Origin of the sequence: Tabrizicola sp., from assembly GCF_022842145.1 — a bacterium.
In the GTDB taxonomy this organism is placed as follows: Bacteria; Pseudomonadota; Alphaproteobacteria; order Rhodobacterales; family Rhodobacteraceae; genus Tabrizicola.
This window is the reverse complement of the sequence record NZ_JALHQD010000002.1, coordinates 271,054-325,593: the sequence shown is the minus strand read 5'-3', so window position 1 is coordinate 325,593 and position 54,540 is coordinate 271,054. Positions and strand designations below refer to the sequence as shown.

Sequence of the window (54,540 nt, the reverse complement as noted above, 5' to 3'; positions counted from 1 at the left end):
TCACGCCGCGCAGGCTGACGATCTCGGCCGGGCTTGGATAGAGGTTGGTGCATTCCAGCAGGGCGTATTCCACCCCCGCCTTGTCCAGGATGTCGACCGAAGCGCGAATGGTTTCGATCGTCTGCATCCCCGTCGACAGGATCACCGGCTTGCCCTTGCGCGCGATGTGGCGGATGAGCGGAATGTTGTCGGCCTCACCCGATCCGATCTTGTAGGCGGGGACATCCTGCGTCTCCAGCCAGTCGGCGGCGGCCCGGCTGAAGGGCGTCGAGATCCAGATCAGCCCCAGGCTTTCGGTGTACCGCTTCATCTCGGCCTCTTCGTCCAAGGTCAGCGCGCAGCGTTCCATGACGTGCCAGATCGAGACATCGGCGTTGGGCGGGAAGATCGACTTCGCCTCCTCGGTCATCTCGTCTTCGATGATGTGGGTCTGGTGCTTGATCATCTCGCAGCCCGCCCCGGCAGCCAGCCGCACCATCTCCTTGGCCACAGCCAGATCACCGCCGTGATTGATACCGATATCGGCGATGACAAGCGGCGGATGGTTCGGGCCGATCTCGCGGTGAGCTATCTTCATGGACGTCTCCCTAGTTGCGATCCGTGGTGCGTCAGGGCGTGTCGCCTGTCAAGATGAAGCAATCGGGGTCAGCGGGTAGCGCGCAAGCACCTCGTACTGTGGGCCATTGCCGGTCAGGTGGCTCCGCCACAGGGTCAGCTCGGTCACCTCCCAGGGCTCGGTGCGAAAACCCTGCCCCAGCGCCACGGCACGTTCCAGCCGCATCGCATCGACCGGCGGCGGAGGCGGGAACCGACCCAAGGTCACGTGGGGCAGGAACTTGCGCGCGTCGACCGGGCAGCCGGCGCGGCGGGCAATGGTCTCGACCTTGGCCTGAAGGTGCATCAGGTCGGCTGAAGCGGCCACCCCGGCCCAGGCGACCCTTGGCTTGTCCTTGCCAAAGAGCCCAAGCCCTTCAAGCGCCAGTGAAAAGCGGCCCTGCCTTAACGCCTCGAACTCCTCATGCGCGGCCTCAAGCGCGATCTCGGGGCAGTTGCCCAGGAAGACCAGGGTCAGGTGCAGGTTCTCGGGTTCGACCTTTCGCGGCAGCGGCAGCAGGAACTGCTGGACCTGCAAGGCGCCGCGCACGGCCTGCGGCAGGGCAAGACCAAGGAAGGCCCGGATCATCTTTGTGCCAGCCGGGCCAGTCGGCTGCGGATCTCATCTCGCACCGGACCCTCGCGCGGGTCGTCGAGAAGAGTGGTCCGCATCCGGGGGCCAGGGTCGGGACGCCCCCCTCCGCCCCAGCCAAGGCCCTCCAGCACCGCTTGCGCCACCTCCGGCAGTCGGTCCGGCAACGCGCGGCCCGCAAGGGTGCCCCAGATCGCCGTCCAAAGCCGCCCGACGGACCACGGGTTGTAGCCGCCGCCGCCCAGGACCAGCACGCGCGGGGCCATCGGCAAAAGCGCGCGCACCGCCTCCAGATAGGCGCGGTTCGTCAGGGCGAGGCGCGACAGCGGGTCCTCCAGCAGGCTGTCCGCGCCGCATTGCAGGACAAGCGCTTCGGGGCGAAACTCCTCGACCCGCGGCAGGATCAGGTCGTGCAGTACCGCCCGGGCCTCGCTGTCGTTGTAGCCCCTCGGGACCGGCAGGTTGAATGCGCTACCACCGGCGCTGTCCCCCAGAAGCCCGGTGAAAGGCCAGCGGCCTTCCTCGTGCACCGAGATCATCCGCACCTGCGGGTCTCCGGCAAAGGCAAGCTCCACCCCGTCCGAGTGGTGCGCATCAAGGTCGACGTAAGCGATGCGCGTCAGCCCCGCGCGCTGCAGGACCTTGATCCCCAGTACAACGTCGTTGAGGTAGCAAAACCCGTTCGCCTGCCCCGGCAGGCCATGATGCGTACCGCCGCCGGGGACGTGGATCACCCCCGGCGTCGCGGCCAGAAGTTCGGCCGCCAGCATCACGCCGCCCGCCCCCGTCGCGGGGCGGCGGTAGACCTCGGGGAAGATCGGGTTCGACAGCGTGCCAAGGTGAAAGCGCCGCCGCATCTCATCGGTCGCTTCGCCCATCATCTCGGCGGCCTGCAGCGCGGCGATGTAGGCAGGCTCGTGCCAGAGTGCCAAAGCTGCAGGCTTGGCGCGCGGGCTGGTGCGAAACCGGTCCGGCGGCAGCCAGCCCAAGGCGCGGGCCAGGTCCATCACGGTCGACACCCTTGGCACCCGCAAGGGATGGCGCTGACCATAGGAGGACCCTCGGTAGATATCCGAGCCGATGAAAAGGGGGGAAGCCAGCCCCACCGCAGAGACGGGCGGGGGGCCGGCGATCATTCCAGCATGGCCTCGATCCGGCCGGCGATCTCGGGACCTTCCGGCCTGACGGGGGCGCCGAACGTCCCCGCGATGGTGCCATCCGGCGCGAGAAGCACCTTGTTGAAGTTCCAGCCGGGCGCGAACCCGGTCTCGGCCTGCACCCATGCATAGAACGGATGGGCTCCGGCGCCTTTCACCGGGGTGATCTCTGTCATCGGCAGGGTTAGGTCGAAAGTCATGGCGCAGTATTCCTTGACCGCCGCCTCGTCGGCAAGCTCCTGGTCGAAATCGTTCGACGGGACGGCCAGGATCAGCGCGCTGTCGCCAAACCGCTCGTGCAGGTCCTGCAATGCGTCGAACTGGCCGGCAAAGCCGCAAAGTGAGGCGGTGTTGACCACCAGCACGGGCTTGCCGCGCCAGTCGTCCAGGTCGATCTCGCCCCCGTCGATCGAAGCAAAGCGGAACCCCTCGGCCGCCAGGGCTGACGTTCCCAGCAGGGTAAGCGCGCTTGCCATCAGAAACCGGATCACACCATCCCCCTTTTGCATCATTTCCATGCGAGGTCAGATAATCCGACTGCAGACTGCGTCAATTTTCCGGAACTTTTTTCCAATTCGCGCCATTTATATGCGATAGTGCGTATCGAGGACTAGGGCAGCGGCCAGATCCGGGAAACGGGCGGCCAGGGTGACTGGAATGGGTTGGCAAGACAAGAGTGCGGTGCAGGGCACCGACAAGGGCGGCACACGGATGCAGTACGGGGCGCTTTGCTGGCGTGCAGTTGCAACCGGCGTCGAAGTGCTGCTGATCACCAGCCGGGATACCGGGCGCTGGGTGATCCCCAAAGGCTGGCCGATGCCGGGCCTTGCGCCCGAAGCCGCCGCCGCCCAGGAAGCCTGGGAAGAGGCGGGGGTTCAGGGCACGATGAACCCGCTCTGCATCGGGCGCTATGGCTATCAGAAATGCCTTTCACCCGAGGCGAGCGTGCCTTGCGCGGTCGCGGTCTATGGCCTGCGGGTCGACGAGCTGGCCAAGACCTTCCCCGAGGTGAAGGAACGCCGCCGCAAATGGTTCCCCTTGGCCGAGGCCGCGACGCTGGTGGCCGAGCCCGAGCTTGCCACGATCATCGGACAGTTTCTGCCGCCGCTTCAGGGACGACCGGGGCCCATCGCGGGGGATGATGACGATGATCCTGCTCCTGCGGCTGGCCAGAAGCCCGGCAGGCGCAAGGGCCATTGATCTTTCGCGGCGAGTGTTAGCTAACCGGGTTCCGGAATGGGACTGCACAAGATGATCCGATACAGCCTGAAATGCGGGGCCGGTCACGGCTTTGACAGCTGGTTCAAGAACGCCGAGGGTTTCCAGGCGCTGCTGGCGGCTGGGCAAGTTGAATGTCCGGTCTGCGGCCTGGCCGAGGTCGAGAAGGAATTGATGGCCCCCGCCGTCCGCCCGGCCCGCAAATCGGCTGCCAGGCCGGACCTGTCGGCGCCGGGTTCCGAGATGGAAGAAAAGCTTGCCGCGCTGAAAAAGCAGATCGAGGAGAACTCGGAATACGTCGGCATGAATTTCGCGGCAGAGGCCCGGAAGATCCATGCGGGTGATGCAACCGAGCGCGCGATCCACGGCGAGGCAAAGCCGGACGAGGCGCGCGCGATGATTGAAGAGGGGTTGCCGGTCGCCCCGCTGCCCTTCCTGCCCGCCCGGAAGGTGAACTGAGGGGTTGGACTTAGAACCATGTCCACGGTGGACAAGCGCCGCGAGCCATATCAGATCAATGACTTGATCGCGGACGTGAAGGATTTGGTAAGGATTTTACCAAGGCTGCAAGACGGGCACCGCACCCTTTGGCCCGACCGCAGCAGCCCCGCAGCGATCTGACCGCTGTGTCAGTAGATATAGCGGATCTGTTCGGTCCAGAACCGCTCCATCCGCTTGAGGGACATGTTGATCTCGTCCATCCCCGAGGCATCGATCAACCCGCGCTGTTCCATCCCGTCCGCGTGCCGGGCGAAAAGGTCTGCGATGACGCCGCGCACATGCCTCCCCTGTTCCGTCAACCGGACCCGCACCGAGCGGCGGTCGATCTCGGACCGCTGGTGGTGCATGTAGCCCAGTTCGACCAGCTTCTTCAGGTTGTAGCTGACGTTCGAGCCCTGGTAGTAGCCGCGCGATTTCAACTCGCCCGCCGTTACCTCGTTCTCGCCGATGTTGAACAGGAGAAGCGCCTGAACCGAGTTGATCTCCAGGATGTTCAGCCGTTCGAATTCATCCTTGATCACGTCAAGAAGCAGGCGATGCAGCCGCTCCACCAGGGCAAGGTTGTCGAGGTAGCAGGACAGGAACGCCTTTTGCGATCCGTCCAGTACCGGGGCATACATTGTCATACCGTTTCTCCACCGTTCGCACGGGGACAGAATCAGCACAAACCGCAAACATTCCGTAAACTTGCGGCGAACTTCGGCTAATTTCTCGGCGTCAGCCGGTTTTCCGCGAAGACGGTGATCCGCGCCAGCAGGCCGGTCAAGGCGGCAGGTGGTGCCGACTGACCCAGGATCCAGGCCATCAGGTCCTGGTCGTTCTCTTCCAGCAGCACGTCATAGGTCTGCAGGTCAGCCTCGGACAGCCCCGCCAGATGCGCATCGGCGAAGGGACCCAGCACCAGGTCCATCTCCTTGGTGCCGCGCCGCCAGGACCGCATCGCCATCCGCTTCAGGCGCGCTTCAGCCGTCTCGCCCATTGGACCACCGTTCCTGCTTGAACCCCATCGGGGCGGACCCTAAGACAGGCAAGCCCGAAACTCCACCCTCCCCGAAAGGTGCAAAGATGGCTTTCCTCTCCGACACGCTGGCCCGCGTGAAGCCATCCCCCACCATTGCGGTGACGACGAAGGCGCAACAGCTGAAATCCGAGGGCAAGGACGTCATCGGCCTTGGCGCGGGCGAGCCGGATTTCGACACGCCGGAAAACATCTGCGACGCCGCCAAGCGTGCGATCGACAACGGCAAGACGCGCTATACGGCGGTGGACGGCATCCCCGAGCTGAAGGCGGCGATCTGCTCCAAGTTCCTGCGCGAGAACGGGCTGACCTATACACCAAGCCAGATCAGCGTCGGCACTGGCGGCAAGCAGATCCTCTACAACGCGCTGATGGCGACCCTGAACCCCGGCGACGAGGTCATCATTCCCGCCCCCTACTGGGTCAGCTACCCCGACATGGTCCTGCTGGCAGGCGGCACCCCCGTTCCGGTGGTGGCCGGGATCGAGACCGCGTTCAAGCTGACGCCCGAACAGCTGGAAGCCGCGATCACGCCGAAGACCAAATGGTTCATCTTCAACTCGCCGTCGAACCCCACCGGCGCGGGCTACACGCGGGCCGAGCTGAAGGCGCTGTGCGATGTCCTGATGCGGCATCCCCATGTCTGGGTGATGTCGGATGACATGTACGAACACCTGGTTTTCGACGACTTCGAATTCTGCACCCCGGCCGAGATCGAACCCGGGCTTTATGACCGCACGCTGACCTGCAACGGCGTCTCCAAGGCCTATGCGATGACCGGCTGGCGGATCGGCTATGCTGGCGGTCCTGTGGCGCTGATCAAGGCGATGGGCACGATCCAGTCGCAGTCGACCTCGAACCCCTGTTCCGTCAGCCAGCATGCCGCGTTGGAGGCGCTGTCCGGCCCGCAGGACTTCCTGGCCGACTGGCGCAAGGTCTTCCAGGGCCGCCGCGATCTGGTGGTGGGGATGCTGAACCAGGCCAAGGGGATCCGCTGCCCGAAGCCCGAAGGCGCGTTCTACGTCTATCCCGACATCTCGGGCTGCATCGGCAAGGCCACGCTAGCAGGCACTGTGATTTCCAGCGACGAGGTCTTTGCGACCGCCCTGCTGGAGGAGACCGGCGTGGCCGTGGTCTTTGGCGCGGCTTTCGGGGTGTCGCCGAACTTCCGGGTCAGCTATGCCACCTCGGACGAGGTGCTGCACGAGGCCTGCGCCCGGATCCAGCGCTTCTGCGCCTCGCTCGTCTAAGGCGGGGCGGCTTACCGGGTTGACGAGTGGCGCTCGCTCCGCAAGGAATGGCGGAGCGGACTGTTCCGCAAAGATTGGATTAGGCAGGCATGGGCGCAGACCTTCCCGACTATTATTTCCGGGTGCGCGAGAACGGGGCGGCCGTGTTCCGCATCGGGACCGAAAACCGTCAGCGCCGGATCGAAATGGTCGAGATCGCTGCGGTCAACGTCAAGAACGGTAACATCAAGCCGCATGGCGAGGTCGAACTGACCACTGCGGACCGGGCGGCAATCGAGGAATGGCTGGCGGCGCGTCAGGCCCAGCTGGCCGCGCGCGAGGTCGATGACATCCTGCGCACCGTCGATCACCTGAACCTGACGACGCAATGGGCGCAGTCGCGTGCGACGGATGCGCAGCTGGAAGCGGTGACGGACTCGCTTCTCTTGGCGATGCACGACCTGCGGACCATGCTGGTCAAGCGCAAGGCCGACAGGCTGGGCAAGGCCGAAGGCTAACAGGGCGGGATCGTCAGACCCGCGGGCGGCAGCGGGCCGATGTCCGTTACCACGCCCGACCGGACCAGCATCAGACGCGTCCAGTCTGCCGAGGCGAGGACAAGTTCCGGCCCCTGCCCACAGTCGCGCAAGCCGCCCGAGATCACTTCATCGCCGATCCGGTGGTTGGTGAGGTCCGGCAGACGCAGGGTTTCGACCAGCCGGTCTCCGTCAAGGCGGACGAAGACCAGTTCCTTGCGCAGATGCGGGCGGTCGACATAGGCGATCTCGATGCGGCCGTCGCCGTCGAAATCGGCGACCCCGGCGGGGGCCAGCCAGCGATGGCGCTGGCCGATGAACGGGGTTGCGGCGATCTTGCCTTGGGGCCCGTAAAGCGCAAGCGAAGCCCCTTGGGCGAGATCGGTTTCCACGACGATGACCTCCGGTGCTCCGTCGCCGGTCACGTCGGCAAGGCGGGCTTCGACGTCCTCGAAAACGCGGTTCTCCGGCAGGGTGATGGTGACAGTCTGGTCACCGACGACCAGACGAAGTCCGCCCCATTCCAGCGCATCGCCCAGAACGGCGTGGTCATAGCGCCCGGTCGGATCGACAAGGTCGGCCTGCAGGATCGGGGAATCACGCGTACCTTCGGCCGCTGCGGCCCCGGTCATCACGACCAGGGCCAGAGCCAGCCGCATCAGATCTGCTTTTCCGGCATCTGCACGCGCAGACCGTCCAGCGCGTCCGAAACCTTGAGCTGGCAGGTCAGGCGCGACCGGGCCGGATCGGGATGCCAGGCGAAGTCCAGCATGTCAGCTTCCATGTTGTCCTTCTTCGGCAGCTTGTCGACCCAGGCCGGGTCCACGTAGACGTGGCAGGTCGAACAGGCGCAGGCGCCGCCGCAATCGGCCTCGATCCCCGGGATGCCGTTGTCGCGCGCGCCTTCCATCACGGTGAGGCCATTCGCCACCTCAACCACATGTTCCTTGCCGTTGTGTTCGACGTAAGTGATCTTCGCCATTCTGAAACTCTCCCGGGATCGTCAGACGTGACATAGGCCAGTCCGGCGTGATTTGCCAGAGGGGCGCGGGCTTGCCTTGCGGCCCCAATGTTCTAGTATTGTTCTCATGACTCTGGTGATTTCCCCTGCCCCGCGCGGCGGTTCCTGGCCGCGCCCCCCCCGCGCCTTGCCGGCCGGACGGCTGGGCGAGCCTCCCGCTGGGGCGCGGGTGACGGTAGCGGGGCTGGTGCTGGTCCGGCAAAGGCCGGGGACAGCAAAGGGGGTGATCTTCGTCACGCTGGAGGATGAGACGGGGACGGCCAATGTGGTCGTCTGGGCCAATGTCTACGAACGCTTCCGCCGGGCGGTGATCGCGGGGCGGCTCTTGCGGGTGACGGGGAAGCTGCAGCGCGAGGCTGGGGTGGTGCATGTGGTGGCCGAACTGATCGAGGATCTGTCGCCGATGCTGGACCGCCTGCTGGACCCGGGGTTCCGCTTCGACGGGGTTCGGGCAGGGGATCAGCCGTAGGGCCTTGGGACCCAAATTCCTTAAGCAAGGAATTTGTCAAATTTCTTCCGTAAGAAATTTGGCGGCGAGAGACCCCGCCGCCTTTCAAGCCCTTGGTCCGCCGGGCTTACTCGATCGACAGCGCCACAAAGCGCGGGTCGCCGCCACGCCGAACCAGAAGCAGGATTGACTTGCGGCCCGCATCCTTGGCTTCCTTGACGCGGTCTTCCAGGTCCTGCAGGCGGACGACCTTCTGCTGGCCGGCCTCGGTGATCAGGTCACCTTCAGCCAGCCCCTTGGTGAAGGCTTCCGATGCCTGGTCGACCGCCGTCACAAGCAGACCCTCCGCGGCAGCCTCAAGCCCCAACCGCTCCCGCATTTCGTCATCCAGAGGCGCCAGCGTCAAACCAAGCGTCTCCAACTCCTTCGGCGCTTCGGGCGCGGGGGCGGAAGCCGGCATCGTCGCGGCCTCGGCCTCTTCGCGACGGCCAAGGGTGACGGCCAGCGTCTCGGTCTTGCCGTCACGAAGCACGATGACCGGGACCGCCTCGCCGATGGGCGCATCAGCCACGCGGCGAGTCAGGTCGCCGGCATCGCCCACTTCCTCGTCGGCAAAGCGGGTGATCACGTCACCGGACTGGATGCCCGCAGCTTTGGCCGGGCCTTCCGGCACGTCGGTGACCAAGGCCCCCTTGGCGTCGGCCAGCCCCATCGATTCCGCGATTTCGGGCGTCATGTCCTGGATGCGGACCCCAAGCCAGCCCCGCCGCGTTTCGCCGAACTCTTTCAGCTGTTCGACGACCTTGGTCACGACGTTCGCCGACATCGAGAAGCCGATGCCGATCGACCCGCCGTTGGGCGACAGGATCGCGGTGTTCACGCCGATCACCTGGCCGTCCATGTTGAACAACGGCCCGCCCGAGTTGCCACGGTTGATCGCCGCGTCGGTCTGAATGAAGTCGTCATAGGTCCCCGACAACTCGCGCCCCCGGGCCGAAACGATGCCCGCACTGACCGAGAAGCCCTGTCCCAGCGGGTTGCCCATCGCCATGACCCAGTCACCCACCCGCATCAGGTCCGAGTTTCCGAAGGTCACGAACGGGAGCGGCTTGTCGCTTTCCACCTTGAGCAGCGCGATGTCGGTCTTCGGGTCGGTCCCGACCAGCTTGGCCTTCAGCCTTTCGCCCGAGAAGAACTCGATCTCGATCTCGTCGGCACCCTCGATCACGTGGTTGTTGGTGACGATGAAGCCGTCCTCGCTGATCACGAAGCCCGAACCCAGCGCCTCGGAACGCTGCGGGCCGCCGGGGCCGGGGCCACCGAAATCATCGAAGAAATCCTCGAACGGGCTGCCTTCCGGCACCATCGGCATCCCGTCTGCCGGTGCTGCGATCATCGCCGACGTGGTGATGTTCACGACCGAGGGGCTGATCTTGTCGGCCAGTTCGGCAAAGCTTTCCGGCGCGCCGAAGGCCTGCGCCTCCTGGAGCGGCGCCACGGAAAGGCCGAAGCCCAGGACCAACGCGAGAATTGTGCTGGACCGCAGGGCATTGCGGATGGAAGGGGTGAGGTCGGGCACGATGCGAACTCCTGTTCAATCGGTTGGGGCGGCGGCACATCCCGGTCGGACCCTGCCGCGTCGATGCTGAAGAAACAGTTAGGGGACGCAGAAGACAATGCAAACCCGGTCGCGGCGCATCAAGGTGATGTGAAGGAATATGTCATCACACCCGCGCCACCCAGACCAGCGCCACCCCGACAGCAAGGGCGCCAAGTCCGATCATCCGGCGCTGGTCAAGGCCAAGGCTGGCCAGAAGCCGAAGCGCATCCTCGATACGCCGAGGGGCCAGTGCAAGCACTAGCCCCTCGATCGCAAGAACAAGTCCCAAGGCCAGGACGACCTGGCTCACGGGTTGGCCGGGGCCGCTTCCGCCGGAGCTTCTTCGGCCGCAGGTTCCGCTGGCGCAGGTTCAGCCGGAGCCGCTTCGGCTGGAGCTGGAGTCGTCGGCCCCACCGAGGCCCCGCTCGCACGTCCGGCATCCGACCGCAGATAGTCGAAGAACTCGCTGTCCGGCTGCATCACGATGGACGAGTTGCTGCCCTGAAGGCTGACCTCGTAGGCCGTCAGTGACCGGGTGAAGGCAAAGAACTCCGGGTCCTGACCATAGGCTTCGGCCAAGATGCGGTTCCGTTCGGCATCGGCCTCGCCGCGGATCACGTCGGCTTGGCGCCGGGCGTCCGAGGTCAGTTCCACCACCGTCCGGTCCGCGGACGCACGCACGCGCTGCGCGGCTTCGCCACCCCGGGCCCGTTCGTCTGCCGCTTCGCGGTCGCGTTCGGAACGCATCCGGGCGAAGGTTGCTTCAAGGTTCTGCTCGGGCAGGTCAGTCCGGGTCAGGCGCACGTCGATCACGTCGATGCCCAGGGCCGCACCCTCGCGCTTGGCGATGGTCAGGATCTGGTTCATCAGCCCGGCACGGTCCTGGCTCAGCACCTGTTCCTGCGTGGAGTTACCCAGGACTTCCGGGATCGCCTGGCTCAGGATGTTATTCAAAAGTTGCTGGGCGCGGTCTTCACCGGCCGTTCCGACGGACTGGCGGAATTCCACCAGGTTGACGATGCGCCAGCGGGCGAAGGCGTCCACCACCAGGCGGCGGTCGGACAGAAGTGTGACTTCGATCGGCTGGGTCTGCAGGCCGAGGATCCGGTCCTCGTACTGCACGACGTCCTGCACCAGCGGAATCTTGAAGCCCAGACCCGGGTCTTCCTTGACCTGGACGACCTGACCGAACTGCAGAACCAGCGCGCGCTTGCGTTCGTCCACGATGAAGACCGAGGACAGGACCAGCACCAGCAAGACCACGAAGGCCGGAATGATGTACATCGCACGCATCAGTTGGTCCCCCCAGCCGTACCCGAGCCCGTACCGGCACCCTGGGTGGGCGTCATCCGCCCAAGCTCGTTCAGCGGCAGGAAGGGCACGACGCCCTGCCCCGCTTCACCGCCCGAGACGCCGTCGAGGATCACCTTGTTCATGCCCCCCATCACCCGTTCCATCGTTTCGATGTAAAGCCGCCGCCGGGTCACCTCGGGCGCCTTCACGTATTCGTTGTAGATCGACAGGAACCGCGCTGATTCACCCTGCGCGCTGTTCACCGCCTGGGCGCGGTAGCCCTCGGCGGCTTCCATCAGACGTGCCGCCTCGCCTCGGGCACCGGCGGTGACCTGGTTGGCATAGGCGTCGGCCTCTTTCTCAAGCCGGTCGCGTTCCTGCTGGGCGGCCTGCACGGCGCGGAAGGCGTCGATCACCTCACGCGGCGGCTGTGCGGTCTGCAGGTTGACCCGGATCACGGTGATCCCGGCGTTGTAGCTGTCCAGCGTCGTCTGCACCGCTGTCCGCAGGTCCGAGGCGATCACGCCACGGTCACGGTTCAGGATGGGCGAAAGTTCCGACCGCGCGATGATGTCCCGCATCGCGCTGGAGCTTACCGCGCGGATCGTGTCCTCGGGGTCGACCAGGTTGAACAGGTACTTCTCGGGGTCCGAGATGTTCCAGACCACCTGGAAGCCGATGTCGACGATGTTCTGGTCGCGCGTCAGCATCAGCCCGCTATCGCTGCTGCCAGCCACCGTGCCGATGTCCGTGGTGCGTTCGCCGGTGACCTGGACCTTTTCGTAGCTGACGACGGGCCAGGGCGCGAAGTTCAGGCCGGGATCGCCGATGCCCGAGCTTTCGCCCAGGAAAAGCTCGACCGAGCGTTCTTCCGGCCGCACGGTGTAGAAGGACATGAAGGACCAGACGCCGATCAGCGCAAGCACGCCAAGACCGACGCTTTGCTTGGTGAAGACCGGGCCGCCCTGCCCGCCGCCGGGGCCACCCGTGCCACGATTGCCGCGCCCGCCCATCAGGACGCGCAGCTGTTCCTGGCCGCGTTTCATCAGTTGATCGATCTCGGGGATCTGGGGACCAGGCTCGCCACGGCGACCGCCGCGGCGGTCCTCGTCGTCGTTATCGCCCCTGTTGCCGTCTCCTCCCGAGCCGCCACCGCCGCCCCAGGGACCGCCACTTCCTGCCATTTAAGAAAACCCCTTGTTCTTACCTTTGCCCTAAGCTGGTCATATCCAGCCGGAAATCAACCCGTCCACGCCAGAAGTCAGGCAGTTCTGACCGGTTTTCGCATCGTGACCAGCTCTTCGGCCATGGTGGGATGGACGGCGCAGGTGCGGTCAAAATCCTCTTTTGTGGCCCCCATGCCGATCGCGATGGCTGCAAGCTGGATCATTTCGCCCGCCTCGGGTGCGACGATGTGGCAGCCAAGAACCTTCCGCGTGGCCTGGCTGACGATCAGTTTCATCAGCACTCGGTCCTGTTTGCCCGCGAAGATCGTGCGCATCGGGCGGAAGGCGGTGGAGTAGACCTCGATCGGTTCCTGCTCCCGCGCGGCTTCCTCCGACAGGCCGACGCTGCCCATCTCGGGCTGGGTGAAGATGGCCGAGGCAACAAGTGTGTGGTCGAAGGTGGTGGGTTTCGCACCGAAGACGGTGTCGGCGAAGGCGTGCCCCTCGCGGATAGCCACGGGGGTCAGGTTGATGCGGCCGGTGACATCGCCCACCGCGAAGACGGACGGCACCGCGGTCTGGCTGTAGGCGTCGACCGGAACCTCGCCGCCCCGGCCAAGTGTCAGGCCCAGCGCCTCCAGCCCCAGCCCGGCAGTGTTCGGGCGGCGTCCGGTGGCGTAAAGCACCAGATCAAACTCGCGCTCGGTCCCGTCGGTGGCGACGGCGCGGATGCCCGTCCCGGTCTGCTCCAGCCGCATCACGTCGGTGCCGCAGTGGATGTCGATGCCCTGCGCCCGCATGGCGTTGGCCACATGTCCCCGCGCCTCGTCGTCAAAGCCGCGCAGGATCTGCGCACCGCGGTAGTACTGGCTGACTTCGACGCCCAGGCCCTTCAGGATGCAGGCAAATTCGCTGGCGATATAGCCGCCGCCCACGACCAGCGCCCGCTTCGGCAGCACCGGCAGATGGAACATCTCGTTCGAGGTGATGGCAAACTCCCGCCCCGGAATGTCCGGCACGAAAGGCCAGCCGCCCGTCGCGACAAGGATATGCTTCGTCGTGAACTCGGCCCCCGAGGCCAGACGGACCCGGTGCGCATCCACGATCACCGCGCGCGCGTCGTGGATGGTGACGCCCGCGTTCTTCAAGGTGTTGCGGTAGGCGCCTTCCAGCCGGTCCAGCTCGGTCTCCAGCCGGGTGCGGAAGTGGGTCCAGTCAAAGCCGCCCACAGTGACATCCCAGCCATATTCCCGCGCCTCTGCGATGGCTTCGGGGTAGGCCGACGCGAAGACCATCAGCTTTTTCGGCACGCAGCCCCGGATGACGCAGGTGCCGCCCATCCGGCTTTCCTCGGCCAGACCGACCCCGGCCCCATATTCGCCCGACGCGATCCGCGCCGCGCGCACCCCGCCCGAGCCACCACCGATGACGAAGAGATCGTAGTCGAAAGCCATGTGAAGCCCCTCCGCCATTGCCGTGCGACAGAGCTATTCCGTCCGGCCGCCGTGCGAAAGTCCCCCAGCCGCGCTTTTGCGTGACCGGGCGGTCAGCGGTTAGTCAAGATCGGCAAAGATGTTGCGGCTTTCGGTGACATCGACCGACCCGGTTTCCACCTTGCCCGAGTTGATGTCGCGCACCGTCACCCGTCCGTCGCCGTGGCCGATCACCACCACGTCGCAAATGTCGATGAACAGCCCGTTTTCCACCACGCCCGGGATCTGGTTCAGCACCAGCGCCAACTGCCGCGGGTTGCCGATCCGCTTGAGGCTGAGGTCCAGGATGTAATGCCCCTCGTCGGTGATAAGCGGGGCCTCCTTCACCAGCCGCAGCGCGACCTCGCGGCTCATCACGTCCAGGCTGAACAAGGTCTCTTCGATCAGCGCCTTCGTGGTCTGCCAGCCGAAGGGGATCACCTCGACCGGAAGGGGATAGGCCCCAAGCTGGGCCACCTCTTTCGCGGCATCGGCAATCACGATCATCCGGTCGCTGGCGGTCGCCACGATCTTTTCCTGCAAAAGCGCCGCACCGCCGCCCTTGATCAGGTTCAGGTTCGCGTCGAACTCGTCCGCGCCGTCGATGGTCAGGTCAAGCCACCTGACCTCGTCGATCCCGACCACCTTCAGCCCGACGCCCTGCGCCAGGTCCGCCGTCCGGGCCGATGTCGCGACACAGGTCACCTGCAGCCCCTCGTCCCGCACGCGTTCGGCCAGGCAACGCACCATCCAGGCCGCTGTCGAGCCGGTGCCAAGGCCCAGCTTCATCCCGTCCTCGACGAAATCCACCGACCGGCGCGCGGCGACGAACTTGGCCTGGTCGATCGGTGAAAGCGCAGCAACCATGACAGTCCCCCTGTGTTTCACCCGGAATACCGCAATCCCCGACGAAGGGCGAGAGGGTTGAATGGCGACAGACCGTTGCGATTAGCCCGCCTTTTCCAGCCCCGCCACGGCCTGCGCGACCTCGGCCCCGGTCAGGGCGCCGTTGCCATCGGAATCCAGCGTCATCAGCGCCCGCAGAAAGCCCGCCTCGTCCTCGCCAAGCCCGCGCAGGCCCGCAATGCGGCCCTGTTCTGCCAGTTCGGCCGCATCCGCCCGGCCGTTGCCATCCGCGTCCGCCGCCCGGAACTGCCGTTCCAGCCGGCCCCGCGCATTCGCGTTCGCGGCACGCTGGCTTGTCTGCAGCTCGGCCCGGTCCACCGTGCCGTCGGCATCAAGGTCCATCGCGAAGAACCGCCGCAGGGTAGCCGCCCGGGCACCGGCACGTTCCAGCGCGATATGCTCTTCGATCCCGGCCAGCGTCAGTCCCTCGGGCCCGCCGAAACCTGCGATCAGATCGGTCACCTGACCCGCGAACCTGTCGGGGTCCTTGCGCATGGTCTTGTCCAGCGCGGTTTCCTCTGCCATCGCCGCCAGGGGCCACATCACAAGCCCCGCGATCACCAATGCTTTCGTCACAGCGGTCCTCCCTCGTCACCGGTCGCGCGGAAGTCTGGCCGGGAAATGGTTGACGGATGGTTAACCCTAGAATTCACCGGGCCTTGACCGCCGCATGACCTTGGCCGCATTTCCTCCGCCTTAGGTCGACAAGGGGTCGCTTTTCGGCCTGCGGCGACGCTAGACTTGGGCAAGGCTCACGCCAGAGGACCGACGATGTACACGCTGCACTATGCCCCGGACAATGCGTCGCTTATCGTCCGGCTGGTGCTGGACGGGGCAGGGTTTCCCTATCGGACCGCGCTGGTCGACCGCAGGGCGCGCCAACAGGACGGCCCGGCCTACCGGGCGTTGAACCCGACCGGGCTGATCCCGACGCTGGAGACTCCCCAAGGCCCGATCTCGGAGACGGGGGCGATCCTTCTGTGGCTGGCCGACACTCACCAGCTTGGCCCCTCCCCCGCAGATCCCGACCGGCCCGTTTTTCTGAAGTGGCTCTTCTTCCTGTCGAACACCGCCCATGCCGAGTTGCGGCAGATCTTCTATCCCCACCAGTATGTGCCTGCCGACGCCCACCGCGCGCATCTGGAAATCATGTCGACCCGGATGAAACGTCACTTCGACCTGCTCGACGCCGCGGCTGAGCAGCATCCCAAGCTTTTTGCCGCCGGTCGACCGCTGGGCGTCTACACCATCGTCCTGACCCGCTGGGCCGCGCTTTACCCCGTGACCGGTCCGCGCTGGTTCAACCTTGCCGATTTCCCGACGCTGGCGGCGCTGGCCCGCGCGCAGGAGGCCCGGGTCGAAACCCGCGTCATCGCCCGGGCCGAGGGGCTGGGCGCCAACCCCTTCACCCGCCCCGAACAGCCCAACCCACCGGAAGGCAGTGTGCTGTGACGCTGACGCTGTACCATTGCCCGGACTGGGCCTCGCAGATCATCCGGCTGGCTCTCGAAGAACTGGCGCTACCTTACGAGGTGCACCCAATGGACTGGGAAGCCGGGGATTTCGACGCACCCGGCTTTCGTGCGGTCAATCCGCTGGGCCTGATCCCGGCGCTGGAAACGCCCGAAGGTCCGATGTTCGAGACGGCGGCAATCCTGCTGTGGCTGAACGCGCGGCACGGGGGCCTGGGTCCGCAACTGCACGAGGCCGAGGCGACGGCCTACCTGTCCTGGCTGCTTTTCGTGGCGAACACGCTTCATCCGACCGTGATGACCATGATCCATCCAGACCGGACCGCTGGCGAGACGGCGGCCGGAGAAGCGGGCCGCCTTGCGCTGGAACGGGTGATGACGCAGGCCGCATTCCTCGAAACCCTGATCACCACGCGCCAGCCGGTCTGGCTGACACCCGAGCAACCGGCGCTGGGGCATTACCTCGGCATGCTGTTCCGCTGGGCGATCTGCCTGCCCGAAGACCCCGACCTGCGCTTCAGCCTGGCCCCTTTCCCCGCGCTGACGGCGGTTCTGGCCGCGCATGAGGCGACGCCCGCCGCCCGAAGCCTTGCCGCGGCAGACGGCCTTGGTGCGCACCCCTACACCGCACCCGAGGCCGCATGACCCTGATCCTGCACCACGCGCCCGACTTCGCCTCGACCATCATCCGCTTCGCGCTGGAAGAGCTGGAACTGCCCCATACCCTCGCCATCGTCGACATCGACGGCGGCGCGCTTGGCAGTCCGGAATACCGCCGGGTGAACCCGATCGGGCTGATCCCGGCGCTCGAGACCGACCACGGGCCGATGTTCGAAACCGCCGCCATCCTGCTGTGGCTGGTGGACCGGACCGGGCGGCTTGGTCCGGGTCCGACCGACCCCGACCGCGGCGCCTTCCTGTCCTGGCTTTTCTTCACCTCGAACGCGCTGCATCAGGCGGCCCTGGCGATGTTCTACCCGCACCGCCCCGCAGGCGAAGCGAACTCCACCGCCGCCCAGGCCGCCGCGCAAGAGCAGATCATAGCACGGCTTGGACTGGTGGAGCAGCTGATCGCCACCCAGTCGCCCCGCTGGCTGTCCCCCGACCATCCCGGCGTGCTGGGCTACTACATCGGCGTCCTGGTCCGCTGGCTGATCCTTTTGCCACCCGCCCCCTATGGCGTTGACCTCGACGCGTTCCCACATCTGAAATCTGTCCTTGCCGCGCACCAGTCGCGCCCCGCCGCCCAGCGCGTCGCGGCGTCCGACGGGCTCGGCCCCACCCCTTTCACCAATCCAGGTCCCTGATGTTCCTTTCTGTCTTCGACATGTTCAAGGTCGGCATCGGCCCATCGTCCTCGCATACGATGGGCCCGATGGTCGCCGCCGCGCGCTTCCTTGACGCGCTGCGCGCCTCGCCCTTCCATTTCCACGGGCTCAGGGCCTCGCTGCACGGCTCGCTTGCCTTCACCGGCGTGGGTCATGCCACCGACCGGGCGACGATCCTTGGCCTTGCCGGTTACGAACCTGCCACCTACGACGCCGAAAAGGCCGAGGCGACGCTGGCAAAGATCAGGGAAACCCGCGTGATCGAGGCCCCGGGCATCGGCGCCCTGACCTTCGATCCGGGTGCCGATCTCCTCTTTGACTACGGCCCCGCGCTGCCCGGCCACGCCAACGGGATGATCCTGAAAGCCACCGACGCCCAGGGCGACGTGATCCTGACCGAGACCTACTATTCCATCGGCGGCGGCTTCGTGCTGACCGGGGCCGAGATGGCCGAGGCCGGTGGCGCCAAATCCAGGGCGCGCGCCGATGTGCCCTACCCGTTTGAAACCGCTGCCGAAATGCTGGAGATGGCGCAGAAGTCCGGGCTGACCATCGCCCAGATGAAACGCACCAACGAGCTGAAGTTCCGCTCTGCCGCCGATCTTGACGCCGGGATCAACCGGATCTGGCAGGTGATGAACGACTGCATCTCGCGCGGCATGTTGGGCGAGGGCATCCTGCCCGGCGGCCTCAAGGTGCGCAGGCGGGCCAAGGGCATCCACGATGCGCTCATGGCCGAACGCGGGCTGAACATGACGCCCCCCCATACCATCAACGACTGGATGTCGCTCTACGCGATGGCGGTGAACGAGGAGAACGCCGCGGGCGGCCAGGTCGTCACCGCGCCCACCAACGGTGCCGCAGGTGTCGTGCCCGCGGTCCTGCGCTACTACCTCGACCACGTGCCGGGCGCCTCGACCACCAGGATCGGCGACTTCCTCCTGACCGCCGCCGCCATCGGCGGGCTCTGCAAGCACAACGCCAGCATCTCGGGCGCGGAATGCGGCTGCCAGGCCGAGGTCGGCTCTGCCGCCGCAATGGCCGCCGCAGGTTTGGCCGCGGTCCTGGGCGGGACGCCCGAACAGGTGGAGAACGCCGCCGAGATCGCGCTGGAACACCACCTCGGCATGACCTGCGATCCGGTCAAGGGTCTGGTGCAGGTGCCCTGCATCGAACGGAACGGCCTTGGCGCCATCAAGGCGGTCTCCGCGGCCTCCCTCTCCTTGCGCGGCGACGGGCAGCACCTCGTCAGCCTCGACGTCTGCATCGAGACGATGCGCCAGACCGGCCGCGACATGCACGAGAAATACAAGGAAACCAGCCTCGGCGGCCTGGCGGTCAACGTCCCGAACTGCTGACCAGCCTTTCACATTTGCCCAAATATCCCCGCCGGAGGCTCGCCCGAGCCCTTTGCGCGTCCTTCACGCGCAAAGGGCGAGACAAAAGACCTGCGCGCGAGCGCTCCTTTTGAAAACCGCCCCACCCCGGGCAATGTCGCTTTCAGGCAGGCAGCGGAACCCGCCACCCGCTACCCAAGACCCATGACCCGCGATACCACCCTCCAGGGCGTCATCCTGATGCTCGCCTTCTGCGTGATCGCGCCCTTGCTGGACGTCGGCGCCAAGCTTGCCGCCGAAGCGGGCGTTCCCGTGGGCCAGATCACCACCGCCCGTTTCGTGGTACAGGCCGCGCTGATGCTGCCGGTCATGCTCCTGATGCGTCTGCCGCTCACGCTGGACGGCAAGGCGCTTGGCTACACCACGCTGCGGGCGCTCTTGCTGCTTGTCTCCACCTATGCCTTCGTCTCTGGCATCCAGGTGATGCCGATCGCCGATGCGCTGGCCATCGTCTTCGTCGAACCCTTCATCCTGCTGATCCTCGGCAGTTTCATCTTCGGCGACCAGGTCGGCCCCCGCCGCATCGCCGCCTGTGTCGTCGGCTTTTGCGGCGCGCTGCTGGTGATCCAGCCCTCGCTGGCCGCCTTCGGGCTGGTGGCGCTCTGGCCCTTGGCCACCGCCGTCCTCTTCGCGCTTTACATGCTGGTCACGCGGTCGATCTCCAGCTGGATGCACCCGGTCACCATGCAGTTCCACACCTCCTGGACCGGGCTTCTTCTCTGCCTGCCGGTGATGGTCCTGGCCGATGGCTCGGGCATCCCGTCGCTCGACCCGATCTGGCCCCAGGGCTGGAATTGGCTCTGGCTCTTCATGGTCGGATTCTGGGCGGCGGTCAGCCACATGTGCATGACCTACGCGCTGAAGTTCGCGCCCTCGGCGACGCTGGCGCCGCTCCACTACTTCGAGATCGTGACCGCCGTGATCCTGGGCTACCTGATCTTCGACGATTTCCCCAACGCGATGACCTGGGCCGGGATCGCCGTCATCGTATCGTCGGGCCTCTACATCATCCACCGCGAGCGTCTGGCCGCCCGTGCCAAACGCAGGGCACCCGTCACGGTGCTTCCCGAAGCGCTCTGATCGCCGCGTCCAGCCTCCGGCGCGGCAGGATCACCAGCATCCCCCGCCGGTCAAAGCTCAGCACCACCCGCCGCTCCACCACCCGGTTCGACGTGCCGATCATCCCGTCAGGCGCAAACGTGATTCCCTCGATGGGCCATTCCAGCCCCGCGCTCCGCCCCGTCACCCGGGACATCGGAAAGAGGGACAGGGGCTCTCCCGGTTGCAGGGTCAGTTCCAGATTCGCCGGGGCCGCGAAAGCCACGTCCTGCGGGCCGATCAGGATGCAGCGCCGCTCGGACCGGGCGATCAGGGTGGAAAAAGCCGCAAGCCCGTGGTCCAGCCGCGCGCCGGCAAAGCCCAAAGCCAGCACCAAAGGCGCCTCGATCGACCGCAGCGCCTTGTCAAAGTCGGTGGTCACCTGTTCGGTGACAAGATGTTGACGTTCCACGGGAATCTGGGACCTTGCCAGGGCCGAGATCGAATCCATGTCGCCGATCACCGCCTCGGGGACCACCCCCAGCCGCAATAGCCGGTCGGCCCCGCTGTCGGCTGCCACGGCCACCGGCGCGCGGGCCAGTGCAAGCTTCAGGTCCCGGCCCGTAAACGGACCCCCACCGGCCAGTGTTACACCGTGGGTTGACTGGACAATTGGCGAATTCATGTAAGACTGTATCCAATTAAGGCAGGATTCCGGGGGTCCGGCCACAATCAATCCATCAAATTACCCCTGTATGTCCATGCATTAGGACTGTCTCGGCGTAGTATGTGTTAACGAGCAAGGCGAAAGGCTGTCCGACAATGACCAGTGAAAGCAAGATCCTGACCGTTTCATACGGGACCTTCAGCTGCACGCTGGAGGGGTTCGACAATCCTTTCGACACGATGAAGGCGATTGCCGAATACTTCCGCGACCTTGCCGCGCAGGACCGCCACTTCGGTGCCGAGCCGCCGCCGCCGGACGCCGCCATGCTGCACCGGCTGGCCGAGCGTGAGGTGTCGCGCCTGGCCACCGGCAGGCGGGACGATGCCGCGCGCTTCACCTCCGCCGATCCGGCCGAGGGTCCGGCCCCGCGCATCCAGATCAATCCGGTACTGCGCCGCGCTGCCCCGACGGCCGAGCCCGAGCTGCCGAAGACCGAAACTCCGCTGGTCGCGGAACCGTCGCTGACCGACGTTATCCCGGACGGCGTCGCGGCAAAGCTTGCCCGCATCCGCCGCGCCGTGAACCCCTCGGTCCCGCTGGCCGAAGCACCTTTTGCTGCCGATCCCGAGCTGTCCGCCCCCGTCGCGGACTTGGTCGCGGACTTGGCCCCAGACTTGGTCGAAGCCGAGTTCCAGGCTCTGGCAGATGACGCGACCGACGAGGTCGATGCCCATTCCGCGCTGGCCACCGACGATCCCGGCAACGACGCCGGCGATGTCGCCGCGCGCCTTGGCGAGCTGATTTCATCCCACCCGCGCGACGCGGGGCTGGATGTCGCGGCTGCGGACCCGACCGCAGAGGCGGAAGATCTGGCTGCCGAAGATCTGTCGGACGATCTCGCCCCGACCTGGTCCAGCGACCTGACCGAGGCCAACGCCACGCATGCCGAGGCTGCCTTCATCGACGTCGACGCCGAGACGGAAGCGGCTCCGGTCACGGTCCTGACGGCTGACGACGCGCCGGCTGACGACATCTGGACCGACGAGCTGCCGGTTCCGGTCGAAAGCGACGACGCACTCGTATCGGCAGCCGCCGACGCAGAGATCGGGACAGAGGCTGCCGCCCTGTCGATCACGGATGACCTCGACGATGCCGTGGCATTCGTCGACCACCCTGCCGAAACCGACTTCACCGACGAGGACGTGGCGCTTCTGGCGCAGCTCGATGGAACCGTCTTCGACGAAACCAGCCTGGGTGCGGCGCTTGATGACACCCTGCCGGAAGACCGCCCGATGGCGATCGACCTGGCGGAAGCCGCCCTGCAGGACCCGCCTCCCGAGGCTGTCGATGCTTTCGCCTCGGAAGAAACCCTGCCCGAAGACCTGTACGCCGACACCGCCTTTGCCGCGGTCCCCGCAGCCGAAGCGCCCAGGGTCGAGGCCGAGGTCGAGGTCGACACCGGAAAATCCGGGGCACGCACGCGTCGGGTCAACTCGCGCATCGTTCGCATCCATCCCAGCGAGGATGCCCGTGACGCCAGCGCCACCCGGGTTCTCGACACCGGCGAAGAGGCCAGCGAAGTCGCGCGGCTCATGCAGCAGACCGACGAAGTCATGGCCGACGCGGAAAACCGCCGTCGTCATGAGGCCCTGTCGCGCCTGAAAGCCGCCGTCGCGGCAACCGAGGCGGATCGTGCCGACATCGACTACGAGGCACCGAAGGCCGAAGCCAACCTCAATCCCTACCGGGACGACCTGGCCGAGGCGATCCTTCCCGTCCGCGAGCCCGAGCCTGCTCCGGCTGCCGAAGTCAAACCGCGCCGGAAGTCCGTGACGATCCGTCCCGCCGAACCGCGCCCCGGAACGATCCGCCCCGGCATGATCAGCCCGCCGCCGCTGGTTCTGGTCTCCGAACAGCGCATCGACCGCCTGGCCCCAGCCGCCTCGGCCGCTCCCGCCCCTGCTCCAGCACCGGCTCCGGCCCCGGCACCCCAGATGTCGCCGTCCGCTCCGGGGATCGGCACGTCGGAAGGGCAACCAATGGTCGCGATGCGCACCGGTCGTCTGTCCGGTGCCATCGGAGCCGGGGCCGCCGTCGCCGCCTCAAACCTGCCGGCCCGCAACCTGGTCCTGGAAAAGCCCTCTTACGGCACTGCCGCCGAGACCGAGGAAGACGATGACCTGGGCGAGGACTCGCGCGAAATCAACGAGGCCGGTCTTGCCTCCTTCGCCGAGATGGTCGGCGCGCGCTCGATGGCCGAGATGCTGGAAGCCGCTGCCGCCTACGCCACCTGCGTCGAAAACCGCAGCCACTTCACCCGTCCGCAACTGATGCGGCGGATGATGGCCTCGGCCGGCGGCAAGTCGGTCAGCCGCGAGGATGGGTTGCGCAGCTTTGGCACGCTTCTTCGGACCGGCCGGATCGAGAAGGTCACCCGCGGCCACTACAGCCTGGCCGAAAACTCGCCCTACCTGGCCGAGGCGCGCCGCCTGAACTGAATTAACCAAGTAATTTGAGAAAGATCAGACGGATGGGTCCTGCCCGTCCGTCTTATTCGCATCGGGATCAGCCTGACCGATCCCCCGGAACACGAAGCGGAACGGCAGTATCCAAAGGAAGCCCAGGGCCACATAGACCGCCAGTTCCACCAGCACCGATGGCCGTTCGAACAGGTCGACCACATTGACCGCCGCCACCACGTAAAGCGGCATCCCGACAAGCAGGATCACCAGCGCCCAGCGCCTGCGGGCCTTGTAGCTGAGAGCCATCGTCCATCCTTTCCAGCGCCCCCCGAAAGGAGCCTTGCGGTCAGTCCGCGAAGGGGTCGGTCACCAGGATCGTGTCGTCCCGTTCGGGAGAGGTGGAGAGTAGAGCGACCGGGCACTGGATCAACTCCTCGATCCGCCGCACATACTTGATCGCCGCACCGGGAAGCTCTGCCCAGCTGCGCGCACCGGCGGTGGTCTCGGACCAGCCTTCCAGCTCTTCGTAGATCGGCGTGCAACGCGCCTGTTCATCCGCCGCGATCGGCAAATAGTCCATCCGCTTGCCGCCCAGGTCATAGGCCACGCAGATCTTCAGCGTCTTGAACCCGTCCAGCACATCCAGTTTGGTCAGCGCGATCCCCGACACGCCCGAAGTGGCGCAGGTCTGCCGCACCAGCACCGCATCGAACCAGCCGCAGCGCCGCTTGCGCCCGGTGACGGTGCCGAATTCATGCCCGCGCTCGCCCAGCCGCTCGCCGTCCGCATCAAACAGCTCCGCCGGGAACGGGCCTTCACCCACGCGGGTCGTGTAGGCCTTGACGATCCCCAGCACGAAGTCGATGGCCGTCGGCCCCACCCCGGTCCCGGTCGCCGCCTGCCCCGCGATGGTGTTCGACGAGGTGACGTAAGGGTAGGTCCCATAGTCGATGTCCAGGAGCGACCCCTGCGCGCCTTCGAAGAGGATGCGCTTGCCCGCCCGCCGTGCCTCGTTCAGCACCTTCCAGACCGGACCGGCATAGGGCCTGATCTTCGGTGCGATCTCTAGCAAGCTCGCCTTCAGAGCCGCCGCATCCACCGGGTCCAGCCCCAGCCCCGACCGCAGCGCGTTGTGGTGCGTCAGAAGCCGGCCGATCCGCGTGTCCAGCGTCGCCGCATCGAAGAGGTCCGCCACCCGGATTGCCCGGCGACCGACCTTGTCCTCATAGGCCGGGCCGATCCCGCGCCCCGTGGTGCCGATCTTTGCCACCGTGGTCTGGGCCTCGCGGCCGCGGTCCAGCTCGCCGTGGATCGGCAGGATCAGGCTGGCATTCTCGGCCAGCATCAGGTTCTCGGGGGAAATCGCCACCCCCTGCCCGCGCAGCTTCTCGATCTCGGCCACCAGGTGCCAGGGGTCCACCACGACGCCGTTGCCGATGACGGAAAGCTTGCCGCCGCGCACGATGCCCGAGGGCAAGAGCGACAGCTTGTAGACCGTGTTGCCGATCACCAGCGTATGGCCCGCGTTGTGCCCGCCCTGGAACCGCGCGATCACATCGGCGCGTTCGGAGAGCCAGTCAACCAGCTTGCCCTTGCCCTCATCGCCCCACTGGGCACCCACCACGACGACGTTGGCCATTCATTCCCCCGAGTCACGTGTCAAACCACGCGGGGTATAGCCACGCCTCGCCGCCGGGGAAACCCTGCAAATGCGCGGGTGGCTGAGATGGACCTGTTATGGACCCGCCTTCGGAACCCTCCCATGGATACGAAGATCCACCACAGAACCGCCTGCGCCACCTCGCGCAGTACACTGGCCTGATCCGCGCCGCCGGGATCGAGCCATCGTTGATCCACTATCTGAAAACCCCACCGTCCCGCCCGCGATCCGCGCGCTGGCCTAGGCGACGGGACAGCGCCTGCGCGCTGATCCGTGAAAAGGGCAGGCACTGTGCAGAACTCGGCCGTGCCGACCCCACCTGACCGACGCCCAGCTTCTGGATACAATCGGGGCGCACTCGATCCTGCTGAACCGGCCCAGCGTGATCACGCCGAAAGGCTCCCGCCTCTGCCGCCCTCCGAGGAGGTGCTGGACCTTCTGCCCCCGGTGACCGGCTGCTTCACCAAGGAAGACGGCAAGGTCTTGGACCTTTCATTGCCACATCGAACCGTTGGGGCGCTTGCAGGCGCTCTGGTCTGGGCTCGCTCTTCGCGCCTCGTGCGGCTCCAGCCCGACGGCGCGACCAATCCGCGGCTAACACCGAAGCGGTGAAACCGGGTAGTCCACACTGCCCCTTGGCCTTCCAATCGCTTCAAGGCTAGCATGGCGGCAACCACAACGTCCAAAGGGCACCATGATGGGCATCCTCCTGCGCTGGCTTGGCGCCTTCCTGCTGCTCTCGGCGATCTTCAACCCGACGCCGTGGAACTTCGCCACCTGGGCGCAGGACAACTGGGCCGACCAGATGCCGCTGACGGTGTTTCTCGGGCTGATCCTCGGCGTCATCGCGATGGTCTATCTTGTCGCCACCATGCGCTCGATCGGCATCCTCGGGGCCATCGTCATCGCCGCGATCTTCGGCGCCGGTCTCTGGGTGCTGACCGACTGGGGCCTCCTCGGCCTCGACAACTCGGCGCTGAACACCTGGCTGGCGATCCTCGTGCTGTCGCTGATCCTTGGCATCGGCATGTCCTGGTCGATCCTGCGCCAGCGTCTCTCGGGACAGCAGACCACGGACGAGGTCAATGGCTGATACTTTCCTCTACCTGACCCTCGGCACCAATGATCTCGCCCGCGCCGCGCGCTTCTACGACGCGGCGCTCGCGCCCCTTGGCCTCGTCCGCCGCGCCACCGAGGCGACCGAGATCGGCTACGGCCTGCCCGACGACCACCGCACGCGGCTCTGGATCACCCTGCCGTTCGACGAAAAGCCCGCCACCACCGGCAACGGCTCGATGCCCGCGCTGGTTGCCCCCAGCCAGCAGGCCGTGCGCGACTTCCACGCCGCCGCCATCGCCCAGGGCGGCAGCGACGAGGGCGCCCCCGGCCTGCGTCCCTACGGCCCCGCCTTCTTCGCCGCCTATGTCCGCGACCCCGACGGCAACAAGCTTTCCGCCGTGCACGAAAGCTGATCCCCGCTTTCACATTTGCCCAAATATCCCCGCCGGAGGCTCCGAAGCGTCCCGCAAGCGCCCCGGCGCACCCTCCAGCCGCGGCAGCGCCGTCCGCGGGGCTCGATGCCCCAAGGAAGGCTCCCCCGTTCCGGGACGAGACCCTTGCGCCCCGTGCCCCTTCCGCCTAGATAGGCGCGTCAGCGTTCAGGAAGTCCCATGGAAAACGTCATCCTCACCATCCACCTGATCCTCGCGCTCCTCCTGATCGGCGTCGTGCTCATGCAGCGCTCCGAAGGCGGCGGGCTTGGCATTGGCGGGGGCGGCGGCGGCACGATGTCGGCCCGCGGCGCGGCCACGGCGCTGACCAAGCTGACCTGGCTGTTCGCGATCGGCTTCATCATCACCTCGATCACGCTGACCATCCTTGCGACCCGTGGTGGCGAAGGCGGCTCCGTGGTCGACAGCGCCGCCAGCGACACGGCGACCGAAGCTCCGGCGACCGATGCGCCCGCCACCGGCGGCGGCCTTGCGGGAACCGACCTCACGCTGCCCGGCACGGCTACCGACGCCCCCGCAACTCCGCCCCGCGCGGATGAGCCGGCGCCGGCCACCAATCCCTGATCCACAACAGATTGCTTTTATCCATCGAAGCGCCCGCATGATCTAGCGTTCGGGCGTTGCTAACCCTTGCGGTAGTCGCTATACCTCGACTCCCGTGGTGCCGCGATTCCACCCTGCCCGAATCGCGCAAGTAAACACGGGAGTCCCGCCTTGGCGCGTTACATTTTCATCACCGGCGGCGTGGTTTCCTCCCTCGGCAAGGGCCTTGCCTCGGCCGCTCTGGGCGCGCTTCTGCAGGCCCGCGGCTACACGGTCCGCCTGCGCAAGCTTGACCCCTACCTGAACGTCGACCCCGGCACGATGTCGCCTTTCGAGCATGGTGAGGTTTTCGTCACCGACGACGGGGCCGAGACCGACCTCGACCTCGGCCACTACGAACGCTTCACCGGCGTCCATGCGCGGACCACCGACAGCATCTCCTCCGGCCGGATCTATTCCAACGTGCTGGAAAAGGAACGCCGTGGCGACTACCTCGGCAAGACCATCCAGGTGATCCCCCACGTCACCAACGAGATCAAGGACTTCCTCCGCATCGGCGACGCCGAGGTCGACTTCATGCTCTGCGAGATCGGCGGCACCGTCGGCGACATCGAGGGCCTGCCCTTCTTCGAAGCCATCCGCCAGTTCATCCACGAACGCCCGCGTGGGCAGTCCATCCTGATGCACCTGACGCTGCTTCCCTACCTCGCGGCCTCGGGCGAGTTGAAGACCAAACCCACCCAGCACTCCGTCAAGGAACTCCAGTCGATCGGCCTTGCCCCCGACGTCCTCGTCTGCCGGTCAGAACACCCGATCCCGGACCGTGAGCGGGAAAAGATCGCCCTCTTCTGCAACGTCCGCAAAGAGCACGTCATCCCGGCCTATGACCTGAAGACGATCTACCAGGCGCCCTTGGCCTACCACCACGCAGGCCTCGATCAGGCGGTCCTCGACGCCTTCGGCATCACGCCTGCGCCGAAGCCCAACCTCGCCCGCTGGGAAGACGTCATGGACCGCATGACGCACCCCGAAGGCGAAGTCCGCGTCGCCATCGTCGGCAAGTACACCCAGCTGGAAGATGCCTACAAATCCATCGCCGAGGCGCTGACCCACGGCGGCATGGCGAACCGGACGAAAGTCCGCGCCGAATGGATCGACGCCGAGATCTTCGAACGCGAAGACCCCGCGCCCTACCTTGAAAACTTCCACGCCATCCTCGTCCCCGGTGGCTTTGGCGAACGTGGCACCGAAGGCAAGATCCGCGCCGCGACCTTCGCCCGCGAAAAGAAGATCCCCTACCTTGGCATCTGCCTCGGCATGCAGATGGCCGTGATTGAAGCCAGCCGCAACCTTGTCGGTCTCAAGGATGCCGGGTCCGAGGAGTTCGACCACGAAGCCGGTGAAAAGCGCTTCACGCCCGTCGTCTACCACCTCAAGGAATGGGTCCAGGGCAACCACACCGTCACCCGCAAATCGACCGACGCCAAGGGCGGCACGATGCGCCTCGGGGCCTATACCGCGAACCTGAAGGAAGGCTCCGCCGTGGCCCGGATCTACGGCTCCAACGTGATCGAGGAACGCCACCGCCACCGCTACGAGGTCGACATCCAGTACCGCGACCAGCTGGAAAAATGCGGCCTGATCTTCTCCGGCATGTCCCCCGACGGCAAGCTGCCCGAGATCGTCGAGGTCAAGGACCACCCCTGGTTCATCGGCGTCCAGTTCCACCCCGAGCTGAAATCGAAACCCTTCGCCCCGCACCCGCTGTTCGCCGATTTTGTGCGGGCGGCGGTAGAGGTGAGTAGGTTGGTTTGATCCAATGGTGAGAGGCCAACATGGAGCCAGAAGGCAACTTGAAGAATAAGCTTCTTATCAATGAGACGTTGCCCGATCAATTCCTATACGATCTTGGTGCCTACCTTCAAACTTGCGCGCATATTGAGCTCACGGCATGCGACTTCATTTGTGCAATTGAAGGCTTTCGGCCCCCGTCGATCGAGTGGAGAGATCGGTTTCATAAGCTGAGGAAAGTTAAGACTTCTGATTTGCTCCCGATTCTGCGGAAATGCTCTGAGAGTCTGCCTGATCCGTTGCCGTCGCAGTTCAGAGAGCTTGTAGACTGGATTGACCGATATTCAGCAAATAGGCATATTGCGGTCCACGGTGCATTCTTTAACTCGGAAGAAGCTGGAAAACTACGGGTTCTATACACGCACAAGAAGAAGAATGGAGGCAACTTCGAATACATTCCAGAGGAATCCAAGATCGACCGAGAGTTAGTGATAAGCATTCTTAATGACGCTGATCGAATTCTTAGAATTCTGACAGGAATTGTTATCGCTATCGACAATGGTGACATAGGAACTTCGAAAGAAATAACGAGCGGAGAGGGGAAGTGGGCTCTGGATCGATAGGGGATTCTTGGACCCCGTCAGATTTGCCCAAAGAAAATCCGACTGCGCCCGACCCGCCCCCCGGGGGCGGGCGCGACAGGGTCGCCCCACCCCCGCGTGCCTGTCGCGGTCAGCTTTGACCCCGGCGTGGCGTAGGTCGGGCTTCAGGCCGACTCTCCCAGCCCTCGCAGGTTTGCTCGGGCGTTCGACGGAAGAACGATTTACTGGACTGTTCTCCGATCCGACTCCCCTCACCACAAACACACCGCCACCGACCCGTCCTCCCGCCGCAGCCACAGCCCCTCGGGCGAGGCGACGAACCCCCGCACCTCGCCCAGCGCCTTCAGCCAGGCGGCCTCCCGGTCCATCTTCTCCGGCTCCACGCAGGCCATCTCGGTAACCGCCAGCGGCCCGAGGATAAAAGTTTCGGCGTCCATCTCCGCCGTTCCGGTAAACCGGTTGCAGCCCGTGGTCCCCTCGACTTCCCTTCAAAGCTGACCGACAGCGATAGCCCCGCGCCCTCGGTCCGCAGGACGCCGCAAGTGTGGGGTGCAGAGCGAGCGTGATGGCACAAGGTGCAACAGGCGCATCTTGGATTTCCAGGTCGCGGGCAATCTTGACAGGGTCCGCGACATTCTAAGGCAGCCTTCCCCACCCCGAAAAGCAAAGGACCGAGGCCTCTACGGCCCCGGCCCCTTGGTTAAGCGATCCTGAACGCCCGCAGCCAAGCCCTTGATTTCCAAAGGCCCGCCAACCCGCCCGCGCGTGGTCAGCCGAGGTAGCCCAGCAGCACCGGCTCCACCTCGTGCCAGCCTTCCCACATCATCTTCAGCGCGACGTAGAAGATGATCAGCAGACCGATATAGGCAATCCAGCGGTGCTTGTTCAGCAGGTTCGCGATGTAGCTGGCAGCGAGGCCCATCATCGCGATCGACAGGACCAGACCGATGACCAGCACGGTCGGGTGGTCCTTCGCGGCGCCCGCCACGGCCAGGACGTTGTCGAGGCTCATCGACACGTCCGCGACCACGATCTGCGTCGCCGCCTGCCGGAAGGTCTTCCTCGGCGCGTTGTCGGCGATGGCGCCGTCCTTGTCGATGTCGACGTTCGTCAGCGCCTCGACCGCCTCGATGTCATGCTCGTGCGCCCCGGCGCGCAGTTCCTGCCACATCTTCCAGCAGACCCACAGAAGCAGGATACCACCAGCAAGCAGCAGGCCGACGATCGCCAGAAGTTGGGTCGTGACCAGCGCGAAGCCGATCCGCATGACGGTGGCGGCCGCGATGCCGACCAGGATCGCCTTGGCCCGCTGCTCTTTCGCAAGACCGGCGGCGGCAAGGCCGATCACGATGGCGTTGTCACCGGCCAGCACCAGGTCGATGCCAATGACCTGCATCAGGGCGATGAACCCCTCGTAGGTGAAGATTTCCATGACTGTCCTAGTCCCTTTTTGCCGGTCCTACGCCCACAACGCGGAAGCTTCAACCCGGTTGCAGCCCGGCGGCGGGGCGGGTAGTCAGACTCATGCTGTCCTATCAACACCTCTACCACGCCGGGAATCTGGCCGACGTGCAGAAGCACGCGACGCTCGCCTGGGTGCTGGATTACCTGACCCGCAAGGACAAGCCGCTGACCTATATCGAGACCCACGCCGGCCGCGGGGTCTATGATCTTGGGGCCGACGAGGCAGTGAAGACCGGCGAAGCAGCGGCGGGGATCGCGCTGGCCGAGGCGCTGTTTCCGCCCGACCACCCCTACCGGCAGCGGCTGGAGGAAGCGCGGGCCGCCTATGGGCCGATGGCCTACCCGGGGTCGCCGCTGATCGCGGCCCTCGGTCTGCGCGAGACGGACAGCCTTCACCTGGCCGAATTGCACCCGCAGGAAGTCGCGCACCTCAAGGTCGAGGCGAAGGACTGGGGCGCTCATGTCCACCAGCAGGACGGGTTCGAGATGGCGCTGGCGCTGACGCCGCCGACGCCACGTCGCGGACTGATGCTGATCGACCCCTCCTATGAGGTGAAGGCCGATTACGAGGCGATCCCGCGCCACATGGCCAGCATTCACCGCAAGTGGAATGTGGGCATCCTGATCCTTTGGTATCCGGTGCTGAAGGGCGCCCCGCACGGTCCGATGCTGCGCGCGCTGGAGACCGCTTTTCCAGAGGGCCTGCGCCACGAGATCCGATTCCCGCCGGTGCGCGACGGGCACCGGATGGAGGGGTCCGGCCTTTTCATCGTCAACCCGCCCTACGGGCTGGACGCCGAGCTGAAGGCGATAACATCGCGGTTCGCCCGGCTTTCCAAGCCCGGCCCGAAGCCCTAGGTTCACGCCATGATCGATCTTCTCCGCCGCCTGTTGGCCCCCGAACCCGCCCGCCTGCCCGAGCCCGACGCCCAGTTGGCGCTGGCGACGCTGCTTGTGCGCATCGCCCGCACCGACGGGCTTTATGCCGCCGAGGAGGTGGAGCGGATCGACCGTGTGCTGTCGCTCCGCTATGGGTTGGACCCCTTTGCGACGGCAAAGTTGCGCGCCGAGGCCGAGGACATCGAACGCGAGGCGCCCGACACGGTGCGCTTCACCCGCGCGCTGAAAGAGGCTGTGCCGCTGGAGGACCGGGCCGAGCTGATGACCGCGCTCTGGTCGGTGGCTCTGGTCGATGGTCTTCGCGAGGCGCATGAGGACCGGCTGATGCGGCTGGTGGCGAACCTTCTGGGTCTTACGGACGTGGAATCGGCCCTGGCGCGTCAGAAGGCCGAAGAGGAATGATCGCCAGCCTTGGGATGTACGACTTCGGGCCCGCCGAGGGCGCGAATGACCGGCTGTGGGCGCTGATCCGCACCGGGTTACGCGGTCGGGGACTGGAAGCTCCGGAAGCTTTGACGCGCGGCGAGCATGCCTATTGGGATGCCTGGCAGTCGCCGGACCTGATCCTGTCCCAGACCTGCGGCTATCCGTTCCGGGCGCGGCTGCATGGGCAGGTGACTTATGTCGGTACTCCGGACTACGGGGTTGAGGGGTGCGCGCCGGGCTACTACCGATCGGTCTTCGTCGCCCGTGCCGATGATCGGCGCAAAACGCTGGCCGACTTTGACGGTGCGCGCTTTGCCTTCAACGAACCCCTGTCGCAATCCGGCTGGGCGGCCCCGCAGACCCATGCGGCCAGAATGGGGGTTCGTCTTCCCCCTGCCGTGCAGACCGGAGGGCATCGCCTGTCGGCCCAGGCGGTCGCCGAAGGCCGGGCCGACATCGCCTCGCTGGATGCGGTGACCCATGCACTGATGCAGGCCGGCGAACCCGAGTCGACGCTGAAGGTGATCGCCTTGACCGATCCGACGCCCGGACTGCCTTTCATCACGGCGGCTGGACGCGACCCCGCGCCGGTTTTTGACGCGGTGAGCGAGGCGATCTCGGCGCTTTCGGCCGCCGACCGGGATATCCTTCGGCTGCGGGGCTTTGTCCGCCTGCCGGTGCCGGATTACCTGGCCGTGCCAAATCCCTTGCCACCAGAGCAGATTGCAGCATCAGCCTGACCATAACGCCGAAGATGTACGCCTGAACTGCCCAAATCGCCGTTGCATTGCTGCACAATCTGCGTCCTACTCCCTGTCCAAACCGCTTCCAGACGTGAAAACCCATGCCCGATCCAGCCACCGACACTCCGGTCATCGAGATCCGTGATCTCCACAAGAGTTACGGTCCGCTGGAGGTGCTGAAAGGTGTCGATCTGGTCGCGCCGCGCGGGCATGTGGTCTCGCTGATCGGCTCATCGGGATCGGGGAAATCGACGCTTTTGCGCTGCTGCAACCTGCTTGAGGAAAGCCAGCAGGGCGATATCCGCTTCGAGGGCGAGGCTGTGCGCTGGAAGGGCGAGGGGCACAACCGCCACCCGGCTGACCGGGATCAGGTCACGCGGATCCGGACGAACCTGTCGATGGTGTTCCAGCAGTTCAACCTGTGGTCCCACCTGACGATCCTGCAGAACGTGATGGAAGCGCCCGTCACCGTCCTGAAGCGCGACCCGAAAGAGGTCGAGGAGAAGGCCCGTCACTACCTGGACAAGGTCGGGATCGGCGACAAGGCCGATGCCTGGCCGGCGCAGCTGTCGGGCGGCCAGCAGCAGCGGGCCGCCATCGCGCGGGCCTTGTGCATGGAGCCGCGGGCGCTTCTGTTCGACGAGCCGACCAGTGCGCTGGACCCCGAACTGGAGCAGGAGGTCGTCCGCGTGATCAAGGCGCTGGCCGACGAGGGACGGACCATGCTTCTGGTCACGCATGACATGAAGCTGGCCGCGGACACCTCTGATCACGTGATCTTCCTGCACAAGGGCAAGATCGAGGAGCAGGGCCCGCCCGAAAGCCTGTTCGGCAATCCACGCAGCGACCGTCTGCGCGGGTTCCTCTCGGCGACGGTTGCCTGATGCCCTGTCTCGGTGCGATCGCTGCGGCCGTAACCGGGCTGGTCCTGATTTCGTCCGAACCGATCACCATCGGCACCGACGCGCCGTTTCCGGAATACACCTACGTCGATGCTGCGGGCATCATCACCGGCTATGAGCGGGACCTGATGGACGAGGTCTGCTTGCGGGCCATGCTGCGCTGCGATTGGGAACGCGTGAACTTCGACCAGCTGATCCCCGGCGTCATGGCAGGCCAGTTCGACGTGGTGCTGGGCGGGATGGCGGTCACGGAGGAACGCCGGGCCCTGGTGGATTTCACCCAGTCCTACCACGGCACCGACCCCGAGGAATGGTACATCGGCCCGCCGGGCGCGCCCGGGCCGTCGGTCGCGCTGGTCGGGGTGCAATCGGGCACGGTGCATGAAGCGCATCTGCGCCACATGGGCTACCGCTTCATCGCCTATCCGACCGAGCCGCAGGTGCTGGAGTCTTTGGCGCAGGGAAAAGTGGACCTTGCGCTGGGGCCGTTCCGGACCCGGTCCGACATCCAGGCCTTCGTGGCGGAACAAGGTCTGGACTATCTATATGCCGAAATGATCCCGGATGACGGCGTGGCCATGGCCGTCTGCAAGGGCAACACCGACCTTCTGGACACGCTGAATGGCGCTCTGGACGCGATGCGTCGCGACGGAACGCTTGCAAGCCTGGAAGCACGCTGGTTCGAATGAACCACCAACCCATCCGACGTTAAGGGAGACACAGGATGAAAAAACTGCTGATCGCGACCGCCCTGGCCACCATCGCCGGCGCGGCTTCTGCCCAGGACATCGTCCGCCTGGGAACCGAGGGCGCCTACCCGCCCTACAACTTCATCAATGACGCCGGCGAAGTCGCCGGCTTCGAGCGCGAGTTCGGCGACGAGCTGTGCAAGCGGGCAAGCCTCACCTGCGAGTGGGTGACGAACGAGTGGGATTCGATCATCCCGAACCTGCAGTCGGGCAACTACGATGTGATCATCGCGGGGATGAGCATCACCGACGAGCGTGAGGAAGTGATCGACTTCAGCGCGGGCTATCTGCCGCCGGCGTCGTCGTCCTATCTGGCGCTGTCGGCCGAAACCGACCTGATGTCCGGCCCGGTGGCGGCGCAGACCGGCACGATCCAGGCCTCGTTCATCGCCGAGAACGGGATGCAGCTGGTCGAATACGCGACCCCCGAGGAAACCGTCGCCGCCGTGAAGAACGGTGAGGCGGTGGCTGTGCTGGCCGACAAGGACTACCTCGTGCCGATGGCCAACGAGTCGGGTGGCGAGCTGGTGCTCTTGGCGCGTGAAGAATCCATCGGTGGCGGCGTGGGCCTGGGCTTCCGCGACAGCGACGACGCGCTGCGCGAAAAGTTCGACGCGGCGATCAAGTCGATGAAGTGCGACGGCACATTGGACACGATGATCACCAAGGCCGAATACTTCGGACCCGAGTCCAAGACCTGGGGCGACGCGGGCAAGGAAGGCTGCTAAGCCTGACCGGGCGGGCCTTCGGGCCCGCCCCTTCCATAACGGGACCCGCGAATGTTCGAAGCCTGCGCCGATCCGAAAGCCATCGAGGGCCTGACCTGGGCCGCCTGCTATCTGACATCGGCAAAGCATGTCGACTTCTACTGGTCTTTCCTGACCGTCCTCCTGCTGCTGGCGATCACCGCCCCCGCCGCGCTTGGGATGGGTTTCCTTGGCGCCACCGCAGCCCGATCCCATGTCGCGCCCGTAAGCTGGCTGGGGAAGGTCTACATCTGGATGGTGCGCGGGGTGCCTGACATCATCTTCTTTCTGTTCTTCGTCATCGCACTGGACCAGGTCATCGAATACTCGAAAAGCCTGGCGGTCTGTGCCGACCATGCCTGGCCCTGGCAGGGGCTGGAGTTCCGGGTTTGTCCCGAGGCGAAGGTCCCGCTGTCGAAATCCTCGCCCTTCTGGCACCAGGCTTACGGCTTCATGCTGGCCGTCGTGACTTTCGCCATCGTCTTCGGCGCCTTCGTGGCCAACGTGATCTTCGGGGCGATGAACGCCGTGCCCCGCGCCCAGCTGGAAACGGCCGAGGCTTACGGCATGAGCCGCCGCCAGGTCTTCCGCCGCATCCTGATCCCGCAGATGTGGGTCTATGCGCTGCCGGGGCTTGGGAACCTGTGGATGATCCTGATCAAGGCCACGCCCTTGCTGTTCCTGCTGGGCCTCAAGGACATCGTCTACTACGCCCGCGAATTGGGCGGGTCGAAAACCCAGGCCTATGAGTACCCGCATGGCGACTGGCGGCTGTGGTATTTCCTGGGGCTTATGGTCTTCTACCTGACCTTCACCCGCGTCTCCGAGATCGGCATATCGAAGCTGACGCGCAAGCTGAGCCACGGCCAGGCCACGGCAGGCGGCGAAGCCCTGCGGAGGGCGGGCGCATGACCTGCTGGGAAACCATCCAGGCCTACGGCCTTCGTTCCATCGGGATCGGCGAAAACCTTTTACCGCGTTCCGATTTCACGCTTTGCCAGCAGTTCACCCTGATCGGGTCGGGGATGCTGTGGAACATCTACTTCGGGGTGCTGGCGCTGGTGGCGGGCTTCTTTCTGGCCAATGCCATCGCGCTGGCCCGGAATGCCCGCAACCCGCTGATCCGCAAGCCCGCCGACTGGTACGTCTTCATCTTCCGTGGCTCGCCACTTTTCATCCAGTTCTTTCTGGCCTACGAGGCGCTGGTCATGCTGCCCAAGGGCGGCGTGGACATCCTGGGCATCCACCTCAACACCGCCTGGACCACACGGGCCTGGGCCGGCGCGCTTCTGGTCCTGTTCCTGAACACCGCCGCCTATTCGGCCGAGATCTTCCACGGCGCGCTGAAGTCGATCCCGAAGGGTGATCTTGAGGCCGCCGAGGCCTACGGCCTCACCGGCTGGAAAAAGTTCATCCGGATCGAATGGCCGACGATGCTGCGGCTGGGATGGCCCGCCTATACCAACGAGGCGATCTTCCTTTTCCACGCGACAACGCTGGTCTTCTTCAGCGGCTTTCCAGCCTTCGCGCAGAAGGGCGACGCGCTCTATTACGCGAACTATTTCGCCGACAAGACCTTCAACCCCTTCGTCCCCTACCCCATCGTGGCTTTCTACTTCATCCTTCTGACCCTGGCCGTCACCTTCTTCTACGGGCGGGTGAACAGGCACCTGAACCGGCACTTGCCGTCGAACATCCGCAGCAAAATTCGCTTGCGTCCGCAGTTGATCCGGTAGTAGGCTACTTTTGATCAAATTATTCGGGCACCCGCCCGGACCCCGTGCAGCGCCGGAATTGGCCTGCGGGGAGAGGAGATCGAAACAGGGGAAGGGCCAAGGGCATGGTCCGAACCTTCGCATGGGGCGGTCTTGCCGACAGGTTCGGCGGCTGCGCGCGCGGGGGCCGTGCCCTGACCGCATAACGACATGACGATGAAAGATTACCTGCGAAAGCACCCGGACGTGCGGACCATCCGCGTGGCTGCCGTCGATCTGAACGGTCAGGCCCGTGGCAAGCGTGTGCCTGCCCGCTTTGCCGACAACGTGGTCAAGAACGGCACGCGTTTCCCGTTTTCCGTCCTGAACCTGGACATCTGGGGCGAAGATATCGACGACAGCCCGCTCGTCTTTGAGCAGGGCGACGCCGACGGCCTTTTGAAACCGACCGAGCGTGGCTTCATGCCGATGCCCTGGCTGGAGGCACCGACCGCGCTGCTGCCGATCTGGATGTTCCGCGAGAACGGCACTCCGTACGAGGGCGACCCGCGCCACGCGCTGAACGCCGTCGTCCAGCGCTACAAGGCCAAGGGCCTGACCCCGGTCTGCGCGATGGAGCTGGAATTCTTCCTGATCGACGACTCGGGCAAGACCATGCAGGTCCCCGCCTCGCCCCGATCCGGCAAGCGCCGCAAGGCGGCCGAGACGCTGTCGATCCGCGCGCTGGACGCTTTCGACACCTTCTTCACCGACCTTTACGACGCCTGCGAGGCGATGGACATTCCGGCCGACACCACCACGTCGGAAACCGGGCTGGGCCAGTTCGAAGTCAACCTGATGCACTGCGACGACCCGCTGCGCGCCGCTGACGATGCCTGGCTCTTCAAGATGCTGGTCAAGGGCCTGGCCCGCCGCCACGGCTTTGCCGCCAGCTTCATGGCCAAGCCTTATGCGGAATACTCCGGCTCGGGCCTGCACACGCATTTCTCGGTGCTGGATTCGAAGGGCGACAACATCTTCGACTCGGGCGGCCCCAAGGGCACCGCGCAACTGCGCCATGCCGTGGCCGGGTGCCTTTCGGCGATGCACGACTCGACGCTCCTGTTCGCACCGCACTTCAACAGTTACGAACGCCTTGTCCCCGACAAGCACGCGCCCACCGCAATCAGCTGGGGCTACGAGAACCGCACCGCCGCGATCCGCATCCCGGCTGGCAATCCCTCGGCCCGGCGGATCGAGCATCGCGTGGCAGGCGGCGACGTGAACCCCTACCTGATGCTGGCCGCCATCCTGGGCGCCGCGCTGAGCGGGATCGAGGACGAGATCGAACCTGCGCCGCCCGTCACCGGCAACGCTTATGCGATGGATCTGCCGCAGATCCCCTCCAGCTGGGAGGCCGCGATCGAGGCGTTCGAACATTCGGACCACCTTTATCGCTTCCTGCCGAAGGAACTGATCCGCAACCTGGTGCAGACCAAGCGGCAGGAACTGCACTACCTGGCGGAGCTGACTCCGGAAGAGCGGGTAGAGCTGTACCTGGATACGGTCTGACCGATTGTCGGATGCCTTCGGCCCTTGTCGCTGACCCGCGATGAGCAGCCTAAGGCGCACGACGAGCCCTTGACCGGCCCACGCTTCGCTTCCACCTTGAGAAAAACCAGAGGGACCAAGATGCAGATCGGCATCCTCCAGACCGGCGAAAGCCCCGACGCGCTGCGCGATCAGGGCGACTACCCGGATTTCTTCGAGACACTGCTGGCGGACCGCGGCCTGACCTTCCGTCGCTGGGCGGTGCTGCGCAACGACTTCCCGCAGGACGTGCACGAGTGCGACGGCTGGCTGATCACCGGCTCGCGGTTTGGCGCGTATGAGCCGCACGACTGGATTCCGCCGCTGGAAGACTTCATCCGCCGCGCCTTCGCCCAGCATGTGCCGGTTGTGGGCATCTGTTTCGGCCACCAGATCATCGCCCAGGCGATGGGCGGCAAGGTCGAGAAGTTCGCGGGCGGCTGGTCGGTGGGGCCGATCGAATACGACTTCGGCGATCAGACCTACACGCTGAACGCCTGGCACCAGGACCAGGTGGTCCGGAAGCCGGAAATGGCGAAGGTCCTTGCCTCCACGGCGCTGTGCGAAAATGCGGCGCTGCTTTACGACGACCGCATGTTTACCGTCCAGCCCCACCCCGAGTTCCGCAAGGAGTTCATGGCGGGGCTGATCAAGTACCGGGGACCCGGTCTGGTCCCCGACGCGCTTCTTGCCGACGCCACGGATCGGCTCGACAAGACCCTCGACAGCCCGTCAATGGCCGACAGGATCGCGGACTTCTTCCTGACCCACCAAGCGAAAACTGGGGCCGAGAAGCTCCGCGCCTGATGGTGCGGGGGCCACCCCCCAAAGACGTGTGACCTAATGTCCAAATGGACCGACCAGCTGCCCGAGGCAGCGCGTGACTACATTGGCAACCGCCGGGTAGACGAAGTGGAATGCATCATCGGCGACATCGCCGGGGTGGCACGCGGCAAGGCGATGCCGGCCGCGAAATTCGGCAAGCAGACGAGCTACTTCCTGCCGAACTCGATCTTCCTGCAGACCATCACCGGGGAATGGGCCGACAACCCCTTCGATGCCTTCACCGAACCCGACATGATCCTGGAGCCGGACTGGTCCACGGCCACGGCCGCGCCCTGGACGGCCGACACCACGCTGCAGGTGATCCATGACGCGAAGGACCAACAGGGCAACCTGATCGCCTTTTCGCCCCGCAACGTGCTGCGCCGGATCATGGATCTTTACGCAGCACAGGGCTGGCGTCCCGTGGTCGCACCCGAGATGGAATTCTTCCTGACCGCCCGCAACATCGACCCCAACATGCCGATCATGCCGCCAATGGGCCGCTCGGGCCGCAGGGCGGCGGGAAAGCAGGCGTATTCGATGTCGGCGGTCGACGAATACGGCAAGGTGATCGACGACATCTACGACTTCGCCGAAGCCCAGGGTCTGGAGATCGACGGGATCCTACAGGAAGGCGGCGCAGGCCAGATCGAGCTGAACCTGGCCCACGGCGACCCGATCCGACTGGCGGACGAGGTCTTCTTCTTCAAGCGCATGATCCGCGAGGCGGCGCTGCGCCACGACTGCTTTGCCACCTTCATGGCCAAGCCCATCGCGGGCGAGCCCGGGTCGGCGATGCACATCCACACCTCGGTCGTCGACACCCGCACGGGCAAGAACATCTTCTCTGGCCCGAAGGGCGTGGAAACGGACGCCTTCCTGCATTTCATCGGCGGATTGCAGAAGCATCTCTCGGGCGCGGTGGCCTTGTTCGCACCTTACGTGAACAGCTACCGCCGTTACGTTCCGGACTTCGCCGCACCGATCAACCTGGAATGGGGCCGCGACAACCGGACCACCGGCCTGCGGATCCCGATCTCGTCCTCGGCCGGACGCCGGGTCGAAAACCGCCTTCCGGGAATGGACTGCAACCCCTACCTCGGCATCGCATCGACTCTGGCCTGCGGCTATCTCGGGTTGATGAACAAGACCCAGCCACGGCCGGAATTCGCCGGCTCCGCCTACATCGACAGCGAGGATATCCCGGTCAACCTGGGCGATGCGCTGGACCTTCTGGACGAGGACGCGGCCTTGAAAGAGGTGATGGGGCAGGACTTCGTCCGGGTTTACGACAGCGTGAAGCGGAACGAATACAAGGAGTTCCTGCAGGTCATCAGCCCGTGGGAGCGGGAACACCTTCTTCTGAACGTGTGATGCGATGAACCTGTTGCACGTCAACGACCGGCGGGGGGAATACCCCGCCAGTTACTATGCCGCGACTGCGGCCCCGCTCGACCGCTTTCCGATCCTCAAGGGCGCCACCAGGGCCGATGTCTGCATCGTGGGTGGCGGCTACACCGGCCTGTCTGCCGCGCTGCACCTGCAGCAAAGCGGTTACGACGTGGTCCTTCTGGAAGCCCACCGCGTCGGCTTTGGTGCCTCGGGGCGCAATGGAGGCCAGGTCGGCAGCGGCCAGCGGCAGGATCAGGTCTGGATCGAAAAGGCCGTGGGAAAGGAAAATGCCCACCGTCTCTGGGACCTTGCCGAAGAGGCCAAGGGGTTGGTCAAATCCCTTGTCCGCGACCACGCCATGCCTGTCACCTTCCACCCCGGCATCGCCCATGCCTGCCGGTCCGAGGCCGAGGTCCGCGATACCCACGGCTACGCCGAGAAGCTGCGGCGGGACTACGGCTATACCCACCTCGACTCTCTCGACCGCGCGGGCATCCGCCGCCTGATCGGATCCACCGAATATGTCGGCGGCGAGATCGACCGCGACGCGGGCCACCTGCACCCGCTGAACTACGCCATCGGCCTCGCGCAAGCGGCGGCGAAAGCGGGCGTCCGCATCCATGAACTGAGCGAGGTTCACCGCGTCGAACCGGGGCCAAGGCCCGTCGTCCGCACGCCCTCGGGACATGTCGATTGCGCGACGGTAATTCTTGCCGGCAACGGCTACCTCGGCCAGCTTTCCCCAAAGGTTTCGGCAAAAGTCATGCCGATCAACAATTTCATCGTCGCCACAGAGCCTTTGAGCGAAGCGGCGAAGGATCTTCTGTCCGAACCCGTCGCCGTCGCCGACACCCGTTTCGTCGTGAACTACTGGCGGCTCTCCGAGGACAACCGCCTTCTCTTCGGCGGCGGTGAATCCTACGGCTACCGCTTCCCCGACATCATCAAGACCGTGTCGAAACCGATGCTCCAGGTCTACCCGCAACTGGCCAAGACCCGCATCGACTATGCCTGGGGCGGGACGCTCGCGATCACCGTCAACCGGATGCCCTGCTTCACCAGACCGGGGCAGAACGTCCTCTCCGCGTCAGGCTATTCCGGCCACGGCGTCGCGATGGCAACCCTTGCGGGCAAGCTGATGGCCGAGGCGGCGGCGGGGCAGCTTGAACGCTTCGACCTGATGGCCAGCCTGCCCCAGCACCGCTTCCCCGGCGGGGCTGCGCTGCGCTGGCCCCTTCTGGTATCGGCAATGACCTGGTACGCGATGCGGGATCGGCTGGGTCTCTGATCCACCATTCATCTTTGTCCAAATATCCCACGGGGGTCCGGGGGTGTGAAACCCCCGGGGGCTGCACAGGGCGCTGGATCTGGTATAAGCGGAGCCATGTCCCTGCCGAACGGATTCCTCGACGAACTTCGCACCCGCGTCACGCTTTCTTCCATTGTCGGAAGGAAGGTCACCTGGGACATGCGCAAGTCGAACATGGCCAAGGGCGATTTCTGGGCGCCCTGCCCCTTCCATCAGGAAAAATCGGCAAGCTTCCACGTCGATGACCGCAAGGGCTTTTACTACTGCTTCGGCTGTCACGCGAAGGGCGACGCGGTCACCTTCGTCAAGGAATCCGAAAACCTCGGCTTCATGGAGGCGGTAGAGGTTCTGGCGCGCGAAGCCGGGATGGCCCTGCCAGCCCGCGACCCGAAGGCCGCCGAGCGCGCGGACCGGCGGACCCAGCTGCAACAGGTGATGGACGAGGCGGTGAAGTTCTACCGCCTCCAACTGAAGACCAGTGCCGGGGCCGAGGCGCGGGCCTACCTGTCCCAGAAACGCCGCCTGACCGAACCAGCCTTGGACCGGTGGGATATCGGCTGGGCACCGAACAGCCGCAACGCTCTGAAGGATGCCTTGACGGCGAAGGGCGTCTCGCCCGACCTGATGGTCGCCTCGGGCCTTATCGCCAAGGGCGATGACGGCAGCCTTTATGACCGCTTCCGTGCGCGCATCATCTTCCCGATCAACGACCCCCGCGGTCGCCCGATCAGCCTTGGGGGCCGCAGTCTGGACCCCAATGCGCAAGCCAAATACCTCAACGGCCCCGAGACCGAGCTCTTCGACAAGGGGCGCAGCCTTTTCAACCACTCCCCCGCCCGCGAGGCGGCGGGCAAGGGCAAGACGCTGATCGTCGCAGAAGGCTACATGGACGTGATCGCGCTGTCCGAAGCCGGGTTCACTGCCGCCATCGCGCCCCTCGGTACCGCGGTCACGGAAGAGCAGTTGCGCATGATCTGGCGCATTGCGGACGAACCCATCGTGGCGCTGGACGGTGACAATGCGGGCATCAAGGCCGCACAGCGGGTCATCGACCTTGCCCTGCCCATGCTCGAGGCCGGAAAGGCGCTCCGCTTTGCCATCCTGCCCGGAGGCATGGACCCGGACGATCTGCTGAAAGCGCAAGGCGCGCCGGCGATGCAGGCCGTGGTCGAACAGGCGAGGCCGATGGTCCAGCTTCTGTGGCAACGCGAGACCGAAGGCCGGGTCTTCGACAGCCCCGAACGCCGCGCCGGTCTGGACAAGATCCTTCGCGGCCATCTTGCCCGGATCGCCGACCCCTCGATCCGCAGCCATTATGCCGAAGAAATGAAGCGTCTGCGGCGCGAGCTTTTCGGCACCCTCGACGGCCCCGCCCGCCCCTTCCAGCCCGGACCCTTCCGCGGTCGCGGCAAGTTTGCTCCGCCCGGAGGCGCACTGGCCTCGACCCGGTCCTCGCTTCTGGCTCAGGGGTCGGGCCCGGTCGAAGAGGTCCTGCGCGAGGCGGTGATCCTGGCGATCTGTATCCTGCACCCCGCGCTGATCCATCGGTTTGAATCCGCGCTGGAACGGCTGGACCTGACCGGCGAGGATCACGACACCCTGCGCCAGATGATCCTGGCCGGGGCAGACATGCCCGATCTTCATCATCGCATCGCACAATCGGCGCCCGCTGCCCTTGACGCGCTTCTGTCGCGTCCCCATGTCGCCATCGCCCCCCCCGTGCGCAACCGCGAGGACGACGCGCTGGCCGCGCTTTGCCTGGCCGAGGAATTGGCCAAGCTGGAGGCCCGCCGTGGTGCCCGCCGGGAGATCGAAGATGCTATGGAGGATATGGACGGCCTGCCCGATGAGGGCCTGACCTGGCGGCTTTCCCAGGCCGCCGAAGCCCGTCACCGCTCGGACAAAAGCGGCCTTAGCGACAGTTCGGATCTCGGCGAGGACCGTGCCGCTCTGTCAAGACATCTGCAATCCCTGATCGATAGCCAGGTCTGGGTCAAGAAAAACCGCTGATTCGGCCTTTCCCCCGGCCTGATTCGCGTTATTGATTCGATCAGCCTCGACCCGATTCGCCTAACGGAGATCTCATGGCCCTCAAGGACACCGACGACACCAAGCCGGAAACCGACGACGCCGACGTGTCGCTGGACATGAGCCAGGCTGCTGTCAAGAAAATGATCGCCGACGCGAAGGAGCGTGGGTACATCACATACGATCAGCTGAACACGGTCCTGCCGCCCGAGCAGGTGTCCTCCGAGCAGATCGAGGACGTGATGTCGATGCTGTCCGAAATGGGCATCAACATCATCGAGGACGAAGAAGTCGAGGAAGGCGAAGCCCCGGCGGGCGGCGAGTTGGTGGAAACCTCCACCAGCCGCGAGATCGCCGTGGCGGGCACCACCACGGAAACGCTGGACCGGACCGACGACCCCGTCCGGATGTACCTGCGCGAGATGGGCTCGGTCGAGCTTCTCAGCCGCGAGGGCGAGATCGCCATCGCCAAGCGGATCGAGGCCGGTCGCAACACGATGATCGCCGGGCTTTGCGAAAGCCCGCTGACCTTCCAGGCCATCATCATCTGGCGCGACGAACTTCTGTCCGAAGAGATCCTCTTGCGCGACGTCATCGATCTGGAAGCCACCTTCGGGCGGTCTCTGGACGGCGAAGAGGGCGAGCTGGACGGAGCCGCGCTGGACGAAGTCGGTGTGGGCGAAGCGGCCCCGCGCCGGTCCTCCAGCGCCGAGCCGGAACTGGATGCCGACGGCAACCCGATCATGGCCGAGATGGACGAGGACGAGGACGACGAGTCCGCGAACATGTCGCTGGCCGCGATGGAGGCCGCGCTGAAGCCGCGAGTGCTGGAGACGCTCGACCTGATCGCCCGCGACTATGACAAGCTGGCCGACATGCAGCAGCTGCGGATGGACGCGACCCTGTCGTCCTCCCGGCGGTTTTCCACTGCCGACGAGGCCGCCTATCAGAAGCTGCGGTCGGAAATCGTGCTTCTGGTGAACGAGCTTCACCTGAACAACTCCCGTATCGAAGCCCTGATCGACCAGCTTTACGGCATCAACAAGCGCATCATGTCGATCAACTCGGGCATGGTGAAACTGGCGGACGCCGCGCGGATCAACCGTCAGGAATTCATCCAGGAATACCAGGGGTACGAGCTTGACCCTTCCTGGCTGGACCGCATGGCGCAGAAGGCCGGGCGTGGCTGGCAGGCGCTGATCGAACGCAGCCGCGAGAAAGTGGAAGAGTTGCGCACCGAGATGGCCCAAGTCGGCCAGTATATCGGCGTCGACATCAGCGAATTCCGCCGGATCGTGAACCAGGTCCAGAAGGGCGAGAAAGAGGCCCGGCAGGCCAAGAAGGAAATGGTCGAGGCGAACCTGCGTCTCGTCATCTCCATCGCCAAGAAATACACCAACCGCGGCTTGCAATTCCTTGATCTCATTCAGGAAGGCAACATCGGCCTGATGAAGGCCGTCGACAAGTTCGAGTATCGCCGGGGCTACAAGTTCTCCACCTACGCCACCTGGTGGATTCGTCAGGCGATCACCCGGTCGATCGCCGACCAGGCCCGCACGATCCGCATCCCGGTCCACATGATCGAGACGATCAACAAGCTGGTCCGCACCGGCCGCCAGATGCTGCACGAAATCGGCCGCGAACCGACGCCCGAGGAACTGGCCGAGAAACTCCAGATGCCGCTGGAGAAGGTCCGCAAGGTGATGAAGATCGCCAAGGAACCGATCTCGCTGGAGACGCCCATCGGCGACGAGGAAGACAGCCAGCTTGGCGACTTCATCGAAGACAAGAACGCGATCCTGCCCTTGGACAGCGCGATTCAGGAAAACCTGAAGGAGACGACGACCCGCGTGCTGGCATCGCTGACCCCGCGCGAAGAACGCGTCCTGCGCATGCGCTTCGGCATCGGCATGAACACTGACCACACGCTGGAAGAAGTCGGCCAGCAATTCAGCGTCACCCGCGAACGCATCCGCCAGATTGAAGCCAAGGCCTTGCGCAAGCTGAAGCACCCCTCGCGGAGCCGGAAGCTGCGCAGCTTCCTGGATCAGTGAGTAACCAGACCTTGGACATAGCCGACCTGCGGGACGAAATCGCGACCGCTGACGCGAAGGCCGCCTTTGACGTGATCGTCGAGGGGTTTTCGACGTCGGGGGAGTTCTCTGTCGCCACCCACGAGCAGGGCTTTCTCAACAGTCTGCGGATCAAGCGGGACGAGGAGTTCTGCTTTGCCGCAGTTCCCGCGGACGAGTGGGTGCTGACCTATATTCGCAAGCCCGAACTGCGGCGGGGAAAGATCACGCCGGAAATGGTGATGGCGGCCTTCCCGGATGCCCGCGTGACCAGCAGTGGCGAAATCACCTTGCGGATATCGGATGCCGGGACAGCCCTACGCTGGCTGGACCTGGTCCGGTCGACCGAAAGCAGCGAAAAGGCGTAGGTCCGGCTTTCTGGACCCTTTCCCGGCGCAGCACTCCCTGCGCCGCTGACCCTACACCCCAGAGCCCAGGCAGGCCGGAATCCTGACCTTGTGCCGGTCCCTCCTCCGCCCCAAAGTGCGATCCAACATTGGAGGCCACCATGCGCACCGCTCTTCTGCTCGCTCTTCTCGCGGCCCCCTTGGCCGGGCCGACCTTGGCCGCCTGCCAGGGCGATGAGGCCTTCTCCTGCCAGATTGGCACCAAGACGCTGGAGGTCTGTTACTGGAAGGGCATGCTGACCTATGCCTACGGGCCCGAAGACGATCCGGAGATCTTCCTCAACGAACGCCTGGAAACCGTCGCCTTCACCCCCTGGCCCGGCATCGGCAGCAGCCTGTGGGAGACGGTGGCCTTCGAAAACGCCGGATACACCTACGAAGTCTGGACCAGCGTGGAACGTGACCCCGAAGCGACCGAACCGCGTGCGGGGGGCGTCAGGGTGCTGCAGGGCGACCAGACCGTCGCCGAACTGGAATGCGACGGCGGCACCGCCACGTCGATGGATGGACTTTATGACCTGAAGGATGGCATCGGCCAGTGCTGGGACATGGACGCCCACGCCTGGGGCAGCTGCGGCTAGGGGTCTTCGACGAAGGGCCAGACCGGGTAGCTGAGCCCCGCTTCAAGCAGGATTGCGCGCAGACGCATCGCCTCGGTCCGCATCCGGCCCGCAAAGGCCAGCATGTCGGTGTTGCGGCGGCCGGGCGCATTCGCCTCGGCCAGCCGGGTGTCCAGCTTGGTCCGTTTGCGCTGGGGGTCCTGCGAATTCGCGTGGCCGCGATTGCGCTTTTCCTCGAACTCTTCCATCGACTTGACCAGGTAGTGGTGCAGCGCCGCGACCTCGACGTCATGCGCCCGCATGATCTGGCCCGTGACGAACTGGGCCTCCTGTCCCGAGGGCGTCACATAGCGCCCCTCGCTGACGGCCACGCGGTGGATGCCAGTTCCCGAAAGCTTTTCCCGACGGCCGATGGCCTTCATGCTGCGATTGTACCGGGCCCGGCGCGGCAGACATTCGGTGAAGCGTTCGATGACCGGCAAAGCCCGGTAACGATCTTGCCCGCCGCTGTTGAACGCGACCCAGTTGACCGCGACGGCGTTCACGTCGTCACCGAACCGCCGCAGGAAGTCGGTGATGGTCTGGTCCTGCCGCAGCAGCAGGAATTCGTCGACATCGAAATAGGCGATCCAATCCACGACCGAGCCCTTCCGCATGTGTTCGTAAGCAAGGCGCTGCGGATGCAGGCCCACCTCATGCGGCCATTCGATCCGGATCAACTCTCCCGCATCGTCAAGCGCCTGCAGAATCTCGCCGGTCCCGTCGGTGCTTTCGTTGTCGTAGATGACGAAATCGGTGAACCCCAGCGCCTTGTAATGCGCCAGCCATTCGACGACGGACCGGACCTCGTTCTTCACGATCCCGCAAAGCGCGATGCTGGGTTCACCCATCCAGACCGGCCCCTGCCCCCTGAGCGGCCTGAGTCTCTCTCGCCACAGTTGCTCCCCCATATTCTGGGCCGGAAAGTTGGGACTTCCCCAGATACAAGTCCTTCCCCTATAGTCTGTGGTGGAACCGTGGGAAACACCCGGACCTTGAGGCAGGTATAACCATAAAGCAAGGAGGGGGCCGATGCGCTGCCCATTCTGCGGCAACATCGACACGCAAGTGAAGGATTCGCGGCCCGCGGAGGATCATGTCTCGATCCGCCGCCGTCGCTTCTGCCCGGCCTGCGGCGGCCGGTTCACCACCTATGAACGGGTGCAGTTGCGCGATCTGGTCGTCATAAAATCCTCTGGCAAGCGTGAGGATTTCGACCGCGCCAAGCTGGAACGCTCGATCCGCATCGCGATGCAGAAGCGTCCGATCGACCCGGAACGGATCGACCAGATGATCAGCGGCATCGTGCGGCGGCTGGAAAGCCTTGGCGACACCGACATCCCGTCCAAGACCATCGGCGAGATCGTGATGGAAAGCCTGGCGCGGATCGACACCGTGGCCTACGTGCGCTTTGCCAGCGTCTACAAGAACTTCCAGACCGCGGACGATTTCGACGGTTTCGTCTCCGAGCTTCGGCCCGGCGCCGCCCAGGAAGAGTGACCGAGACCCCGATAGACCGGGACCATATGGCCCATGCCCTGCGCCTTGCGGCGCGGGGCCTTGGCAATGTCTGGCCCAATCCTGCGGTAGGCTGCGTGCTGATCCGGGGCGGGCTGGTCGTCGGTCGCGGCTGGACGCAACCCGGTGGCCGCCCGCATGCCGAAGTGCGCGCCCTGCAACAGGCCGGACCGGCCGCAGCCGGGGCGACGGCTTACCTCACGCTCGAACCTTGCGCGCACCACGGCCACACCCCACCCTGCGCCGAGGCGCTGATCGCGGCGGGGGTCGCAAGGGTCGTCACTGCGCTGACCGACCCCGACCCGCGCGTGTCCGGCAAGGGGCATCAGATGCTGCGCGCGGCAGGGACCTCGGTGACCGAAGGGGTCCTGAAGCCCGAGGCAGCCCGCCTGAACGCAGGTTTCCTGAAGCGCGTGACGCAGGGCCTCCCTTTAGTCACGCTGAAACTGGCCGCCACCCTTGACGGACGCATCGCCACGGCAACCGGAGAGTCGCGCTGGATCACCGGCCCCGAAGCCCGGCGCAAGGTCCATGCCCTGCGGATGAGCCATGATGCCGTGATGGTCGGCTCGGGCACGGCACTTGCCGATGATCCCGACCTGACGGTGCGGGACCTGGGCGCGCCACGCCAACCGGTGCGCATCGTGATGGACCGCCGCTTGCGCCATGCGGCCGACAGTCGGCTGGGCCGATCCGCGGCCGCCCATCCGGTCTGGCTTGTGCATGGCCCCGATGCCCCGGACACGGCGCGCGTTGCCTGGCTGGCCACGGGCGCTACCCTGATCGAGGTTCCCGAAACGGGCGGCAAGCTGGATCTTCGCGCCGCTCTTGCTGCCCTGGCCGCTCGCGGGATCACCCGCGTCCTCAGCGAAGGGGGGGGCACCCTGGCCGCCAGCCTCGTCAGGGACGGTCTGGTGGACGAACTTGCGCTTTTCTCGGCTGGTCTGCTGATCGGGTCAGAGGGTCAGGCGGCCCTCGGCGCGATGGGGATTGGCGCGCTGTCAGCGGCGCCGCGCCCCGTCCTGCGCCAGTCCCAGGTGCTGGGGCCGGACCTTTACTCGCTGTGGTCTCTGGCCTGACGGACCTCTGAAAGGCGGTCGTCGTCCAGTGCCAGGCTGACTTCATCGCCGCGCAGCACGTCTTCCACCACCTTGGTCGCGGCTTCCCGACAGCTGTTGCAGACCTCGTAGTATACAAGAGCCGGATGACGATCGCCGATATCGTCGCAACTGGTCCACTCTTGCGTCACGCCGAAGCGGATGTCGCCGCAGAAGCTGCACTTGCAGTCGCGGGCTTGGGGATCGTAGTTCCACCGGTTCAGCGGCGGCGAGAAATGCCACGCATCCTTCAGGTCGTGGACCATCAGCGCACGGTCATCCTTCATCGGCTGGATGGTCAAAAGATAGGCCCGCGCCATATTGGGCGAATCGCAGCGATACTCCATGCGAAGCGGCCGCTTGGTCTTCAGAACGGTCCCCACCATGCTTGCGATCAGCTCGCGCGTCTCTTCGCCGGCGATGTGCGCCAGCAAGGACGTGGACAGGACGTGGTTCGCAAGGGCGTGTTGCGCTGCATTCTGCAGAGCGAATTCATCCCACTCTCCGCCCACCCAGAGCAGCCGGAACTCGCTGTCTACAACGGCGTAGACCTGCTGGAACTTCACTGCTGCAGTCCTCCCCCGAGCGCCTTCCGAGCGTGACCATAGCACGGTCTGCACGGAATGGTGCTAGAAGTTTACACTTCTGCAGCTTTTTTGAACCCGCGGCGAATTGACTGTCAGCGCAACCTGACAACCTGCGCACCAAGGGCGGGTGCAACTGCGGACCGGACCATTGCGGCGATATCCGCAGCGGCCAGTCCCGCCCAGGCATACATCTGAGTCGGGCTGGCCTGATCAATGAAGCGGTCCGGCAGCGTCATGGTCCGGACCGGCGCGCCACGGTCCAGCTGACCGCTCATCGCCAGATGATGCAGGACCATCGCGCCGAAGCCGCCGGTCGATCCCTGCTCGACGGTGATGAGGCAGCGGTGCTCGCGGTAAAGCCGGTCGATCAGCGCCACATCCAGGGGCTTGGCAAACCGGGCATCGGCCACGGTGGCCGAGATGCCTTCCGCTTCCAGGATCGTCGCGGCCGCCAGTGCCTCGGAAAGTTGCGCGCCGAAAGACAGGATCGCGACATCGGTGCCCTCGCGCAGCACGCGGCCCTTGCCGATCTCCAGCGGGACGCCGCGGTCGGGCATCGCTACACCCATCCCCTCGCCGCGCGGATAGCGCAGGGCGATGGGGCCGTGGTCGTGGACAGCAGCGGTCGCGATCATGTGCACAAGGTCCGCTTCGTCCCCCGCCGCCATGACCGTCATGTTCGGCAGGTTCGCCAGGAACATCACGTCGAAGGCCCCGGCATGGGTCGCGCCGTCCTGTCCGACCAGGCCCGCCCGGTCGATGGCAAAGCGCACCGGCAGGTTCTGCAGGGCGACATCGTGGATGATCTGGTCGTAGCCGCGTTGCAGGAAGCTGGAGTAGATCGCGCAGAAGGGCCGCATCCCCCCTGCCGCCAGACCGGCGGCGAAGGTCACCCCATGCTGCTCGGCGATGCCGACGTCGAACACCCGCGCCGGAAAGCGTTTCTGCATCACGTCAAGGCCGGTCCCCCCCGGCATCGCCGCGGTGATCGCCACGATGCGCGGATCGCGTGCGGCCTCATCCGTCAGGGTCTGGCCGAAGACTGCCGTGTAGTTCGGAGCATTCGCAGGCGTCTTGTGCTGCTTGCCGGTGGCGATGTCGAACTTCGCGACGCCATGATACTTGTCGTCCGCGCCTTCCGCCGGGCCATAGCCGTTGCCCTTCTTCGTCACCACATGCAACAGGACCGGGCCGTCGGCATGGGCCCGCATCGACCGCAGCGCATGCAAGAGCATCGGCACATCATGGCCGTTCACCGGGCCGAAGTAGGAAAAGCCCAGCTTCTCGAACAGGGTCACGCCACCGGGCCGGTCGCTGACCAGTTCACGCGCCCGCCGTGCACCTTCGCGCAGGGGGCCGGGAAGGTGATCCTCCAGCCCCTCGGCAATCGCCTTCAAGGTGGCCAGAGGTCCCTTGCCGGCGATGGAATTCAGATAGGTCTGCATCGCGCCGACGGGCGGGGCGATGGACATGTCGTTGTCGTTCAGGATTACGAACAGCCGCTTGCCCAGATGGCCCGCGTGGTTCATCGCCTCATAGGCCATGCCCGCCGTGATCGCGCCATCGCCGATCACCGCGACAGTATCGCCCACGGGCTGTCCCATCTCGCGCGCCATTGCGAAACCAAGGGCCGCGGAAATCGAGGTGGAGGAATGCGCCGCGCCGAAGGGGTCATAGTCGCTTTCCGACCGCTTGGTGAAACCGCTGAGGCCATCGGCCTGGCGCAGCGTCAGCATCCGGTGGCGGCGCCCGGTCAGGATCTTGTGCGGATAGCACTGGTGCCCCACGTCCCAGATCAGCTTGTCGCGCGGGGTATCGAAGACCGCATGCAACGCCACGGTCAGTTCGACCACACCCAGCGATGATCCCAGGTGTCCACCGGTCTGGCTGACCACCTCGATCACCTCGCGGCGGAGTTCGTCGGCCAGCTGGGGCAAGTCGTGGTCCGCAAGCGCCCGGAGATCAGCGGGGCTGGCGACACGGTCTAGCATCGGTTTTTCGGCAAAGGCGGGATTGGCACCGGGCGCAGTCATGGTTTGCTCCTTTCGGGCAAAGGGTGCCGTGTGGGTTGATGCCACACGGCACAAGTGCCTGTCGTCCGACAGGAAGGGAACCGGGGCCCGGAGGTCCCGACATCCGGACCCGTGGGAGGGTCAGGATCGGCTTGTCGGGTCCGGAGACTGGCTCCGGACCCGACGGTTTCAGGCCAGGTCGTGACCCTCGGCCACCAGCGGCGTCTCAAGCGAACCGTAAGGCGAAGGCGTCTGACGGCTTTCCTCGGGCAGCAAGAGCCCGACCAGGTAGATCGCCCAGACGAACAGCGAGATGGCGATGACGAAGGCGGCGGCGTAACCCGCCCCCTTCAGCATCTGACCAAGGCTCCAGAATACCAGGTTGGTCTGCTTGGTCTCGTTGAAATAGTCGTTCGGCATTTCGACCTCCTTAGTCGAGCGGCGCGTAGCCGTGCTCTTGTGCCCAGACGTACCAGTTGTCGACGACCGTGCCCGTCAGCAGGATGCCGATACCGCCGGTCAGAGTGACCAGCACGGCAAACCACCAGGCCCAGCGGTGGATCCCTTCCATCGTCGCGTTGAACCCCATGGTCCAGCGCCAGAAGAGAGCCGCCCGTTCGGACGCCGTGCCGCGGTCGGCGATCTGCTCAAGCTCCCGGTCGCCGCCAAAGCGGCTGACGGCCAGGATCGTCGCCCCGTGCATCGCAAAGAGCAGTGCCGATCCGTAAAGGAAGACGATGCTCAGCGCGTGGAAGGGGTTGTAGAACAGGTTGCCGTATTGCAGCGAGAAGTTGTTGGTCCAGTCGAGGTGGCTGAAGATGCCGTAAGGCACGGCGTGGCTCCAGCTGCCCATCAGGATCGGACGGAACAGGCCCAGCACCAGGAAAAGCCAGATCGCCGAGGCGAAGGCCCAGCTGACGTGCTTGCCCATCCCCAGGGCCTGCGCCCGCAGGTAGGTGCGGACCCACCAGGCACAGACGCTGATCAGAAGGAAGAAGCTGGCGATGATCCAGACCCCTCCTTCGGCCAGAGGCGCGAAGCCCAGGCCGTATTCTTCAGCCGGGGGTTCCAGGCTGAACCAGAAGAGGTCGCGCAGGAACACGGCCGGGTTGAAGCCCGCAAGATGCCAGTACCAAAGCCCGACAGTGACGAACCACGCCACACCGGCGGCCAGCGAGATCACTCCCATCGTGCCAAGGTACACGGGTCCAAGCTGGGCGTTGCCAATCCAGCCGGCCAGGTTCGAGAAGGTGGCCCCCCGGGTCCGGTTGGACAACTCGACGTTTTCGGTCATTCCCATTTCGGGGGCGCCACGCACCTGCACCTGGGTGAAGATGTTCTGATACTCAGCCATTTACGCCTCCCTCGATGCCAGCCCACCAGGGCAGCTGCAGCCACCAGTCCCACCAGACGACCCACTGGTCGAACCAGATCGTGCCCGAGATCACGATGCAGACCGCCGACCAGAACCCGGCGTTCAGAGCCAGCAACAGGCCGACGCGGTGGATGCCCAGCGTGCCGACCGAATAGCCGATCAGGTCACGGAAATAGGTGTCCTCGTGGTCGGGCGTCCGCATTTCCTTGCCCTTTTCAGGGTTTGCCGCCGACAGGATCAGCGCGCCATGCAGCGACAGGGCCAGGGCCGTGGTGAAGAAGAAGCTCACCGCGATCATGTGCGCCGGATTGTAGTGGAAGTTGCCGTAGGTGTAGCCCGTGTTCGACACCCAATCGAGGTGCGTCCAGATCCCGTAGGGAAAGGCATAGCCCCAGGAGCCCATCAGAACCGGGCGGATCACCACCAGGGTGACATAGGCGAAGATCGCGACACCGAAGGCGAAGGGCACGTGGTAGCCGATGCCAAGCTTGCGGCAGATTTCGACCTCACGCAGGGCCCAGGCCACGAAGGCTCCGGTGGCGCAGATCGTGATGATCTGCCAAAGCCCGCCCTCGCGAAGCGGCGCCATCGCCAAGCCCATTTCCACGGGTGGCGGGTTGATCGAGATAAGCCAGGGGTTCCAGGTGCCTTGCAGCACGGCGCCATACAGGATCAGCATGGTGCCAAGCGCGGCGAAGAAGAAGGTCAGGACCCCGAAGAACCCGACATAGAAGGGGCCGACCCAAAAGTCGAATAGATTGCCCCCGATCAGCGTGCCCCCCGGCACGCGGTATTTTCGTTCGAAGCTGAGCAGTGCCATGCTTCCCTCTCGCTTTTTTTATCGGGTCGTGCCGCCGTCGGGCGCAGGCGGTGGCGGACCGGA

At 65.3% G+C, this 54,540-nt stretch carries 58 protein-coding genes and 2 pseudogenes (1 of these 60 only partly in view); 34 read left to right on the top strand and 26 right to left on the bottom strand.

The window, feature by feature from the left end; translation table 11 throughout:
- The 4 genes in view from Q0C42_RS06705 to Q0C42_RS06690 are tightly spaced (at most 48 nt apart) and all read right to left on the bottom strand, a layout consistent with a single transcriptional unit that may run on beyond the window.
- Positions 1-577, bottom strand: the 5' portion of a protein-coding gene (locus tag Q0C42_RS06705) for an N-acetylneuraminate synthase family protein (RefSeq protein WP_295073772.1). The gene continues 452 nt to the left of window position 1, outside the view; the window shows 577 of its 1,029 coding nt (coding positions 1-577); its start codon is at positions 575-577; its stop codon lies beyond the left edge, outside the window.
- A 48-nt stretch (positions 578-625) separates the two neighbouring features.
- The gene (thpR, locus tag Q0C42_RS06700) at positions 626-1,183 is read right to left on the bottom strand and encodes an RNA 2',3'-cyclic phosphodiesterase (protein ID WP_295073770.1); all 558 of its coding nucleotides are present in this window, start codon (positions 1,181-1,183) and stop codon (positions 626-628) included.
- Complete coding sequence (locus Q0C42_RS06695) at positions 1,180-2,322, bottom strand: acetoin utilization protein AcuC (protein ID WP_295073767.1); 1,143 nt, start codon at positions 2,320-2,322, stop codon at positions 1,180-1,182. The genes thpR and Q0C42_RS06695 overlap by 4 nt, the downstream gene beginning before the upstream one ends.
- The gene (locus Q0C42_RS06690; RefSeq protein WP_295074330.1) at positions 2,319-2,819 is read right to left on the bottom strand and encodes a glutathione peroxidase; all 501 of its coding nucleotides are present in this window, start codon (positions 2,817-2,819) and stop codon (positions 2,319-2,321) included. Before Q0C42_RS06690 ends, Q0C42_RS06695 begins: the two co-directional genes overlap by 4 nt.
- 181 nt (positions 2,820-3,000) lie before the next feature.
- On the opposite strand from Q0C42_RS06690, the gene Q0C42_RS06685 reads away from it, so the two are divergent.
- Both Q0C42_RS06685 and Q0C42_RS06680 read left to right on the top strand, forming a co-directional pair.
- The gene (locus tag Q0C42_RS06685) at positions 3,001-3,543 is read left to right on the top strand and encodes an NUDIX hydrolase (RefSeq protein WP_295073765.1); all 543 of its coding nucleotides are present in this window, start codon (positions 3,001-3,003) and stop codon (positions 3,541-3,543) included.
- A gap of 51 nt (positions 3,544-3,594) precedes the next feature.
- A complete protein-coding gene (locus tag Q0C42_RS06680; protein ID WP_295074329.1) occupies positions 3,595-4,020 on the top strand; it encodes a DUF1178 family protein in 426 nt (141 codons plus the stop codon).
- Positions 4,021-4,190: 170 nt separating this feature from the next.
- On the opposite strand, the gene Q0C42_RS06675 is transcribed toward Q0C42_RS06680, so the two are convergent.
- The gene (locus Q0C42_RS06675; RefSeq protein WP_295073763.1) at positions 4,191-4,688 is read right to left on the bottom strand and encodes a winged helix DNA-binding protein; all 498 of its coding nucleotides are present in this window, start codon (positions 4,686-4,688) and stop codon (positions 4,191-4,193) included.
- Between the two features lie 77 nt (positions 4,689-4,765).
- Positions 4,766-5,041 (bottom strand): succinate dehydrogenase assembly factor 2, encoded by a 276-nt coding sequence (locus Q0C42_RS06670; RefSeq protein WP_295073760.1) that lies wholly within the window; start codon positions 5,039-5,041, stop codon positions 4,766-4,768.
- Between the two features lie 86 nt (positions 5,042-5,127).
- Between Q0C42_RS06670 and Q0C42_RS06665 the strand changes: the two genes are divergently transcribed.
- On the top strand, positions 5,128-6,330 hold the full coding sequence (locus tag Q0C42_RS06665) for a pyridoxal phosphate-dependent aminotransferase (protein WP_295073756.1): 1,203 nt from the start codon (positions 5,128-5,130) through the stop codon (positions 6,328-6,330).
- An 89-nt stretch (positions 6,331-6,419) separates the two neighbouring features.
- Positions 6,420-6,827, top strand: a complete 408-nt coding sequence (locus Q0C42_RS06660) for a hypothetical protein (RefSeq protein ID WP_295073753.1) — start codon at positions 6,420-6,422, stop codon at positions 6,825-6,827.
- Here Q0C42_RS06660 and Q0C42_RS06655 read toward each other — a convergent pair.
- Positions 6,824-7,504, bottom strand: coding sequence for a VCBS repeat-containing protein (locus tag Q0C42_RS06655; RefSeq protein ID WP_295073750.1), 681 nt, complete (start codon positions 7,502-7,504; stop codon positions 6,824-6,826). The genes Q0C42_RS06660 and Q0C42_RS06655 overlap by 4 nt on opposite strands.
- The gene (locus Q0C42_RS06650; protein ID WP_295073747.1) at positions 7,504-7,827 is read right to left on the bottom strand and encodes a 2Fe-2S iron-sulfur cluster-binding protein; all 324 of its coding nucleotides are present in this window, start codon (positions 7,825-7,827) and stop codon (positions 7,504-7,506) included. The genes Q0C42_RS06655 and Q0C42_RS06650 overlap by 1 nt, the downstream gene beginning before the upstream one ends.
- Before the next feature lie 106 nt (positions 7,828-7,933).
- Here Q0C42_RS06650 and Q0C42_RS06645 point away from each other — a divergent pair, with 106 nt between their 5' ends.
- A complete protein-coding gene (locus Q0C42_RS06645; RefSeq protein ID WP_295073744.1) occupies positions 7,934-8,335 on the top strand; it encodes an OB-fold nucleic acid binding domain-containing protein in 402 nt (133 codons plus the stop codon).
- A gap of 106 nt (positions 8,336-8,441) precedes the next feature.
- On the opposite strand, the gene Q0C42_RS06640 is transcribed toward Q0C42_RS06645, so the two are convergent.
- From Q0C42_RS06640 to Q0C42_RS06610, 7 genes are all read right to left on the bottom strand, one after another.
- Positions 8,442-9,836, bottom strand: coding sequence for a Do family serine endopeptidase (locus Q0C42_RS06640; protein ID WP_295074328.1), 1,395 nt, complete (start codon positions 9,834-9,836; stop codon positions 8,442-8,444).
- 202 nt (positions 9,837-10,038) lie between these two features.
- Positions 10,039-10,224: a DUF2065 domain-containing protein gene (locus Q0C42_RS06635; RefSeq protein ID WP_295073741.1), complete on the bottom strand. Its 186-nt coding sequence runs from the start codon at positions 10,222-10,224 to the stop codon at positions 10,039-10,041.
- Complete coding sequence (gene hflC / locus Q0C42_RS06630; RefSeq protein WP_295074327.1) at positions 10,221-11,210, bottom strand: protease modulator HflC; 990 nt, start codon at positions 11,208-11,210, stop codon at positions 10,221-10,223. Before hflC ends, Q0C42_RS06635 begins: the two co-directional genes overlap by 4 nt.
- The gene (gene hflK, locus Q0C42_RS06625; RefSeq protein WP_295073738.1) at positions 11,207-12,391 is read right to left on the bottom strand and encodes an FtsH protease activity modulator HflK; all 1,185 of its coding nucleotides are present in this window, start codon (positions 12,389-12,391) and stop codon (positions 11,207-11,209) included. The genes hflC and hflK overlap by 4 nt, the downstream gene beginning before the upstream one ends.
- Positions 12,392-12,468: 77 nt before the next feature.
- Entirely contained in the window at positions 12,469-13,827 is a 1,359-nt protein-coding gene (gor, locus tag Q0C42_RS06620) for a glutathione-disulfide reductase (RefSeq protein WP_295073735.1), read from the bottom strand.
- Positions 13,828-13,926: 99 nt separating this feature from the next.
- On the bottom strand, positions 13,927-14,712 hold the full coding sequence (gene rpiA, locus Q0C42_RS06615) for a ribose-5-phosphate isomerase RpiA (protein ID WP_295073732.1): 786 nt from the start codon (positions 14,710-14,712) through the stop codon (positions 13,927-13,929).
- Between the two features lie 81 nt (positions 14,713-14,793).
- Positions 14,794-15,327 carry a hypothetical protein gene (locus Q0C42_RS06610; RefSeq protein ID WP_295073729.1) on the bottom strand — a complete coding sequence of 178 codons (534 nt, stop codon included), beginning with the start codon at positions 15,325-15,327 and terminating at the stop codon, positions 14,794-14,796.
- 195 nt (positions 15,328-15,522) lie between these two features.
- Between Q0C42_RS06610 and Q0C42_RS06605 the strand changes: the two genes are divergently transcribed.
- The 5 genes from Q0C42_RS06605 to Q0C42_RS06585 all read left to right on the top strand — a co-directional run bounded on the left by Q0C42_RS06605 (position 15,523) and on the right by Q0C42_RS06585 (position 20,028).
- Complete coding sequence (locus Q0C42_RS06605) at positions 15,523-16,203, top strand: glutathione S-transferase N-terminal domain-containing protein (RefSeq protein WP_295073726.1); 681 nt, start codon at positions 15,523-15,525, stop codon at positions 16,201-16,203.
- On the top strand, positions 16,200-16,868 hold the full coding sequence (locus Q0C42_RS06600) for a glutathione S-transferase family protein (protein WP_295073723.1): 669 nt from the start codon (positions 16,200-16,202) through the stop codon (positions 16,866-16,868). The genes Q0C42_RS06605 and Q0C42_RS06600 overlap by 4 nt, the downstream gene beginning before the upstream one ends.
- The gene (locus tag Q0C42_RS06595; protein WP_295073720.1) at positions 16,865-17,530 is read left to right on the top strand and encodes a glutathione S-transferase family protein; all 666 of its coding nucleotides are present in this window, start codon (positions 16,865-16,867) and stop codon (positions 17,528-17,530) included. The genes Q0C42_RS06600 and Q0C42_RS06595 overlap by 4 nt, the downstream gene beginning before the upstream one ends.
- Entirely contained in the window at positions 17,530-18,909 is a 1,380-nt protein-coding gene (locus Q0C42_RS06590) for an L-serine ammonia-lyase (protein WP_295073717.1), read from the top strand. The genes Q0C42_RS06595 and Q0C42_RS06590 overlap by 1 nt, the downstream gene beginning before the upstream one ends.
- Positions 18,910-19,092: 183 nt before the next feature.
- Positions 19,093-20,028, top strand: a complete 936-nt coding sequence (locus Q0C42_RS06585; protein WP_295073714.1) for a DMT family transporter — start codon at positions 19,093-19,095, stop codon at positions 20,026-20,028.
- Here the strand turns inward: Q0C42_RS06585 and Q0C42_RS06580 are convergent.
- The gene (locus Q0C42_RS06580; RefSeq protein WP_295073709.1) at positions 20,003-20,671 is read right to left on the bottom strand and encodes a thiamine diphosphokinase; all 669 of its coding nucleotides are present in this window, start codon (positions 20,669-20,671) and stop codon (positions 20,003-20,005) included. The genes Q0C42_RS06585 and Q0C42_RS06580 overlap by 26 nt on opposite strands.
- 137 nt (positions 20,672-20,808) lie before the next feature.
- Here Q0C42_RS06580 and Q0C42_RS06575 point away from each other — a divergent pair, with 137 nt between their 5' ends.
- Positions 20,809-23,151, top strand: coding sequence for a hypothetical protein (locus Q0C42_RS06575; protein WP_295073706.1), 2,343 nt, complete (start codon positions 20,809-20,811; stop codon positions 23,149-23,151).
- Between the two features lie 24 nt (positions 23,152-23,175).
- Here Q0C42_RS06575 and Q0C42_RS06570 read toward each other — a convergent pair whose 3' ends face one another.
- Positions 23,176-23,421, bottom strand: coding sequence for a DUF2842 domain-containing protein (locus Q0C42_RS06570; RefSeq protein WP_295073703.1), 246 nt, complete (start codon positions 23,419-23,421; stop codon positions 23,176-23,178).
- A gap of 40 nt (positions 23,422-23,461) precedes the next feature.
- Positions 23,462-24,754, bottom strand: coding sequence for an adenylosuccinate synthase (locus Q0C42_RS06565; RefSeq protein ID WP_295073701.1), 1,293 nt, complete (start codon positions 24,752-24,754; stop codon positions 23,462-23,464).
- Positions 24,755-24,877: 123 nt separating this feature from the next.
- Here Q0C42_RS06565 and Q0C42_RS06560 point away from each other — a divergent pair.
- The 5 genes and pseudogenes from Q0C42_RS06560 to Q0C42_RS06540 all read left to right on the top strand — a co-directional run.
- Positions 24,878-25,261: pseudogene (locus Q0C42_RS06560) on the top strand (ArsC/Spx/MgsR family protein); the annotation flags it as partial.
- Between the two features lie 208 nt (positions 25,262-25,469).
- A complete protein-coding gene (locus Q0C42_RS06555; protein WP_367115719.1) occupies positions 25,470-25,868 on the top strand; it encodes a DUF6524 family protein in 399 nt (132 codons plus the stop codon).
- Entirely contained in the window at positions 25,861-26,247 is a 387-nt protein-coding gene (locus Q0C42_RS06550; RefSeq protein ID WP_295073698.1) for a VOC family protein, read from the top strand. The genes Q0C42_RS06555 and Q0C42_RS06550 overlap by 8 nt, the downstream gene beginning before the upstream one ends.
- A gap of 198 nt (positions 26,248-26,445) precedes the next feature.
- A complete protein-coding gene (gene secG, locus Q0C42_RS06545) occupies positions 26,446-26,850 on the top strand; it encodes a preprotein translocase subunit SecG (RefSeq protein WP_295073696.1) in 405 nt (134 codons plus the stop codon).
- A gap of 150 nt (positions 26,851-27,000) precedes the next feature.
- The gene (locus Q0C42_RS06540; RefSeq protein ID WP_295073693.1) at positions 27,001-28,644 is read left to right on the top strand and encodes a CTP synthase; all 1,644 of its coding nucleotides are present in this window, start codon (positions 27,001-27,003) and stop codon (positions 28,642-28,644) included.
- Between the two features lie 829 nt (positions 28,645-29,473).
- Here the strand turns inward: Q0C42_RS06540 and Q0C42_RS06535 are convergent.
- Together Q0C42_RS06535 and Q0C42_RS06530 are read right to left on the bottom strand one after the other, a co-directional pair.
- Positions 29,474-29,695, bottom strand: a pseudogene (locus Q0C42_RS06535) (META domain-containing protein); the annotation flags it as partial.
- A gap of 296 nt (positions 29,696-29,991) precedes the next feature.
- Complete coding sequence (locus Q0C42_RS06530; RefSeq protein WP_295073690.1) at positions 29,992-30,654, bottom strand: TerC family protein; 663 nt, start codon at positions 30,652-30,654, stop codon at positions 29,992-29,994.
- A gap of 92 nt (positions 30,655-30,746) precedes the next feature.
- On the opposite strand from Q0C42_RS06530, the gene rlmJ reads away from it, so the two are divergent.
- From rlmJ to Q0C42_RS06450, 16 genes are all read left to right on the top strand, one after another.
- Positions 30,747-31,544, top strand: a complete 798-nt coding sequence (rlmJ, locus tag Q0C42_RS06525; RefSeq protein ID WP_295073687.1) for a 23S rRNA (adenine(2030)-N(6))-methyltransferase RlmJ — start codon at positions 30,747-30,749, stop codon at positions 31,542-31,544.
- 9 nt (positions 31,545-31,553) lie between these two features.
- Positions 31,554-31,988 (top strand): TerB family tellurite resistance protein, encoded by a 435-nt coding sequence (locus Q0C42_RS06520; RefSeq protein WP_295073685.1) that lies wholly within the window; start codon positions 31,554-31,556, stop codon positions 31,986-31,988.
- Positions 31,985-32,752 carry a PhnD/SsuA/transferrin family substrate-binding protein gene (locus Q0C42_RS06515; protein ID WP_295073683.1) on the top strand — a complete coding sequence of 256 codons (768 nt, stop codon included), beginning with the start codon at positions 31,985-31,987 and terminating at the stop codon, positions 32,750-32,752. The genes Q0C42_RS06520 and Q0C42_RS06515 overlap by 4 nt, the downstream gene beginning before the upstream one ends.
- Positions 32,753-32,856: 104 nt before the next feature.
- On the top strand, positions 32,857-33,639 hold the full coding sequence (locus Q0C42_RS06510) for an amino acid ABC transporter ATP-binding protein (protein WP_295073680.1): 783 nt from the start codon (positions 32,857-32,859) through the stop codon (positions 33,637-33,639).
- A complete protein-coding gene (locus Q0C42_RS06505; RefSeq protein ID WP_295073677.1) occupies positions 33,639-34,346 on the top strand; it encodes a transporter substrate-binding domain-containing protein in 708 nt (235 codons plus the stop codon). Before Q0C42_RS06510 ends, Q0C42_RS06505 begins: the two co-directional genes overlap by 1 nt.
- Before the next feature lie 35 nt (positions 34,347-34,381).
- Entirely contained in the window at positions 34,382-35,134 is a 753-nt protein-coding gene (locus Q0C42_RS06500) for a transporter substrate-binding domain-containing protein (RefSeq protein WP_295073675.1), read from the top strand.
- Between the two features lie 51 nt (positions 35,135-35,185).
- Entirely contained in the window at positions 35,186-36,064 is an 879-nt protein-coding gene (locus Q0C42_RS06495) for an ABC transporter permease (RefSeq protein ID WP_295073672.1), read from the top strand.
- A complete protein-coding gene (locus Q0C42_RS06490) occupies positions 36,061-36,888 on the top strand; it encodes an ABC transporter permease subunit (RefSeq protein WP_295073669.1) in 828 nt (275 codons plus the stop codon). Before Q0C42_RS06495 ends, Q0C42_RS06490 begins: the two co-directional genes overlap by 4 nt.
- Positions 36,889-37,083: 195 nt before the next feature.
- Entirely contained in the window at positions 37,084-38,418 is a 1,335-nt protein-coding gene (locus tag Q0C42_RS06485; protein ID WP_295074325.1) for a glutamine synthetase family protein, read from the top strand.
- A gap of 120 nt (positions 38,419-38,538) precedes the next feature.
- Positions 38,539-39,243 (top strand): type 1 glutamine amidotransferase, encoded by a 705-nt coding sequence (locus tag Q0C42_RS06480; protein ID WP_295073666.1) that lies wholly within the window; start codon positions 38,539-38,541, stop codon positions 39,241-39,243.
- 36 nt (positions 39,244-39,279) lie between these two features.
- Complete coding sequence (locus Q0C42_RS06475; protein WP_295073663.1) at positions 39,280-40,635, top strand: glutamine synthetase family protein; 1,356 nt, start codon at positions 39,280-39,282, stop codon at positions 40,633-40,635.
- Between the two features lie 4 nt (positions 40,636-40,639).
- Positions 40,640-41,941 (top strand): FAD-binding oxidoreductase, encoded by a 1,302-nt coding sequence (locus Q0C42_RS06470; protein ID WP_295073660.1) that lies wholly within the window; start codon positions 40,640-40,642, stop codon positions 41,939-41,941.
- Positions 41,942-42,037: 96 nt separating this feature from the next.
- Positions 42,038-43,972 carry a DNA primase gene (dnaG, locus tag Q0C42_RS06465; protein ID WP_295073657.1) on the top strand — a complete coding sequence of 645 codons (1,935 nt, stop codon included), beginning with the start codon at positions 42,038-42,040 and terminating at the stop codon, positions 43,970-43,972.
- Positions 43,973-44,046: 74 nt separating this feature from the next.
- A complete protein-coding gene (gene rpoD / locus Q0C42_RS06460; RefSeq protein ID WP_295073655.1) occupies positions 44,047-46,044 on the top strand; it encodes an RNA polymerase sigma factor RpoD in 1,998 nt (665 codons plus the stop codon).
- Positions 46,041-46,430, top strand: a complete 390-nt coding sequence (locus Q0C42_RS06455; protein WP_295073653.1) for a hypothetical protein — start codon at positions 46,041-46,043, stop codon at positions 46,428-46,430. The genes rpoD and Q0C42_RS06455 overlap by 4 nt, the downstream gene beginning before the upstream one ends.
- A 140-nt stretch (positions 46,431-46,570) precedes the next feature.
- Positions 46,571-47,050, top strand: a complete 480-nt coding sequence (locus tag Q0C42_RS06450) for a hypothetical protein (protein ID WP_295073650.1) — start codon at positions 46,571-46,573, stop codon at positions 47,048-47,050.
- Here Q0C42_RS06450 and Q0C42_RS06445 read toward each other — a convergent pair.
- The gene (locus tag Q0C42_RS06445; RefSeq protein WP_295073647.1) at positions 47,047-47,919 is read right to left on the bottom strand and encodes a glycosyltransferase family 92 protein; all 873 of its coding nucleotides are present in this window, start codon (positions 47,917-47,919) and stop codon (positions 47,047-47,049) included. The genes Q0C42_RS06450 and Q0C42_RS06445 overlap by 4 nt on opposite strands.
- Before the next feature lie 181 nt (positions 47,920-48,100).
- On the opposite strand from Q0C42_RS06445, the gene nrdR reads away from it, so the two are divergent.
- Both nrdR and ribD read left to right on the top strand, forming a co-directional pair.
- On the top strand, positions 48,101-48,568 hold the full coding sequence (nrdR, locus tag Q0C42_RS06440; protein ID WP_295073644.1) for a transcriptional regulator NrdR: 468 nt from the start codon (positions 48,101-48,103) through the stop codon (positions 48,566-48,568).
- A 26-nt stretch (positions 48,569-48,594) separates the two neighbouring features.
- On the top strand, positions 48,595-49,665 hold the full coding sequence (ribD, locus tag Q0C42_RS06435; protein WP_295074324.1) for a bifunctional diaminohydroxyphosphoribosylaminopyrimidine deaminase/5-amino-6-(5-phosphoribosylamino)uracil reductase RibD: 1,071 nt from the start codon (positions 48,595-48,597) through the stop codon (positions 49,663-49,665).
- On the opposite strand, the gene Q0C42_RS06430 is transcribed toward ribD, so the two are convergent.
- The 5 genes from Q0C42_RS06430 to pufL form a co-directional block, all read right to left on the bottom strand.
- Positions 49,641-50,249: a hypothetical protein gene (locus Q0C42_RS06430; protein ID WP_295073641.1), complete on the bottom strand. Its 609-nt coding sequence runs from the start codon at positions 50,247-50,249 to the stop codon at positions 49,641-49,643. The two genes, ribD and Q0C42_RS06430, sit on opposite strands and share 25 nt — an antisense overlap.
- Positions 50,250-50,362: 113 nt before the next feature.
- A complete protein-coding gene (gene dxs / locus Q0C42_RS06425; protein ID WP_295073638.1) occupies positions 50,363-52,303 on the bottom strand; it encodes a 1-deoxy-D-xylulose-5-phosphate synthase in 1,941 nt (646 codons plus the stop codon).
- 168 nt (positions 52,304-52,471) lie between these two features.
- Positions 52,472-52,702, bottom strand: a complete 231-nt coding sequence (gene pufX / locus Q0C42_RS06420; protein WP_295073635.1) for an RC-LH1 core complex protein PufX — start codon at positions 52,700-52,702, stop codon at positions 52,472-52,474.
- Positions 52,703-52,712: 10 nt separating this feature from the next.
- Entirely contained in the window at positions 52,713-53,636 is a 924-nt protein-coding gene (gene pufM / locus Q0C42_RS06415) for a photosynthetic reaction center subunit M (RefSeq protein ID WP_295073632.1), read from the bottom strand.
- Positions 53,629-54,477 carry a photosynthetic reaction center subunit L gene (pufL, locus tag Q0C42_RS06410; RefSeq protein ID WP_295073629.1) on the bottom strand — a complete coding sequence of 283 codons (849 nt, stop codon included), beginning with the start codon at positions 54,475-54,477 and terminating at the stop codon, positions 53,629-53,631. Before pufL ends, pufM begins: the two co-directional genes overlap by 8 nt.
- Positions 54,478-54,540: the final 63 nt, after the last annotated feature.

Excerpts from the sequence above, each read along its gene's own strand:
- thpR (WP_295073770.1), bottom strand. The coding sequence starts at position 1,183 with ATGATCCGGGCCTTCCTTGGTCTTGCCCTGCCGCAGGCCGTGCGCGGC.
- Q0C42_RS06695 (WP_295073767.1), bottom strand. The coding sequence starts at position 2,322 with ATGATCGCCGGCCCCCCGCCCGTCTCTGCGGTGGGGCTGGCTTCCCCC.
- Q0C42_RS06690 (WP_295074330.1), bottom strand. The coding sequence starts at position 2,819 with ATGGCAAGCGCGCTTACCCTGCTGGGAACGTCAGCCCTGGCGGCCGAG.
- Q0C42_RS06685 (WP_295073765.1), top strand. The coding sequence starts at position 3,001 with ATGGGTTGGCAAGACAAGAGTGCGGTGCAGGGCACCGACAAGGGCGGC.
- Q0C42_RS06680 (WP_295074329.1), top strand. The coding sequence starts at position 3,595 with ATGATCCGATACAGCCTGAAATGCGGGGCCGGTCACGGCTTTGACAGC.
- Q0C42_RS06675 (WP_295073763.1), bottom strand. The coding sequence starts at position 4,688 with ATGACAATGTATGCCCCGGTACTGGACGGATCGCAAAAGGCGTTCCTG.
- Q0C42_RS06670 (WP_295073760.1), bottom strand. The coding sequence starts at position 5,041 with ATGGGCGAGACGGCTGAAGCGCGCCTGAAGCGGATGGCGATGCGGTCC.
- Q0C42_RS06665 (WP_295073756.1), top strand. The coding sequence starts at position 5,128 with ATGGCTTTCCTCTCCGACACGCTGGCCCGCGTGAAGCCATCCCCCACC.
- Q0C42_RS06660 (WP_295073753.1), top strand. The coding sequence starts at position 6,420 with ATGGGCGCAGACCTTCCCGACTATTATTTCCGGGTGCGCGAGAACGGG.
- Q0C42_RS06655 (WP_295073750.1), bottom strand. The coding sequence starts at position 7,504 with ATGCGGCTGGCTCTGGCCCTGGTCGTGATGACCGGGGCCGCAGCGGCC.
- Q0C42_RS06650 (WP_295073747.1), bottom strand. The coding sequence starts at position 7,827 with ATGGCGAAGATCACTTACGTCGAACACAACGGCAAGGAACATGTGGTT.
- Q0C42_RS06645 (WP_295073744.1), top strand. The coding sequence starts at position 7,934 with ATGACTCTGGTGATTTCCCCTGCCCCGCGCGGCGGTTCCTGGCCGCGC.
- hflK (WP_295073738.1), bottom strand. The coding sequence starts at position 12,391 with ATGGCAGGAAGTGGCGGTCCCTGGGGCGGCGGTGGCGGCTCGGGAGGA.
- gor (WP_295073735.1), bottom strand. The coding sequence starts at position 13,827 with ATGGCTTTCGACTACGATCTCTTCGTCATCGGTGGTGGCTCGGGCGGG.
- rpiA (WP_295073732.1), bottom strand. The coding sequence starts at position 14,712 with ATGGTTGCTGCGCTTTCACCGATCGACCAGGCCAAGTTCGTCGCCGCG.
- Q0C42_RS06605 (WP_295073726.1), top strand. The coding sequence starts at position 15,523 with ATGTACACGCTGCACTATGCCCCGGACAATGCGTCGCTTATCGTCCGG.
- Q0C42_RS06595 (WP_295073720.1), top strand. The coding sequence starts at position 16,865 with ATGACCCTGATCCTGCACCACGCGCCCGACTTCGCCTCGACCATCATC.
- Q0C42_RS06590 (WP_295073717.1), top strand. The coding sequence starts at position 17,530 with ATGTTCCTTTCTGTCTTCGACATGTTCAAGGTCGGCATCGGCCCATCG.
- Q0C42_RS06585 (WP_295073714.1), top strand. The coding sequence starts at position 19,093 with ATGACCCGCGATACCACCCTCCAGGGCGTCATCCTGATGCTCGCCTTC.
- Q0C42_RS06580 (WP_295073709.1), bottom strand. The coding sequence starts at position 20,671 with ATGAATTCGCCAATTGTCCAGTCAACCCACGGTGTAACACTGGCCGGT.
- Q0C42_RS06575 (WP_295073706.1), top strand. The coding sequence starts at position 20,809 with ATGACCAGTGAAAGCAAGATCCTGACCGTTTCATACGGGACCTTCAGC.
- Q0C42_RS06570 (WP_295073703.1), bottom strand. The coding sequence starts at position 23,421 with ATGGCTCTCAGCTACAAGGCCCGCAGGCGCTGGGCGCTGGTGATCCTG.
- Q0C42_RS06565 (WP_295073701.1), bottom strand. The coding sequence starts at position 24,754 with ATGGCCAACGTCGTCGTGGTGGGTGCCCAGTGGGGCGATGAGGGCAAG.
- Q0C42_RS06555 (WP_367115719.1), top strand. The coding sequence starts at position 25,470 with ATGATGGGCATCCTCCTGCGCTGGCTTGGCGCCTTCCTGCTGCTCTCG.
- Q0C42_RS06550 (WP_295073698.1), top strand. The coding sequence starts at position 25,861 with ATGGCTGATACTTTCCTCTACCTGACCCTCGGCACCAATGATCTCGCC.
- secG (WP_295073696.1), top strand. The coding sequence starts at position 26,446 with ATGGAAAACGTCATCCTCACCATCCACCTGATCCTCGCGCTCCTCCTG.
- Q0C42_RS06530 (WP_295073690.1), bottom strand. The coding sequence starts at position 30,654 with ATGGAAATCTTCACCTACGAGGGGTTCATCGCCCTGATGCAGGTCATT.
- rlmJ (WP_295073687.1), top strand. The coding sequence starts at position 30,747 with ATGCTGTCCTATCAACACCTCTACCACGCCGGGAATCTGGCCGACGTG.
- Q0C42_RS06520 (WP_295073685.1), top strand. The coding sequence starts at position 31,554 with ATGATCGATCTTCTCCGCCGCCTGTTGGCCCCCGAACCCGCCCGCCTG.
- Q0C42_RS06515 (WP_295073683.1), top strand. The coding sequence starts at position 31,985 with ATGATCGCCAGCCTTGGGATGTACGACTTCGGGCCCGCCGAGGGCGCG.
- Q0C42_RS06510 (WP_295073680.1), top strand. The coding sequence starts at position 32,857 with ATGCCCGATCCAGCCACCGACACTCCGGTCATCGAGATCCGTGATCTC.
- Q0C42_RS06505 (WP_295073677.1), top strand. The coding sequence starts at position 33,639 with ATGCCCTGTCTCGGTGCGATCGCTGCGGCCGTAACCGGGCTGGTCCTG.
- Q0C42_RS06500 (WP_295073675.1), top strand. The coding sequence starts at position 34,382 with ATGAAAAAACTGCTGATCGCGACCGCCCTGGCCACCATCGCCGGCGCG.
- Q0C42_RS06495 (WP_295073672.1), top strand. The coding sequence starts at position 35,186 with ATGTTCGAAGCCTGCGCCGATCCGAAAGCCATCGAGGGCCTGACCTGG.
- Q0C42_RS06490 (WP_295073669.1), top strand. The coding sequence starts at position 36,061 with ATGACCTGCTGGGAAACCATCCAGGCCTACGGCCTTCGTTCCATCGGG.
- Q0C42_RS06485 (WP_295074325.1), top strand. The coding sequence starts at position 37,084 with ATGAAAGATTACCTGCGAAAGCACCCGGACGTGCGGACCATCCGCGTG.
- Q0C42_RS06480 (WP_295073666.1), top strand. The coding sequence starts at position 38,539 with ATGCAGATCGGCATCCTCCAGACCGGCGAAAGCCCCGACGCGCTGCGC.
- Q0C42_RS06475 (WP_295073663.1), top strand. The coding sequence starts at position 39,280 with ATGTCCAAATGGACCGACCAGCTGCCCGAGGCAGCGCGTGACTACATT.
- Q0C42_RS06470 (WP_295073660.1), top strand. The coding sequence starts at position 40,640 with ATGAACCTGTTGCACGTCAACGACCGGCGGGGGGAATACCCCGCCAGT.
- dnaG (WP_295073657.1), top strand. The coding sequence starts at position 42,038 with ATGTCCCTGCCGAACGGATTCCTCGACGAACTTCGCACCCGCGTCACG.
- rpoD (WP_295073655.1), top strand. The coding sequence starts at position 44,047 with ATGGCCCTCAAGGACACCGACGACACCAAGCCGGAAACCGACGACGCC.
- Q0C42_RS06450 (WP_295073650.1), top strand. The coding sequence starts at position 46,571 with ATGCGCACCGCTCTTCTGCTCGCTCTTCTCGCGGCCCCCTTGGCCGGG.
- Q0C42_RS06445 (WP_295073647.1), bottom strand. The coding sequence starts at position 47,919 with ATGGGTGAACCCAGCATCGCGCTTTGCGGGATCGTGAAGAACGAGGTC.
- nrdR (WP_295073644.1), top strand. The coding sequence starts at position 48,101 with ATGCGCTGCCCATTCTGCGGCAACATCGACACGCAAGTGAAGGATTCG.
- ribD (WP_295074324.1), top strand. The coding sequence starts at position 48,595 with ATGGCCCATGCCCTGCGCCTTGCGGCGCGGGGCCTTGGCAATGTCTGG.
- dxs (WP_295073638.1), bottom strand. The coding sequence starts at position 52,303 with ATGACTGCGCCCGGTGCCAATCCCGCCTTTGCCGAAAAACCGATGCTA.
- pufX (WP_295073635.1), bottom strand. The coding sequence starts at position 52,702 with ATGCCGAACGACTATTTCAACGAGACCAAGCAGACCAACCTGGTATTC.
- pufM (WP_295073632.1), bottom strand. The coding sequence starts at position 53,636 with ATGGCTGAGTATCAGAACATCTTCACCCAGGTGCAGGTGCGTGGCGCC.
- pufL (WP_295073629.1), bottom strand. The coding sequence starts at position 54,477 with ATGGCACTGCTCAGCTTCGAACGAAAATACCGCGTGCCGGGGGGCACG.